Source organism: Pseudoxanthomonas suwonensis (assembly GCF_010093235.1).
In the GTDB taxonomy this organism is placed as follows: domain Bacteria; phylum Pseudomonadota; class Gammaproteobacteria; order Xanthomonadales; family Xanthomonadaceae; genus Pseudoxanthomonas; species Pseudoxanthomonas suwonensis.
Genome location: NZ_PDWP01000021.1, coordinates 1 through 55,395, shown reverse-complemented (window position 1 = coordinate 55,395; position 55,395 = coordinate 1). Strand labels below are relative to the sequence as shown.

General features: G+C 71.3%; 52 protein-coding genes (1 of these 52 only partly in view). 24 read left to right on the top strand and 28 right to left on the bottom strand.

The genetic code is table 11. The features are described from left to right. From aceA to CSC68_RS11345, 3 genes are all read left to right on the top strand, one after another. Positions 1-1,197, top strand: partial view of an isocitrate lyase gene (gene aceA / locus CSC68_RS11355; protein ID WP_162203672.1) — the 3' portion only. Its footprint begins 96 nt before the window's first position; only the last 1,197 of its 1,293 coding nucleotides appear in the window; the start codon falls outside the window, past its left edge; the stop codon is at positions 1,195-1,197. A 692-nt stretch (positions 1,198-1,889) separates the two neighbouring features. Beyond that, positions 1,890-2,189 (top strand): hypothetical protein, encoded by a 300-nt coding sequence (locus CSC68_RS15950; RefSeq protein WP_246193543.1) that lies wholly within the window; start codon positions 1,890-1,892, stop codon positions 2,187-2,189. Between the two features lie 9 nt (positions 2,190-2,198). Further along, a complete protein-coding gene (locus tag CSC68_RS11345) occupies positions 2,199-4,700 on the top strand; it encodes a putative peptide modification system cyclase (protein WP_281353868.1) in 2,502 nt (833 codons plus the stop codon). A 26-nt stretch (positions 4,701-4,726) separates the two neighbouring features. Here CSC68_RS11345 and CSC68_RS11340 read toward each other — a convergent pair whose 3' ends face one another. Continuing rightward, entirely contained in the window at positions 4,727-5,020 is a 294-nt protein-coding gene (locus CSC68_RS11340; protein ID WP_162203670.1) for an NHLP-related RiPP peptide, read from the bottom strand. Positions 5,021-5,113: 93 nt separating this feature from the next. On the opposite strand from CSC68_RS11340, the gene CSC68_RS11335 reads away from it, so the two are divergent. Further along, complete coding sequence (locus CSC68_RS11335; protein ID WP_162203669.1) at positions 5,114-6,283, top strand: putative peptide maturation dehydrogenase; 1,170 nt, start codon at positions 5,114-5,116, stop codon at positions 6,281-6,283. A gap of 867 nt (positions 6,284-7,150) precedes the next feature. Here CSC68_RS11335 and CSC68_RS11330 read toward each other — a convergent pair. Together CSC68_RS11330 and ubiK are read right to left on the bottom strand one after the other, a co-directional pair. Then, positions 7,151-8,671 carry a YifB family Mg chelatase-like AAA ATPase gene (locus tag CSC68_RS11330; protein WP_162203668.1) on the bottom strand — a complete coding sequence of 507 codons (1,521 nt, stop codon included), beginning with the start codon at positions 8,669-8,671 and terminating at the stop codon, positions 7,151-7,153. 6 nt (positions 8,672-8,677) lie between these two features. Continuing rightward, positions 8,678-8,953 (bottom strand): ubiquinone biosynthesis accessory factor UbiK, encoded by a 276-nt coding sequence (gene ubiK / locus CSC68_RS11325; RefSeq protein WP_162203667.1) that lies wholly within the window; start codon positions 8,951-8,953, stop codon positions 8,678-8,680. Between the two features lie 189 nt (positions 8,954-9,142). On the opposite strand from ubiK, the gene CSC68_RS11320 reads away from it, so the two are divergent. Beyond that, positions 9,143-9,481: a P-II family nitrogen regulator gene (locus CSC68_RS11320; RefSeq protein WP_162203666.1), complete on the top strand. Its 339-nt coding sequence runs from the start codon at positions 9,143-9,145 to the stop codon at positions 9,479-9,481. Between the two features lie 33 nt (positions 9,482-9,514). Here the strand turns inward: CSC68_RS11320 and CSC68_RS11315 are convergent, their stop codons facing one another. Beyond that, positions 9,515-10,183, bottom strand: a complete 669-nt coding sequence (locus CSC68_RS11315) for a phosphotransferase (protein WP_162203665.1) — start codon at positions 10,181-10,183, stop codon at positions 9,515-9,517. 245 nt (positions 10,184-10,428) lie between these two features. After that, positions 10,429-11,280, bottom strand: coding sequence for a polyamine aminopropyltransferase (speE, locus tag CSC68_RS11310; protein WP_162203664.1), 852 nt, complete (start codon positions 11,278-11,280; stop codon positions 10,429-10,431). Between the two features lie 152 nt (positions 11,281-11,432). Between speE and speA the strand changes: the two genes are divergently transcribed. After that, positions 11,433-13,322 carry an arginine decarboxylase gene (gene speA / locus CSC68_RS11305; protein ID WP_162203663.1) on the top strand — a complete coding sequence of 630 codons (1,890 nt, stop codon included), beginning with the start codon at positions 11,433-11,435 and terminating at the stop codon, positions 13,320-13,322. Positions 13,323-13,395: 73 nt separating this feature from the next. Here speA and CSC68_RS11300 read toward each other — a convergent pair whose 3' ends face one another. The 5 genes from CSC68_RS11300 to radC all read right to left on the bottom strand — a co-directional run bounded on the left by CSC68_RS11300 (position 13,396) and on the right by radC (position 18,227). After that, positions 13,396-14,145: an SDR family NAD(P)-dependent oxidoreductase gene (locus tag CSC68_RS11300; RefSeq protein WP_162203662.1), complete on the bottom strand. Its 750-nt coding sequence runs from the start codon at positions 14,143-14,145 to the stop codon at positions 13,396-13,398. A 223-nt stretch (positions 14,146-14,368) separates the two neighbouring features. Beyond that, the gene (locus CSC68_RS11295; RefSeq protein ID WP_162203661.1) at positions 14,369-15,136 is read right to left on the bottom strand and encodes an SPOR domain-containing protein; all 768 of its coding nucleotides are present in this window, start codon (positions 15,134-15,136) and stop codon (positions 14,369-14,371) included. A 33-nt stretch (positions 15,137-15,169) separates the two neighbouring features. Then, the gene (argS, locus tag CSC68_RS11290; RefSeq protein ID WP_162203660.1) at positions 15,170-16,858 is read right to left on the bottom strand and encodes an arginine--tRNA ligase; all 1,689 of its coding nucleotides are present in this window, start codon (positions 16,856-16,858) and stop codon (positions 15,170-15,172) included. 121 nt (positions 16,859-16,979) lie between these two features. Next, on the bottom strand, positions 16,980-17,492 hold the full coding sequence (locus tag CSC68_RS11285; RefSeq protein WP_162203659.1) for a DUF1697 domain-containing protein: 513 nt from the start codon (positions 17,490-17,492) through the stop codon (positions 16,980-16,982). Between the two features lie 60 nt (positions 17,493-17,552). Beyond that, a complete protein-coding gene (gene radC / locus CSC68_RS11280; RefSeq protein WP_162203658.1) occupies positions 17,553-18,227 on the bottom strand; it encodes a RadC family protein in 675 nt (224 codons plus the stop codon). A gap of 95 nt (positions 18,228-18,322) precedes the next feature. Here radC and coaBC point away from each other — a divergent pair, with 95 nt between their 5' ends. Genes coaBC through CSC68_RS11265 form a run of 3 tightly spaced genes read left to right on the top strand, consistent with a single transcriptional unit; the run spans position 18,323 to position 22,385 of the window. Further along, entirely contained in the window at positions 18,323-19,567 is a 1,245-nt protein-coding gene (gene coaBC / locus CSC68_RS11275; RefSeq protein WP_162203657.1) for a bifunctional phosphopantothenoylcysteine decarboxylase/phosphopantothenate--cysteine ligase CoaBC, read from the top strand. Next, positions 19,564-20,037: a dUTP diphosphatase gene (dut, locus tag CSC68_RS11270; protein ID WP_162203656.1), complete on the top strand. Its 474-nt coding sequence runs from the start codon at positions 19,564-19,566 to the stop codon at positions 20,035-20,037. Before coaBC ends, dut begins: the two co-directional genes overlap by 4 nt. Before the next feature lie 14 nt (positions 20,038-20,051). Further along, positions 20,052-22,385, top strand: coding sequence for a phosphomannomutase/phosphoglucomutase (locus CSC68_RS11265; RefSeq protein WP_162203655.1), 2,334 nt, complete (start codon positions 20,052-20,054; stop codon positions 22,383-22,385). Between the two features lie 43 nt (positions 22,386-22,428). On the opposite strand, the gene CSC68_RS11260 is transcribed toward CSC68_RS11265, so the two are convergent. Further along, positions 22,429-23,109, bottom strand: a complete 681-nt coding sequence (locus CSC68_RS11260; RefSeq protein ID WP_162203654.1) for a hypothetical protein — start codon at positions 23,107-23,109, stop codon at positions 22,429-22,431. A gap of 24 nt (positions 23,110-23,133) precedes the next feature. Continuing rightward, the gene (gene pyrE, locus CSC68_RS11255; protein ID WP_162203653.1) at positions 23,134-23,793 is read right to left on the bottom strand and encodes an orotate phosphoribosyltransferase; all 660 of its coding nucleotides are present in this window, start codon (positions 23,791-23,793) and stop codon (positions 23,134-23,136) included. A 132-nt stretch (positions 23,794-23,925) separates the two neighbouring features. On the opposite strand from pyrE, the gene CSC68_RS11250 reads away from it, so the two are divergent. The 3 genes from CSC68_RS11250 (at position 23,926) to CSC68_RS11240 (ending at position 26,350) form a co-directional block, all read left to right on the top strand. Beyond that, on the top strand, positions 23,926-24,738 hold the full coding sequence (locus CSC68_RS11250) for an exodeoxyribonuclease III (protein WP_162203652.1): 813 nt from the start codon (positions 23,926-23,928) through the stop codon (positions 24,736-24,738). Continuing rightward, positions 24,735-26,042 (top strand): AmpG family muropeptide MFS transporter, encoded by a 1,308-nt coding sequence (locus CSC68_RS11245; RefSeq protein WP_162203651.1) that lies wholly within the window; start codon positions 24,735-24,737, stop codon positions 26,040-26,042. Before CSC68_RS11250 ends, CSC68_RS11245 begins: the two co-directional genes overlap by 4 nt. Before the next feature lie 80 nt (positions 26,043-26,122). After that, positions 26,123-26,350 carry a hypothetical protein gene (locus tag CSC68_RS11240; RefSeq protein WP_162203650.1) on the top strand — a complete coding sequence of 76 codons (228 nt, stop codon included), beginning with the start codon at positions 26,123-26,125 and terminating at the stop codon, positions 26,348-26,350. A 43-nt stretch (positions 26,351-26,393) separates the two neighbouring features. On the opposite strand, the gene CSC68_RS11235 is transcribed toward CSC68_RS11240, so the two are convergent. Continuing rightward, positions 26,394-27,092: a hypothetical protein gene (locus CSC68_RS11235; protein ID WP_246193542.1), complete on the bottom strand. Its 699-nt coding sequence runs from the start codon at positions 27,090-27,092 to the stop codon at positions 26,394-26,396. Between the two features lie 252 nt (positions 27,093-27,344). Between CSC68_RS11235 and CSC68_RS11230 the strand changes: the two genes are divergently transcribed. Next, a complete protein-coding gene (locus CSC68_RS11230) occupies positions 27,345-27,851 on the top strand; it encodes an O-acetyl-ADP-ribose deacetylase (RefSeq protein WP_162203649.1) in 507 nt (168 codons plus the stop codon). A gap of 6 nt (positions 27,852-27,857) precedes the next feature. On the opposite strand, the gene CSC68_RS11225 is transcribed toward CSC68_RS11230, so the two are convergent. The 3 genes from CSC68_RS11225 to CSC68_RS11215 are packed head-to-tail and all read right to left on the bottom strand — an operon-like array spanning position 27,858 to position 31,490. After that, on the bottom strand, positions 27,858-28,895 hold the full coding sequence (locus CSC68_RS11225; RefSeq protein WP_162203648.1) for an isoaspartyl peptidase/L-asparaginase family protein: 1,038 nt from the start codon (positions 28,893-28,895) through the stop codon (positions 27,858-27,860). A gap of 38 nt (positions 28,896-28,933) precedes the next feature. Next, the gene (locus CSC68_RS11220; RefSeq protein WP_162203647.1) at positions 28,934-30,052 is read right to left on the bottom strand and encodes an anhydro-N-acetylmuramic acid kinase; all 1,119 of its coding nucleotides are present in this window, start codon (positions 30,050-30,052) and stop codon (positions 28,934-28,936) included. A 19-nt stretch (positions 30,053-30,071) separates the two neighbouring features. Further along, complete coding sequence (locus CSC68_RS11215; protein ID WP_162203646.1) at positions 30,072-31,490, bottom strand: M23 family metallopeptidase; 1,419 nt, start codon at positions 31,488-31,490, stop codon at positions 30,072-30,074. A gap of 184 nt (positions 31,491-31,674) precedes the next feature. Here CSC68_RS11215 and tyrS point away from each other — a divergent pair, with 184 nt between their 5' ends. Then, entirely contained in the window at positions 31,675-32,883 is a 1,209-nt protein-coding gene (tyrS, locus tag CSC68_RS11210) for a tyrosine--tRNA ligase (protein WP_162203645.1), read from the top strand. Between the two features lie 70 nt (positions 32,884-32,953). On the opposite strand, the gene putA is transcribed toward tyrS, so the two are convergent. Together putA and CSC68_RS11200 are read right to left on the bottom strand one after the other, a co-directional pair. After that, entirely contained in the window at positions 32,954-36,130 is a 3,177-nt protein-coding gene (gene putA / locus CSC68_RS11205) for a bifunctional proline dehydrogenase/L-glutamate gamma-semialdehyde dehydrogenase PutA (RefSeq protein ID WP_162203644.1), read from the bottom strand. Positions 36,131-36,322: 192 nt separating this feature from the next. Beyond that, positions 36,323-37,075 (bottom strand): AraC family transcriptional regulator, encoded by a 753-nt coding sequence (locus tag CSC68_RS11200; RefSeq protein ID WP_162203643.1) that lies wholly within the window; start codon positions 37,073-37,075, stop codon positions 36,323-36,325. Positions 37,076-37,269: 194 nt separating this feature from the next. Between CSC68_RS11200 and CSC68_RS11195 the strand changes: the two genes are divergently transcribed. From CSC68_RS11195 to CSC68_RS11175, 6 genes are all read left to right on the top strand, one after another. Beyond that, positions 37,270-37,743: a DUF2244 domain-containing protein gene (locus tag CSC68_RS11195; RefSeq protein WP_162203642.1), complete on the top strand. Its 474-nt coding sequence runs from the start codon at positions 37,270-37,272 to the stop codon at positions 37,741-37,743. A 52-nt stretch (positions 37,744-37,795) separates the two neighbouring features. Further along, positions 37,796-38,686 (top strand): cytochrome c oxidase subunit II, encoded by an 891-nt coding sequence (gene coxB / locus CSC68_RS11190; protein WP_246193541.1) that lies wholly within the window; start codon positions 37,796-37,798, stop codon positions 38,684-38,686. Between the two features lie 61 nt (positions 38,687-38,747). After that, positions 38,748-40,361: a cytochrome c oxidase subunit I gene (gene ctaD / locus CSC68_RS11185; protein ID WP_162203640.1), complete on the top strand. Its 1,614-nt coding sequence runs from the start codon at positions 38,748-38,750 to the stop codon at positions 40,359-40,361. Positions 40,362-40,409: 48 nt separating this feature from the next. Continuing rightward, entirely contained in the window at positions 40,410-40,544 is a 135-nt protein-coding gene (locus CSC68_RS16050) for a hypothetical protein (RefSeq protein ID WP_281353865.1), read from the top strand. Then, positions 40,541-41,140: a cytochrome c oxidase assembly protein gene (locus tag CSC68_RS11180; RefSeq protein WP_162203639.1), complete on the top strand. Its 600-nt coding sequence runs from the start codon at positions 40,541-40,543 to the stop codon at positions 41,138-41,140. Before CSC68_RS16050 ends, CSC68_RS11180 begins: the two co-directional genes overlap by 4 nt. A gap of 22 nt (positions 41,141-41,162) precedes the next feature. Beyond that, positions 41,163-42,038 (top strand): cytochrome c oxidase subunit 3, encoded by an 876-nt coding sequence (locus tag CSC68_RS11175; protein WP_162203638.1) that lies wholly within the window; start codon positions 41,163-41,165, stop codon positions 42,036-42,038. A 180-nt stretch (positions 42,039-42,218) separates the two neighbouring features. Here CSC68_RS11175 and CSC68_RS11170 read toward each other — a convergent pair whose 3' ends face one another. Further along, positions 42,219-42,437, bottom strand: coding sequence for a twin transmembrane helix small protein (locus tag CSC68_RS11170; RefSeq protein WP_162203690.1), 219 nt, complete (start codon positions 42,435-42,437; stop codon positions 42,219-42,221). Between the two features lie 75 nt (positions 42,438-42,512). On the opposite strand from CSC68_RS11170, the gene CSC68_RS11165 reads away from it, so the two are divergent. From CSC68_RS11165 to CSC68_RS11150, 4 genes are read left to right on the top strand one after another with little or no spacing between them, the layout of a single operon-like run. Beyond that, entirely contained in the window at positions 42,513-43,235 is a 723-nt protein-coding gene (locus tag CSC68_RS11165; protein WP_425501242.1) for an SURF1 family protein, read from the top strand. 55 nt (positions 43,236-43,290) lie between these two features. Beyond that, a complete protein-coding gene (locus tag CSC68_RS11160; RefSeq protein WP_162203636.1) occupies positions 43,291-43,866 on the top strand; it encodes a hypothetical protein in 576 nt (191 codons plus the stop codon). Positions 43,867-43,879: 13 nt separating this feature from the next. Then, positions 43,880-45,067 (top strand): COX15/CtaA family protein, encoded by a 1,188-nt coding sequence (locus CSC68_RS11155; protein ID WP_162203635.1) that lies wholly within the window; start codon positions 43,880-43,882, stop codon positions 45,065-45,067. Then, complete coding sequence (locus CSC68_RS11150) at positions 45,064-45,960, top strand: heme o synthase (protein ID WP_162203634.1); 897 nt, start codon at positions 45,064-45,066, stop codon at positions 45,958-45,960. The genes CSC68_RS11155 and CSC68_RS11150 overlap by 4 nt, the downstream gene beginning before the upstream one ends. 75 nt (positions 45,961-46,035) lie before the next feature. Here CSC68_RS11150 and CSC68_RS11145 read toward each other — a convergent pair whose 3' ends face one another. From CSC68_RS11145 to CSC68_RS11110, 9 genes are all read right to left on the bottom strand, one after another. Further along, on the bottom strand, positions 46,036-47,013 hold the full coding sequence (locus CSC68_RS11145) for an MBL fold metallo-hydrolase (RefSeq protein WP_162203633.1): 978 nt from the start codon (positions 47,011-47,013) through the stop codon (positions 46,036-46,038). A gap of 101 nt (positions 47,014-47,114) precedes the next feature. Beyond that, complete coding sequence (locus CSC68_RS11140; protein ID WP_162203632.1) at positions 47,115-47,861, bottom strand: TerC family protein; 747 nt, start codon at positions 47,859-47,861, stop codon at positions 47,115-47,117. Positions 47,862-48,311: 450 nt separating this feature from the next. Then, positions 48,312-50,033: a DNA primase gene (gene dnaG, locus CSC68_RS11135; RefSeq protein ID WP_162203631.1), complete on the bottom strand. Its 1,722-nt coding sequence runs from the start codon at positions 50,031-50,033 to the stop codon at positions 48,312-48,314. Between the two features lie 91 nt (positions 50,034-50,124). Further along, positions 50,125-51,054, bottom strand: a complete 930-nt coding sequence (locus CSC68_RS11130) for a YihY/virulence factor BrkB family protein (RefSeq protein WP_162203630.1) — start codon at positions 51,052-51,054, stop codon at positions 50,125-50,127. A gap of 61 nt (positions 51,055-51,115) precedes the next feature. After that, entirely contained in the window at positions 51,116-51,619 is a 504-nt protein-coding gene (locus tag CSC68_RS11125) for a GNAT family N-acetyltransferase (protein WP_425501243.1), read from the bottom strand. 116 nt (positions 51,620-51,735) lie between these two features. Continuing rightward, positions 51,736-52,830, bottom strand: a complete 1,095-nt coding sequence (locus tag CSC68_RS11120; RefSeq protein ID WP_162203628.1) for a serine hydrolase — start codon at positions 52,828-52,830, stop codon at positions 51,736-51,738. Beyond that, positions 52,821-52,961, bottom strand: a complete 141-nt coding sequence (locus tag CSC68_RS15945) for a hypothetical protein (protein WP_246193540.1) — start codon at positions 52,959-52,961, stop codon at positions 52,821-52,823. Before CSC68_RS15945 ends, CSC68_RS11120 begins: the two co-directional genes overlap by 10 nt. After that, on the bottom strand, positions 52,958-53,953 hold the full coding sequence (locus CSC68_RS11115; protein ID WP_246193539.1) for a serine hydrolase: 996 nt from the start codon (positions 53,951-53,953) through the stop codon (positions 52,958-52,960). The genes CSC68_RS15945 and CSC68_RS11115 overlap by 4 nt, the downstream gene beginning before the upstream one ends. Beyond that, positions 53,943-55,106, bottom strand: a complete 1,164-nt coding sequence (locus CSC68_RS11110) for an acyltransferase family protein (protein WP_162203627.1) — start codon at positions 55,104-55,106, stop codon at positions 53,943-53,945. Before CSC68_RS11110 ends, CSC68_RS11115 begins: the two co-directional genes overlap by 11 nt. Positions 55,107-55,395: the final 289 nt, after the last annotated feature.

The following is a 55,395-nucleotide window of genomic DNA, read 5'->3' as shown; positions in this document are numbered from 1 at the left end:
GTGCGCCTGCGCGGCACCATCCCGGTGGACCATTCCATCGCCCGCATCACCTCGGGCAAGCTGTGGAACTACCTGCACGAGCTGGACTTCGTCAACGCGCTGGGCGCGCTGACCGGCAACCAGGCCATGCAGCAGGTCAAGGCGGGCCTCAAGGCGATCTACCTGAGCGGCTGGCAGGTGGCGGCCGACGCCAACCTGGCCGGGCAGATGTATCCCGACCAGTCGCTGTACCCGGCCGATTCGGTGCCGGCGGTGGTCAAGCGCATCAACAACACCCTGCTGCGCGCCGACCAGCTGCACCACGCCGAGGGCAACGACAGCATCGACTTCCTGCAGCCGATCGTGGCCGACGCCGAGGCGGGATTCGGCGGCGTGCTCAACGCCTTCGAACTGATGAAGGCGATGATCGAGGCCGGTGCGGCGGGAGTGCACTTCGAGGACCAGCTGGCCTCGGTGAAGAAGTGCGGCCACATGGGCGGCAAGGTGCTGGTGCCGACCCGCGAGGCGGTGGAGAAGCTCAACGCCGCGCGCCTGGCCGCCGACGTGATGGGCGTGCCGACCATCCTGATCGCGCGCACCGACGCCGAGGCCGCCGACCTGCTGACCTCGGACATCGACGACAACGACAAGCCGTTCTGCACCGGCGAGCGCACCGTCGAGGGCTTCTACCGGGTCAGGAACGGCCTGGAGCAGTCGATCAGCCGCGGCCTGGCCTACGCCCCGTACGCCGACCTGATCTGGTGCGAGACCGGCAAGCCGGACCTGGAGTTCGCGCGCAAGTTCGCCGAGGCCATCCACGCCAAGTACCCGGGCAAGATGCTGGCCTACAACTGCTCGCCGAGCTTCAACTGGAAGAAGAACCTGGACGACGCCACGATCGCCAAGTTCCAGAAGGAGATCGCCAGCTACGGCTACAAGTTCCAGTTCATCACCCTGGCCGGCTTCCACGCCCTGAACTACTCGATGTTCAACCTGGCCCACGGCTATGCCCGCAACCAGATGAGCGCTTTCGTCGAGCTGCAGGAAGCGGAGTTCGCCGCGGCCGAGAAGGGCTTCACCGCGGTCAAGCACCAGCGTGAGGTGGGCACCGGCTACTTCGACGCGGTGACCCAGGCCATCCAGCAGGGCCAGTCCTCGACCACGGCGCTGAAGGGCTCGACCGAGGAAGAGCAGTTCCAGGACCGCAACGCGGCCTGATGGGGCCAGCCAGCTCCCGGCGCCGGGCCACCGGCGCCGGGAGCTTCGATGCATCCGCTGTCCACGCGCGGCCTGCAGCAGGCTGCCGGGCGCATGCATGGGCGGATGGGATATCCCGCCGCGGCGGCTTTCCGATGGGCGCCGTCCCCGGCCACCGGCGGCCCCGGCCAGTGCGGGGAGTCGCACAACAGCGATTGCACTCCGGGACGCATGCCGATCGCGTCGGAATGACGCGCAGGGGGCGCGCTCCCGGCGCAGTGACATGCAATCGACATTTGCCTTGATCGCCGTGCGCACCACGATTACATCTGGGCCTCTCGGCTGGGGGGCGCATGTCGAACCGGGATACCACGGGAAGCTGGTCATCCACCTGCAGCAGCGGATGCCGGTCCGTGGCTGCCCTGCGGGCCGCCTGGCCCAGGTCCTGGCTGTCGCCGGCAACCGCGCCAATCGCTGCCTGTGGCCCGGAGGGCGGCACAAATCCTCCTGGAACCGGACGCGTACCCACTAACCGCGGCATGCGTCGGCCCTTCCCGCGCCCCGCAGGTTCGTCCCACGGAGCGGGACATCCGGGCTGCTGGCGGCATCGGCGCCCCCTCTCCCGCGCGCGCCCAGCCCCGAACTGTGATGCGATATTCAGTTCCCGTGGTATGGTCGGGAGCTCCCACGGGGAGCGGGAAGGGGACGGCGGGATGTCGATCGACGCGGTGGGCGCCAGCGCCCCCCAGGCGGGGCACGGCAGGGTGTCCGAGGCGGCCACGGCGGCGCTGGCCGCTGCCGAGCACGCGCTGTTCGCCTCGATGGGGCAGCCGCGGGAAGTCCGGGATGGCGAGCGCCTGTTCCGCCGGGGCGATCCGGGCGGGCTCCTGGTCCACGTTCACAGCGACTTGAACCACTGGTACGCTCACGCCGATGCCGCCCTTTACGAGGCCAAGCGCCAAGGCGGCAACCGCGTCTGCTGGGCCGATGGCGAGCCGCCCGCACGTACCTGAGGCCACCTGATGGAAGGTCCGCCGTCCAAGGGGAGCGACGTTCCGCGGTTGCGGACCCTGCTCATGACCGACCTGTGCGATTCCGCCGCGCTGGTCGAGCGCATGGGCGACGACGCCGCCGCCCTGTTCCGCGAACACGACCAGCTCGTCCTGCGCCTGCAGCAGCAGTGGCGCGGGCAGCTGATCGACCGTTCCGACGGACTGCTGCTGCTGTTCGAGCGCCCGGAGGACGGGCTGGGTTTCGCCCTGGATTACCAGCGCGGCCTGGGTCCGCTGGGCCAGGCGCATGGGGTGCGCCTGGCGGCGCGTGCCGGCCTGCACGTGGGCGAGGTGGTCAGCTGGGCCAACGATGCCGAGACGGTGCGGAACGGCGCCAGGCCGCTGGAGGTCGAGGGCCCGGCCAGGCCGGTGGCGGCCCGGCTGATGGCCCTGGCCCGGCCGGGACAGATCCTGCTGTCGCATGTCGCCCAGTCCCGGGCCCGGCGCGCCGAGCCCGAACTCGCGGCCGGGGGTGCCCGGACGCTGGCATGGAAGGACCACGGGCGCTGGCGCTTCAAGGGACTGCCGGAACCGGTGGAAGTGCACGAGGCCGGCGAGCCAGGCATCGCCCCCCTCGCACCGCCGCGTCCGGCCGACGGCAAGGCCAGGCGCGAGCTGCCGGCGTGGCGGCGGCCGCTCGCGCTGGCCGTCCAGGTCGCCGCCGTGCTGGGCCTGGCGATAGGGCTGTGGCTGGCCAGCCGCAGCGAACCGGCCATCGCCTTCGCCGAGCGCGACTGGGTCGTCGTCGGCAGCCTGCGCAACCTGACCGGGCATCCGATGTTCGACAAGGCAGTGGAGCAGGCATTCCGCATCAGCCTGGAGCAGTCGCGCCACGTCAACGTGCTCAGCGAACTGAAGGTGCGGCAGACGCTGGAGCAGATGGAGCTGGATCCGGACGAGACCGCGCTCGACCGCGCCCTGGCTTCCCGGGTGGCGATGCGCGACGGCGCGCGCGCGGTGATCCTGCCGACGGTCGCCGAGGTCGACGGCCGGCTGCAGTTCTCCATAGAGGTGGTCGACCCGGTATCCCAGGCCACGGTGTACTCGCGCAAGGCCAGCGGCAAGGGGGTCGGCTCGATCCTGGCGTCGGTGGATGAGGTCGCCTCGGACCTCAGGAGGAGCCTGGGCGAGGCCATTGCGACGATCGACAGCGACGGGGTGAGCCTGTCCCAGGCGACCACGTCGGAACTGGAGGCGCTGCGCGCCTACGCCCTGGGCGAGGCGGCGATGGCACAGCGCCGCTACGACGAGGCACGCAGCCTCTACGAGAACGCGCTGCGGATCGATCCGGGCTTCGCCCGCGCCCACCTGGGCCTGGCCGGCCTGCAATGGGCGATGGCCCGGCAGTCGGAGGCGCGCGCGCACGTGGCGCAGGCGGTGCGGCTGCGCAACACGCTGGCACCGCGCGAGCGGCTGCTGGTCGACGCCTGGGAGACGGAGGTCGCACCCTCGGGCAATCCGCTGACCGAGTGGCTGGCGCTGGCAAGGCTCTACCCGGACTACCTCCCCGCGCGTTCCAACGCGGCCTGGTACCTGCTGGTCGACAACCGCTTCGAGGAATCGCTGGAGCATGCCGCGGCGGCTTCGGTGCCGCAGGCGCCGATGCGGACCTACACCATGGTGCACGCCGCGCGCGCGCTGAACGCGCTGGGCAGGCCGCAGGAGGCGCTGCAGATGCTTGACCAGGCGCAGCACGCCGGGCGTGCGCCGGCGGTGGGCGCACGCGCGGAGGTCCTCGTCGCGCTGGGCCGCAGGGAGGAAGCGCGGCAGGTCCTGGCCGACTCGAGGCCCGAGGGCGGCACGCTGATCTGGCTGCTGGCGCAGCGTGGACTGGCCTCGCTGGCCCTGGTCGAGGGCGACCGCGCGCGCGCGGTGGAGCTGGCCGGCAGGGCACGCTGGCGCGCCGTGGCCATGCCTGATCCGTTTCCGCGCCACTTCAGCCTGGTCGACGCTACGGTGCGCGCGCTGGCCGGCGATCCGCTGCCGGAAGCGGCGCTGCGCCAGCTGGCGGAGGATTTCCGCACCGCGCTGGGCGACGCGAACATGCCCAGCCGCCACGAGGAACTGTTCCGCGCCGCGACGCTCGCCTACCTCGCGCAGCGGCAGGGCTACCGCAGGCTCGCGGCCGAATGCCTGGGATGGATCGAGCCGGAAGCGGCGAGCATGCCCAATGCCGCGCTGGCGCGGCTGATAAGCCTGGTCAGGGCCAACCAGCTGCGGCTGGACGGGCGGCCGCGCGAGGGCATCGACCTGCTGGCGCCGCAGCTGGATGGCACCGAACTGGTGCAGACGCGGGTGGTGATGCGCGAACTGTATCGCGCGGTGGGCGACGTCGAGGGCGCGGCGGTGCAGGACCGCTGGCTGAAGGCGCACGTGGGCCAGGCCTGGTCCGAAGTGCCGGTGACCCAGCTCCTGCAGCCCTTCAATGCCGTGGACGTGGCGCAGGCCGGGAAGACGCCCGCGGGCCGCTGAGCGGCGGCGCGGGCGTCCGGCGGCCGTCAGGCCAGGCGCTTGTCCGGCGCGCCGGCCTCGAAGCTGAAGATCACCGTCATCGCGCCGGTGGCGTGGCCGGTGAGGCGCGTGCGCAGGGCATCGCGCGCCGAGGCGATTTCATCCTTGGATGCCAGCACGTTGGTCCGCATGCAGGCCAGCGTTTCCTCGGCCGACACTTCATGGCCGAGCGAGGACAGCGCCGCGCGCGGGTCGCTGGAAAAAAGGTCGCGGAAGGCGTCATCGCTTGCGAGGCGATCGAGCAGTTCGTTGGCGACGGCCGGATCCAGTGGCTTCTTCATTTTGCTTCCCCATGCATGACGCGCTTCGGCGCCGGACTTGGCATCGTCATACTGGCGGGCCTGGGATGCAAGCGATCTTGGCAGGAGGGAACCATGCGGGTGCGTAGGTGTGCGGTCGTCTACCTGGAGCCGCGGGAGCAGGTCGAGTTCGACCTGGAGGGGCTGTTGTCGGGCGGAAATGGCGTTCGCCGCACGGCTGAATGGGCTGCGCACGCCCCCCATCTCGCGCAGCCGGTGGTGCTGGACGAGGGCCAGCGCGACTTGCTTGGCACGCTTTCCCCGGAAGCCTGGGCGGACGCGACGGCCTTCGCCTCGGGGCAGGGCTCGGTGCTGGAGTCGCTGCTGGATGCCGGCCTGGCGGTGATGGAAGCGCCAGATGGCGGATCGCGAGCGGTGCATGCGCAGCGCGACGCGCAGCTCCGTGCCGGGCACTGGTGGGCGCCGGCGGCGATGCTGCACGGAGCGGCCCGCTGGCAGGGTCGCGATGCGCTCGCCGCACCCGAGGCCGCAGGCCTTGCCCCCGCCGACGGACTGCGCAGGGAGCTGGGCGTGCCGCCGCCCGCCGTCGCGCGGCGCGGCGGCCACGGTCCGCAGCTGCCGCTGCCGCGCAGCGAGGGAACGGAGTTCGACGCGCTGCTGCTGCGCCGCGCCACCTGCCGCAACTTCGACCAGGAGCGCGCGCTGCCGCGGGAGCTGCTGGCACGCATGCTCGAACGCGTGTTCGCTGCGCATGGCAGCTGGCAGGCCGACGACGACACGGTGTTCCTGAAGAAGGGCAGTCCTTCCGGAGGCAGCCTGCATCCCACCGGGGCCTACCTCCTGGTACAGCGCGTGGAAGGCGTGCCGCCGGGGCTGTACCACTACCACCCCGTCGACCACGCACTGCAGCCGCTGCCGGCGCCGGGCGAGGCGCTGGATGCGCTGGCGATGCGCCTCCTCGCCGGGCAGCACTGGTTCGCCGACGCGCCGGTGCTGGTAGTGATGGCCACGCGCTTCGCGCGCTGCTTCTGGAAGTACCGGCAGCATCCCAAGGCCTACCGCGCTGTGATCATGGACGCAGGCCATCTGTCGCAGACGCTCTACCTGGCTGCCACCGACCTTGGACTGGGCGCCTTCGTCACCTGCGCGGTCAACGAGATCGACATCGAGCAGGCGTTCGGACTGGATCCGCTCGAAGAAGGCGTGGTCGCCGTCTCCGGCTTCGGCTGGCGCGCAGGGCAGATGCGCAACGCCGAGTTCGACCCTGTCGGACGCGTCTGGTAGGACGCGGACGCCTGCGCCTGGAAGCGCGTCCGCGTTGCCGCGCGCACCGGCAGCGCGGCGCAAGTCGCGAAGATCGATTGCACCTCGCGATGCATGTGACCGTGCGCACGGGAGCGCCCGCGTGCTCCCTGCGCCCTCGTGGAGCGCACGCCGGATTTGCCTTGACCGGCGTGCGCGCGCCGATCAAATCCGCGGCCATGCCCGGGATGAGGAATGCACTGGCCCGGTCCCGATCCGATCGCGCAGTCTCTTCCCCATGCGCGGACACGGCAGCGGGCGAGGCCGCAAGTGCGCCGATCATGTTCGTCTCCGGCGAAGGCGCGGCGTGGACGGATCATCCCGGAGCGCACGGACATCAAGGTTCACGAACGCACCACATGTCCAGGGAAGCGTGGCCTGGCGGGATGTACGTCCGCGTGGACTGCGTCCGGCGCTGGTCGGACCGGATGCATGCGAGGGCCGGATACCGGGCCTGGTCGAGGCACGGCGCGCGTGTGCCGATGCGTCCGGCGTGCCGGAAGACAGGGCAATCATCCGTGGCGAACCGGTCGTGCCGTACCTGGGCGAAGGCGACCATGAAGCCCGGATCGCGACGCAAGATGCGCGCTCGGCATCGCAACTGGGGTCGACCCATCCGACGGTAAGGAAGGGGCCGTTCCTGCCGCGCTGCTGCAGCGTGGAGAAAACGCTGGCAAGCAAGGTCGTGCCGGCCAGGTAAGACCGTCTCCGGCCATCGCAGGCGGCGTGCCGCCGCCTCGCTCCGGGTGGGAACAGGCTCTGCCGTGCCTCCGCGCCAGTCCCCGGCGGCCGCTTCGCAGGGGGCGTCCCGCGGCGCCGTCGACGGGAGTCGCGACCGGGCAGCCGCCCTCAGTCGCGCAGCAGCAGTGGCGCGCGATAGCCCAGCGCCTCGGCCAGGTGCGGGCGGGCGATGGCCTCGCTGCCATCGAGGTCGGCGACGGTGCGCGCCACCCGCAGCACGCGATGCAGGCTGCGCGCGGTCAGTTGCAGGCGTTCGGCGGCCTGCTCCAGCAGGGCCTGTTCGGGATCGGCCAGCCGACAGCAGCTGGCGAGGGCCGTGGCATCGAGGCGGGCATTGAGGCCGGTACCCCGGGCCTGTTGCCGTGCGCGCGCCGCTTCCACCCGCTGGCGCACCACGGCGCTGGATTCGCCGGGCGGCGCATCGGCGCGCAGCTGCACCGGCGGCAGGCGCGCCATCGCCAGGTGCAGGTCGATCCGGTCCAGGAGCGGACCCGAGAGCCGGCCCCAGTAGCGCGCCACCATGTCCGGGGTACAGCGGCAGCGCGCCGACGGATCGCCGGCGTAACCGCAGGGGCAGGGATTCATCGCGGCGACCAGCTGGAAGCGGGCCGGGAATTCGGCGCTGCGCCCGGCGCGGGAGATGGTGATGCGCCCGGATTCCAGCGGTTCGCGCAGCACTTCCAGGGCGGCCCGGTTCCATTCGGGAAGCTCGTCCAGGAACAGCACGCCGTTGTGCGCCAGCGATATCTCGCCCGGGCGCGGCGGACTGCCGCCGCCGGCCAGCGCCACCGCGCTGGCGCCATGGTGGGGCGAGCGCAGCGGGCGCTGGCGCCATCGCGCCGGGTCCAGGCCCTGACCGCTGATCGAGTGGACCGCGGCGGTTTCCAGCGCCTCCGCCTCGCTGGCCTCCGGCAGCAGCCCGGGCAGGCACGAGGCCAGCAGTGTCTTGCCGCAGCCTGGCGGTCCGCTCATCAGCAGGTGGTGGCCGCCGGCGGCGGCGATCTCCAGCGCACGCCGCGCCTGCAGCTGCCCGCGCACCGCCGACAGGTCCGGCAGCGGCGGTACGGAGCCTGCCGGGGTTTCCGGCGCATTGGCTTCCGTCGCGCGTGGCAGGCTCGCCTGGCCGCCCAGGCCGGCGCATGCCTCCAGCAGGGTGCGGGCCACGTAGGCTTCGGCCTGGCGTGCCAGGGCCGCCTCGGCGGCGCTGGCGGCCGGGACCACCAGCCGCCGGCCATCGCGGGCCGCGGCCAGGACCGCCGGCAGGATCCCATCCACCGCCCGCAGCTCCCCGGTCAGCCCCAGCTCGCCGAGGAACTCGCAACCGGCCAGCAGGTCGCGGTCGATCTGGCCGCTGGCGGCGAGGATGCCCAACGCGATCGGGAGATCGAAACGCCCGCCGTCCTTGGGCAGGTCGGCAGGTGCGAGGTTGATGGTGATCCGCCGCTGCGGGTATTCGAACCGGGCGCAGAGGATCGCCGCACGCACCCGGTCGCGTGATTCCCGTACCGCCGCCGCGGGAAGCCCCACGATCTGGGTGGATGGCAGGCCGCCGGAGAGGTGGACCTCGACCTGCACGGCCGGAGCCGCCACGCCCGCCCGGGCGCGGCTGTGCACCAGGGCCAGGCCCATGGCGCCTCAGTGGGTGGGGCTGGCTCCGCCGTCGCCGGCGGCAAGCCGGGCCTCGAGCTGCTCCACCGCGCGCTCCAGCTCGTGGAGCTTCTCGCGGGTGCGCAGCAGCACGGCGCGCTGGACGTCGAACTCCTCGCGGGTCACCAGGTCCAGTCGCGACAGGCCAGCCTGCAGCGCGGCGCGGAAACCGGCCTGCAGTTCCTCGCGCGATTCACGCAGGCCCGGCGGAACGAGGTCGCTGAGGCGGCGGGCGAGGTCGTCGATGTGGTTGAGGTCGATCATGGGTGCTCCTCCGGCGGAAAGCCTAGTGTGCGCCGGCGACGGGGGCACCGCAGTCGGTCGGGTCCATGGCCCGGGGTGGGAAAACTCCGAGCCGCGCGCATTGAACCGGAGCGCGGCCGTCTTGGGCAAGCGCACGGCGCGGTATCCTGTAGCTCCTGCCAGTCAACCGATCCTCCCGGAGACCACCGCATGAAGATGATCATGGCCGTGATCAAGCCGTTCAAGCTGGACGACGTGCGCGAGGCGCTCGCCGGCCAGGGCATCGCGGGCATCACCGTCACCGAGGTCAAGGGTTTCGGCCGGCAGAAGGGCCATACCGAGCTCTATCGCGGCGCCGAGTACGTGGTCGACTTCCTGCCCAAGGTGAAGGTCGAGGTCGCCGTCACCGACGACCGCGTGGACGCGGTGGTGGAAGCGATCGTCAAGGCCGCCGCGACCGGCAAGATCGGCGACGGCAAGGTCTTCGTGTACGACCTGGGCCGCGTGGTGCGCATCCGCACCGGCGAACTGGACGCCGACGCGCTCTGAGCCGGGCGGGCCGGCCCAGAGTGCCGCCGGCCCTCAGTGGCCGAAGGTCGCCTTGAAGCCGCGGTAGAAGCGCTTCCAGCCGTCGCGCACGGCGGTGACCCAGCGCGGGTCGGCCAGGACCTGGGACACGAACTGCCCAGGCGTGCGGCCGGTCAGGCGCCGCTCGATCTTGATCGCGTTGGCCAGGTCGCTGCGGCGCAGCTCGCGCAGCACCGGCGCGTGGCGCATCCAGCGCGGCACGCGCAGGGCCGAGGCGAAGTCCAGCAGGACCACGCGGTCGCCGTTGACCATCACGTTGGCCGGGTGCAGGTCGTTGTGGGTGATACCGTTGGCGTGCAGGTGCGCAACCGCGCCGCGCAGCTGGCGGAAGGTCTCTTCGCTGGGCCTGCGCTGCGCGCCCAGCGGCTCGCCGGGAACGAATTCCATCGCCAGCGACAGGCCGCCGACGATGCCAAGCAGCATCGGCGCGTGCGCCCAGCCACGCAGGCGGCCCAGGGCGCGCGCTTCGCGGCGCACGAGCAGCCGCGCCAGCGGCGCCAGCGGCGTGCGGCGGTAACGGCTGTAGTCCTTGATCACCGCGAGCTGGCCCCTGATCAGGGCGCGGTAAACATCCGGTTCGAGCAGGCGGGTGCCTTCCTTGAGCAGAACCGGGGCTTCAAACGGCCGCCCCGGCATGCCGGTGGCGTGCGCAAGCGTGTTCATGGCTGTTCTTCTCGTTCCGCCCGCGGGAAGGGGGAGGGGGGATCCGCGGGCGGGGCCATCCAGGGCCGCGCGAATTATAAAACCGGCGCGTCTTGTAATTATGAACGTGAAGAAAAGGCTAAGTTCCAGTGACAGAACGCGGGCTTAAGGCGCGCAGCGCCGCATTTCCGCGGCCTGTACGGACCCGGAAGCAAGAACGCATGGATCTGGGGGGGACAGGGCCGGCGGTGCCGGCCCCTGGTGGCTTATTCGCCCAGCGCCTCGGCCACGAACGGCGGGGCGACCAGCACGCCCTGGTGCAGGTGTGCGGTGTAGTAGCGGGTCTGGAACGGCTTGGCCTGCGCGTCGGCCTCGCGGAAGCCGAAGCCCTGGCCCTTGCGCGCCAGGGTCACGCTCCACCAGCCGGTCGGGTAGCACGGCTGCGGGAACGGCAGGGTCTTGAAGGTCGAGAAACCGGCCTTGCCCATCTCCGCGCGCATGGCCTTGATCAGTTCCAGCTGCGCCAGCGGCGATTCGGACTGCTGCACCAGGATGCCGTCGTCCTTCAGGGCGCGGAAGCAGCTGGCGTAGAAGTCCTTGTTGAACAGGCCCTCGGCCGGACCGACCGGGTCGGTCGAATCCACGATCACCACGTCCACGCTGCCGGCCGGGCAGTTGGCCATGTAGGCCACGCCGTCGTCGAACAGCAGCTCGGCGCGCGCGTCGCCGTTGGAATCGCACAGCTCCGGGAAATGCTTCTCGGCCATGCGGGTGACCTGCTCGTCGATGTCGCACTGGGTCGCGCTCTCCACGCCCGGGTGCTTGAGCACCTCGCGCAGGGTGCCGCAGTCGCCGCCGCCAATGATCACCACGCGCTTCGGCGCAGCGTGGGTGAACAGTGCCGGGTGGCTGATCATCTCGTGGTACAGGAAGTTGTCGCGGCTGGTGAGCATCACCGCGCCGTCGATCAGCATCAGGTTGCCCCAGTCGGTGGTCCTGTAGATCTCGATCTTCTGGAACGGGGACTGCACCTCGTCCAGCTTGGCATCGACCCGGTAGCCGATGGCCGATCCGGTCGGCTCGAAACGCTCGATGTACCAGTTGTCCTGGGTGCTCATGGGCAGTCCTCGTGGGAAGCAGGGGGCGCCGCGGGCCGCGGCCGGAAGGCGGGCACCGCCGGCGGCCGGCGGCGAAGGGCGCGCATTGTAACGGAGCGGGGCGGACGTCAGCGCTAGAATGCGCGTCCTCTTCCGCAGCCGAGTCCCCGCCGATGAGCGACTGGTCCGCCGACCGCGCCCGCGCCACCTGGTCCATCCCGCACTGGTCGGGGGGCTATTTCGACGTGGCCGATGGCGCGATGCAGGTCCTGCCGCGCGGTGCCGGCGGCCCGGCGCTGCCGCTGCCCGGCCTGGTCGAGGCCGCGCGCGCCCAGGGCATGCAGCTGCCGCTGCTGCTGCGCTTCCCCGACATCCTCGGCGACCGGCTGGCCCAGCTGCAGTCGGCATTCGCCCTGGCGATGGACGATTACGCCTACGCCGGCGGCTATACCGCCGTGTACCCGATCAAGGTCAACCAGCACCGCGGCGTGGCCGGCACCCTGGCCAGCCACCAGGGCGAGGGCTTCGGCCTGGAGGCCGGCAGCAAGCCGGAGCTGATGGCGGTGCTGGCGCTGTCGCGCCCGGGCGGCCTGATCGTGTGCAACGGCTACAAGGACCGCGAGTACATCCGCCTGGCCCTGATCGGGCGCAAGCTGGGCCTGGAGACCTTCATCGTCATCGAGAAGCCCTCCGAGCTGCGCCTGGTGATGGAGGAGGCGCGCGCGCTGGGCGTGGAGCCGGGCCTGGGCGTGCGCATGCGCCTGGCCTCGCTGGGGGCCGGCAAATGGCAGAACAGCGGCGGCGACAAGGCCAAGTTCGGCCTGTCCCCGCGCCAGGTGCTGGACCTGTGGAAGACCCTGCGCGACACCGGCATGAGCGGCTGCCTGCAGCTGCTGCATTTCCACATGGGCTCGCAGATCTCCAACGTGCGCGACATCGCCAACGGCATGCGCGAGGCGGTGCGCTACTTCAGCGAACTGTCGCGGCTGGGCGCCAGCATCCGCTACATGGACGTGGGCGGCGGCCTGGGCATCGACTACGAAGGCACCCGCTCGCGCAGCGAGTGCTCGATCAACTATGGCCTGAACCAGTACGCGGCCAACATCGTGCAGCCGCTGGCCGAGGCTTGCGCCGGGCAGGGCCTGCCGGCGCCGCGCATCGTCACCGAGTGCGGCCGCGCGATGACCGCGCACCACGCCGTGCTGGTGGCCGACACCGTCGAGGTCGAGCCGGCGCCGGAAGGCCGCGTGCCGGACGCGCACGACGACGAGCCGGCGGCGATCCGCCACCTGCGCGAGCTGCACGCCGACCTCGACCGCCGCCCGCCGCTGGAACTGTTCCACGAGGCCCAGCACTTCCACGCCGAAGGCCTGGCCGCCTATGCCCTGGGCCAGATCGACCTGCCGCAGCGCGCGCGCGTGGACGATCTCTTCTATGCCGTGGCCCATGGCGTGCGTGCGCGCCTGGACGGCGGCGAGCGCAGCCACCGTCCGGTGCTGGACGAGCTCAACGACCGCCTGGTCGACAAGTACTTCGTGAACTTCAGCGTGTTCGAATCGATCCCGGACGCGTGGGCGATCGACCAGGTGTTCCCGATCGTGCCGATCGAGCGCCTGGACGAGGCGCCGAGCCGCCGCGGCGTGATCGCCGACATGACTTGCGATTCCGACGGCACGGTGAAGACCTATGTCGAGAACGGCGGCCTGGACACCTCGCTGCCGCTGCACCCGGTGCGCCATGGCGAGCACTACCGGCTGGCGTTCTTCCTGGTCGGCGCCTACCAGGAGATCCTGGGCGACATCCACAACCTGTTCGGCGACACCGACGCGGTGGAAGTGCGGCTGACGGACGAGGGAGGCTACGAGCTGACCCAGCAGCGCCGCGGCGACACCACCGACGTGATGCTGGACTACGTCGGCTACCGCCTGGACGACCTGCGCGCGGCATACGCGCAGCGCGTGCACGCTGCCGGCCTGCCGCAGGAGGAAGCGCTGGCGATGGCCGCGGCCCTGGAGGCCGGCCTGACCGGCTATACCTACCTGGCTGGCGACGCCATCGAGTAAGCCGCCTGCGCGTCCCGCGGGGCGCGGTACCGGCGCCGTGGAAGCGTCCGGTCCCGCGCGTGGCGCGGCTGGTTCAGCCGCGGTGGACCTGGAAGCCGGCGAAGCTCTGCGTCACCGGCATGATCTCCAGCCGGTTGATGTTGAGGTGCGGCGGCAGGTTGGCCACGTAGAAGATCTGCTCGGCGATGTCCTCGGCGCTCATCGGGTGCGCGTCCTTGTACAGCGCGTCCGAGGCGGCCTGGTTGCCGTGGGTGCGGACCAGGGTGAATTCGGTCTCGGCCATGCCTGGCTCGATCGTGGTCACGCGCACGCCGGTGCCGTGCAGGTCGCTGCGCAGGTTCAGCGAGAACTGGCTGACGAAGGCCTTGGTACCGCCGTACACGTTGCCGCCCGGATACGGATACACGCCGGCCACCGAGCTGACGTTGATGATCGCGCCGCGGCGCTCGACCAGCTTCGGCAGCAGGCGGTGGGTCAGGGTGACCAGGGCGGTGATGTTGGTGTCGATCATCACCTTCCAGTCGTCCAGCGAAGCGTGGGGGGCCGGGGCCGTGCCCAGCGCCAGGCCGGCGTTGTTGACCAGCAGGTCGATGCCGGCGAACTCCTCCGGCAGCGCGCCCAGGGCCGCTTCCATCGCCGCGCCGTCGCGCACGTCGAACACGGCCGGGTGCACGTTGCCGGCGCCCAGCATCTGCACCAGCGCATCCAGGCGGTCGGCGCGGCGGCCGGTGGCCACGACCTTCCAGCCGGCGGCAACGAAGCGGCGGGCCGCCGCCAGGCCGAAGCCGGAGGTGGCGCCGGTGATGAACGCGGTCTTGGACATCGTGGAGTTCCTCGTGGGAGAAGCCTGTCGATTTTCGCACCATCACGCGACGGTGGCCCACCGGATACGGGGCCAGGCCTCCGCCTGTCGGGGTGCGGCGAGCTGAAAACAGCCCCCTTGGGTCAAAGGGGGCGCGCCGGCTGGCGCAGGGATGGTGGAAGCAACGGGCGCCGGGCCCAGGGTTGGCCAGGCACGCCCTGGCGTGGTTCCACCCGAGGCGGGATCACTGCGCCTTGATCGCCACCGCCGGCAGGCCGCCGTTGGCGAGCGTCTCCTTGGCCTGGGACAGCTCGCTGGCGCTGCCGTAGGGCCCCATGCGCACGCGGTATACGGTCCTGCCGCCGGCCTGGCCGGGTTCCACCCGGGCGCTGAGGCCCAGCATGGCGATCCGGGCCTTGACCTGCTCGGCGTCGGCGGGCGCGCCGAAGGCACCGGCCTGGAGGATGTAGCGCGCCTCGCCCGCAGGCGCCGCGGGCGCCTGCGCGGTGGACGCCGGGGAAGCCGCGGCCGGAGCCGCAGCCGGGGCAGCCGGCGCGACCTGCGACGTGGTGGTGGCCACCGGTGGCTCCTCGCGCAGCGGCACCGGGTCGGGCGCACGGCCCTCCAGCGCATCGCGAGCCCGACGCGCCTCCTCGCGTTCGCGGCGTGCCTGTTCCTCGCGCGCGCTGGCGGCCAGCTCGGCGTCGGACATGCGCACCTCGTTGCCCGGCAGCACGGTGTAGAAGTCGTACTGCGGGGGCTGGGTGGCCGGACGCGCCGGCTCGGGCGGGGTCTCGGCGATCGCTTCGGTGTCGGCCCCCGGCGCCGGTTCGGCGTCCGGGTTGGCGCGCGGCCCGAAGCGGACGAAGCCGTCGCCGTCCCGCTTCAGCAGGTCCGGGGCAGCTAGCACCACCACCGCGCCGACCGCCAGCCCGGCGACCAGCCACACCCATCCGGGGCGACTGTTGCTGCCGTTGCGTCGCGCCTGGCTCTTGCCACGTCTTGCCGCCATGTTCCTTCGATCTCCGTACTGCTGCCTGGTGGCTTACATGCGCTCGGGCGCGCTCACGCCGAGCAGGCCCAGGCCGTTGGCCAGCACCTGCTGCACGGCACGGGCCAGGGCCAGGCGGGCGTCGCGCAGGGCCGCGTCCTTGACCAGGACCGGCGTGTTCGCGTACCAGGTGTGGAAAGCATAGGCCAGCTCGCGCAGGTACTGGGCCACCAGGTGCGGCTCGAGCGACTGGCCAGCCGCCTCCACCACTTCCGGATAGCGCGACAGTTCCACGATCAGCGTCAGCGAGCCGTCGTCGTCCAGCCGCGCGAGGTGGGACAGGGCATTGGCCTGGTCGTACGCATGGCCCTTCTCGCCGGCCTGGCGGAACAGCGCGGCCACGCGGGCGTGGGCGTACTGCACGTAGAACACCGGGTTGTCGTTGCTCTGCTGGCGCGCCAGGTCGATGTCGAACACCAGCTGCGAATCGGGCTTGCGGGCGACCAGGAACCAGCGGGTGGCGTCGCGGCCGGCCTCCTCGATCAGGTCGCGCAGGGTCAGGTAGGAGCCGGCGCGCTTGGACAGCTTCACTTCCTCGCCGCCGCGCATCACCGTGACCATCTGGTGCAGCACGTATTCCGGCCAGCCCTTGGGGATGCCCACGTCCAGCGCCTGCAGGCCGGCGCGCACGCGCGCCAGCGAGCCGTGGTGGTCGGCGCCCAGTTCGGTGATCGCGCGTTCGTAGCCGCGCTGCCACTTGCTCAGGTGGTAGGCCACGTCGGGCACGAAGTACGTGTAGGTGCCGTCGGACTTGCGCATCACGCGGTCCTTGTCGTCACCGAAATCGGTGGTGCGCAGCCACAGCGCGCCGCCTTCCTCGTAGGTATGGCCCTTGGCGGTCAGCTCGCGCACGGTCTCCTCGACCTTGCCGTCGCGGTACAGCGAGCTCTCCAGGAAGTAGATGTCGAAGTCGACGCCGAACGCGGCCAGGTCCTGGTTCTGCTCGTTGCGCAGGTAGGCCACGGCGAAGCGGCGGATCGACTCGATGTCCTCGACGTCGCCGCTGGCGGTGACCGAATGCCCCTCGATCTCCACGGTGTCGCCGCGCCGGTAGGCGTCGGCCACGTCCTGGATGTAGTCGCCGTTGTAGGCCTCCGCCGGCCACTCGGCGTCGCCGGGCTTGAGCCCGCGCAGGCGCGCCTGGGTGGAGCGGGCCAGGTTCTCGATCTGGACGCCGGCGTCGTTGTAGTAGAACTCGCGCTTGACCTTCCAGCCGTTGGCGTCGAGCACGCGGGCGATGCAGTCGCCGATCGCCGCGGCGCGGCCATGGCCGACGTGCAGCGGACCGGTCGGGTTGGCCGAGACGTATTCCACGCCCGCGGTGCGGCCCTGGCCGGAGGTGTTGCGGCCGTACTCGGCGCCGTGGCGCAGCACGCCGGCGACCTCGCGCTGCCAGGCGCCCGCGGCCAGGTGGAAGTTGATGAAGCCCGGGCCGGCGATCTCGACCTTCGCGATGTCGTCGCTGGGCGGGAACGCGGCCACCAGCGCCTGGGCCAGCGCGCGCGGGTTGGTGCGCGCGGCCTTGGCCAGCAGCATCGCCGCGTTGGTGGCGAAGTCGCCATGCTCGCGGGTCTTGGGGCGCTCGATCACGAAGTCGGGCGTGGGAGCGTCGGCGGGCAGGGTGCCGGCAACGCGCAGGGCTTCGATACCCTGGCTGACCAGGGCCTGGAGGAGGATCTTCACGGGGGACCGGTTCTGCGGTTTGGTCGCACATTTTACCCGGTCCGTGGCGGGCCGACGGACCGGACCGGTGCCCGCATCCATGCGTCCCCGGGCGGGAGGGCGGATCCGGTGCCGGTGCGGGTCAGCCTGCCTGGGCCATGGCAGCCAGCCGCGCCACGGTGTTCATGTTGCGGGCCGTGCCCGCTGCCGCTGCCGGGATGAGCAGTTTCGAGTCGGCCATGCCGGCACCGTAGGCGACGTAGATCTCGCGCCGGCCCAGGGCCAGGCGTTCGTCGCGCTGGTTGCGCCCCGCCTGCAGCGCGCCCGCCGGCGGCGCTGCGTCGAGGAAGATGGCCACGGTGCGGTTGCCGGGCTGGTCGGGGAAGGGGTTGGCGGCCAGCACCGCGGCCATCTCCGCCGCGGTACGCACCTGCACGCCCACCGGCCGGCCCGCACGGGCGAGCAGGCGCTGCTCCAGCGCGGCCCTGGCCCGCGCCGGGGTGGTGTCGCAGTCGAAGACCACGTTGCCGCTGGCGATGTAGGTCCGGACCCCGCTGAAGCCTTCGGCCTCGCACATGGCCACCAGCTCGGCCATCGGCAGCTTGCCGGTGCCGCCGACATTGACCGCACGCAGCAGGGCGACAAGGCGGGCCATGGCGGGTTCCTCGCGGGAGGGGCTCCCCACTGTAACGCCGCACCGGGATGGGGGCAGGGCTCAGACCAGCCCGCGCGCGGCCATGGAGACCGGCTCGCCATCGCCGACCACGAAATGGTCCAGCAGGCGCACCTCGACCAGGGCGAGGGCCTGCTTCAGGCGGACGGTGACCGCGCGGTCGGCAGCCGAGGGATCGGGGCAGCCGGACGGATGGTTGTGGCCGACGATCACCGCCGCGGCGTTGTGCGCCAGGGCCCGGCGGACCAGCTCCCGTGGATGCACCTCGGCGCCGTCGATGGTGCCGGTGAACAGCTCCTCGAACGCCAGCGCCCGGTGCCGGTTGTCCAGGAACAGGGCGGCGAACACCTCGTGCGGGCGCGGCCGCAGGCGCCGCGCGAAGTAGCGGCCGGCGCTGGCCGGGTCGGTCAGCGCCTCGCCACGCTCCAGCGCCGCGGCCAGGTGGCGGTTGCCCAGTTCCAGTGCCGCGGACAGGGCGCAGGCCCGCGCCGGGCCCAGCCCCGGCAGGCGCGCCAGGGCACGGGCTGGCAGGTCGAGCAGGGCGCGCAGCGGGCCGTGGGTCGCCAGCAGCTCGCGCGCGGTCTGCACCGCGTCGCGTCCCTGCAGGCCGGAGCCGAGGAAGATCGCCAGCAGCTCGGCGTCCGACAGCGCCCCCGCGCCATGCGCCAGCAGCTTCTCCCGGGGGCGTTCGGTGGTGGGCCAGTCGCGGATCCGCATATGCCCAGACTGCCGTTGCCGCGAACGCCCGGGAATCAGGCGGGTCGGGCGCTTGGAGTAAGCTTGTGGACCTTTCCCGGGTAGGAAATTTCCAAGTGATTGCTTCGCCCACCGCCGCCCTGGCGGGTCAGCGGATCCTGTTGTGCGTCGGTGGCGGAATTGCCGCCTACAAGGCGCTGGAGCTGGTGCGTCGCCTGCGCGATGCCGGGGCCGGGGTACAGGTGGCCATGACCGCCGGTGCCCAGCAGTTCGTCACTCCGCTCAGCTTCCAGGCCCTGTCCGGGCATCCGGCGCGCACCACCCTGTGGGATACCGCCGCCGAGCAGGCCATGGGCCACCTCGAGCTGGCACGCTGGGCCGACCGCGTGGTCGTGGCCCCGGCCACCGCCGACCTGCTGGCGCGCATGGCCCACGGCCTGGCCGACGACCTGGTCACCACGCTGTGCCTGGCCACCGAGGCGCCGCTGGCGGTGGCCCCGGCCATGAACCACCGCATGTGGCGGCATCCGGCCACGGTCGCCAACGTCGAGCTGCTGCGTTCGCGCGGGGTGCAGGTGATCGGCCCGGACGACGGTCCGCTGGCCGAGGGCGAGTCCGGTCCGGGCCGCCTGGCCGAGCCCGATGCGATCGTCGCCGCCCTGGCTGGCGCCGCCGCCGCGGCACCGGCCGCGACTGCCACGCCGGGCCTGCTGCAGGGCCTGAAGGTGGTGGTCACCGCAGGTCCGACCTACGAGGACCTGGACCCGGTGCGCTACCTGGGCAACCGCAGCAGCGGCAAGATGGGCTTCGCCGTGGCCGCCAGCGCCGCGCGCGCCGGCGCCGAGGTGGTGCTGGTCGCCGGTCCGGTGCAGCTGGCGACCCCGCCGGGCGTGCAGCGGGTGGACGTGCGCTCGGCAGCGCAGATGCGCGAGGCGGTCTCCGCGGCGCTGCCGGCGGACATCTACATCGGTGCCGCCGCGGTGGCCGACTACACCCCGCGCGCCTTCTCGCCCAGCAAGATCAAGAAGACCGGCACCGGCGAGGTGCTGGCCCTGGACCTGGTCCGCACCCCGGACATCCTGGCCGAGGTGGCGGCGCGCGAGGATGCCGGGCTGAAGCTGGTGGTCGGCTTCGCCGCCGAGACCGACAACGTGGCCGACTATGCGCGGCAGAAACTGACGTCCAAGCGCCTGGACCTGATCATCGCCAACCGCGTCGGCGTGCCCGGCGCCGGCTTCGAGAGCGACACCAATGCCATGACCGCGTTCTGGCCCGGCGGCGAGCGCGACTTCGCGTCCGCCCCCAAGGTGCAGCTGGCCGATGCGCTGGTGGCGCTGGTGGCCGAGAGGCTGCAGGCATGAGCGGGACCGTGTCGTCCCACGTGCTGGAGGTGAAGCTGCTGGACCCGCGCTTCGGGGACAGCTGGCCGCTGCCGGCCTATGCCACCGCGTCCAGCGCCGGGATGGACCTGCGCGCGGCGACCGAAGCGCCGATGACCCTGCAGCCGGGCGACGCGGCCTTGGTCCCCAGCGGGCTTTCGATCCACATCGGCGACCCGAACCTGTGCGCCCTGGTCCTGCCGCGCTCGGGCCTGGGCCATCGCCACGGCATCGTCCTGGGCAACGGCACCGGCCTGATCGACGCCGATTACCAGGGTCCGCTGCTGATCAGCATCTGGAACCGGGGCCGGGAAGCGTTCACCATCGAGCCGGGCGACCGCATCGCCCAGCTGGTGTTGGCACCAATCGTGCGTGCGGAACTGAAGGTGGTTGATACATTCGCGGCCAGCGCCCGGGGAGAGGGCGGCTTCGGCCATACAGGCGTACGTTGAACCAGGGGGCGGGGATGAACGGAGAGGACGCGGGTCGACCGGCGCTGGCGCAGGCCCGCCGGGGCGCGCTTGTGCTGGCGGCGCTGCTGGCGCTGCTGGCGGCGTGGTTCGGCTGGAGCGGGGCGCGGCAGTGGCAGGGCCAGCAGCGGCTTGGCCAGCTGGAGCAGGCGCGGGACCAGGCGATCAAGGCCACCGCCTCCACGGTGACGGCCCAGACCCGGGCCCTGTCCGAGCGGCTGGCGCGCGAGGACGTGGCCGCCGCCCTGCAGTCCGGCGATGCCCAGGCGGCCGCCAAGGCGCTGGTCTCCGGCTGGGGCCAGGCCGAGGACGCGGCAGTACTGGGCGCGGACCTGGCCGCGGCCCATGCGGACCCGGCCAGCTTCGGCTACGCACGCCTGGCGCTGCTGCAGCGCGCGCTGGCCGAGGATGCCGCGGTGGCCGGCGTGGTCCGCGAGGACAACCGGGTGGCACTTGGCCTGGCCGCGCCCGCGCTGCTGGGGCAGGAGCGTGCGGTCGCCTACGTGCGCATGCCGCTGGCGGTGCTGACCGCCGGGCTCGACGCCGCCCCCGTCCCGGACGGGACCTACCTGGCCCTGCGCCAGGGCAGCTACAACATCGCCGAGCGCGGCGACCGCTCCATGGCCGGCGTCGCCGACGTGCTGTCGCGACCGGTTGGCCAGGGCTACCTGCGTGCGGCCGCCGCGGTCCCGGATGTCGGCGGCGGCCCGTTCGGCCTGGGCGCGCTGCCCAGCCTGGTCGCCGCGGTGGTGCTGGCACTGCTGGTCGCCGGGCTGCTGCTGTGGGCCAGCGGCAAGCTGTCGCGCCTGCGCCGCGCCGCGCCCGCGCAGGCCGTGGCGGAGGAGGCGCCGACGTTCGGCCAGACCCTGCAGCGCGAGGCGCAGGCTGCGCCGCCGCCGGTACGGGCCGCCGCGCGCGCGCCCGTGGAGGAGGACCTGGCGCTGGACCCGGGGATCTTCCGCGCCTACGACATCCGCGGCCTGGTCGGCAGCCAGCTGACCCCGAAGGTCGCCCGCTACATCGGCCAGGCGATCGGCACGGTCATGGCCGAGGAAGGCCTGGTGGACATCGTGGTCGGCCGCGACGGCCGCCTGTCCGGACCGGAGCTGGTCGAGGGCCTGGTCGAGGGCCTGCGCAAGGCCGGGCGCAACGTGATCGATATCGGCATGGTGCCGACCCCGGTCGTGTATTTCGCCGCCTACCACCTGCGTGCCGGCAGCGGCGTCGCCGTGACCGGCAGCCACAACCCGCCCGACTACAACGGCTTCAAGATCGTGATCGGCGGCCAGACCCTGTCCGGCGAGGCCATCGTCGACCTCTACGCCCGCATCCGCGACGGGCGCCTGCGCACCGACGCCGCCGGCACCTACACCACCCAGGACGTGAGCGGCGACTACGTCCGCCGCATCGCCGACGACGTGCAGCTGGAGCGCCCGCTGAAGGTGGTGGCCGACGCCGGCAACGGCGCGGCCGGCGAGATCGCCCCGCGCCTGCTGGAGGCCATCGGCGCCGAGGTCGTGCCGTTGTACTGCGACGTGGACGGCAGCTTCCCCAACCACCATCCCGATCCCAGCGAGCCGCACAACCTGGAGGACCTGGTGCAGACGGTCCGCCAGTTCGGCGCCGACCTGGGCGTGGCCTTCGACGGCGACGGCGACCGCCTGGGCGTGGTCACCAGCGATGGCCGGATCGTCCACGCCGACCGCCTGCTCATGCTCTACGCCGGCGACCTGCTGCAGCGCAATCCGGGCGCGATGGTGATCTACGACGTCAAGTGCACCGGGCGACTGGCCGACTACATCCTGCGCAACGGCGGCAGCCCGCAGATGTGGAAGACCGGGCACTCGCTGATCAAGGCCAAGATGCGCGAGACCGAGGCGGAGCTGGCCGGCGAGATGAGCGGCCACTTCTTCTTCAAGGAGCGCTGGTACGGCTTCGACGACGGCCTGTACGCCGCCGCGCGCCTGCTGGAGATCCTGGCCGGGCGGTTCGAAGCGCCCGCGGAAGTGTTCGACGAACTGCCCGACGGGGTGTCCACCCCGGAGATCAAGGTGCCGCTGGTCGACGGCGAGGACCCACACGCGCTGGTCGCCGAGTTCACCGCGCGCGCCCAGGCCGAGGATTCGCCGTTCGCCGGCGTGCGCCTGACCACCATCGACGGCCTGCGCGCGGACTGGAACGACGGCTGGGGCCTGCTGCGGGCGTCCAACACCACGCCGGTGCTGGTGCTGCGGTTCGAAGGCGACGACGAACAGGCGATGGTGCGGATCCGCACCCTGTTCCGCGAGCAGCTGCAGGCGCTGATGCCGGGCGTGTCGCTGCCCTTCTGAGCCTGCGGCCTGGCCGGGGCCGCCGTGGGCGGCCCGGCCGGGCTTACCGCGCCGCGCCGCGCCCGGCGGGCGCGGACTTCAGCTCGCGGTAGCGCTGCAGGGTGCTTTCGATCTCGTCGTCCAGCGTCACGCGCTGCTGCTCGAAGCTGCGCTGCAGCAGCTGGTGGTGGACCAGCTGGGCATGCCGCTGGCGGATGTCGGCGGCAAGCTTGGCCGGGACCGGCTGGCCGGAAAGCTCGCGCTCGGCCGCGGTGCGCAGCAGCGTGACCAGGCCCTCGCGCAGGCTGGCCACGTTGTAACGCGCCGTCTCGATGCTGTTTTCCACCAGGGACGTGCGGTCCTTGAACACCCGGCGCAGGTCGTCCTCGGTCTGGAACGTGACCAGCAGGGCCTGTTCGGTCAGGCGCTGGGTCTCGTTGGCCATCGCCTGGGTGCGCTGGCGCGCCTCCTCCTCGGCGCGGGCGGCGCGTTCCTCGGGCGTGAGCGCGCCCTGGATCTCGCCGGTGCGCATGCCGCTGCGGGCGTTGATCTCCTCGCGCGTCACCGCCGCCGCCTCGGCCGGAAGGGCGTCGGCGCATACGCGCTGCCCGTCCTGGTCCCAGCAATAGAGTTTCTTCGCGGCCTTGTCGGCGGCCCTGGCCGCCGGCTTCTTCTGGGCCATCGCCGGTGCGGGCAACAGCACGAGCGCCGCGGCGATCGCCAACGGCCTGGTGTAATGCGGCATCACGGCAGCCCCCTGCGCTGTCAGTCAGCCTGTCTGGTCACAGCCGTAGCGGGCCCGGTAGGCCAGCAACGGCGCGCGGTGTGCCGCCAGTGTGTCGTTTCCGGCGGCGAATGCAAGCAGGTCGGCCAGGCCGGCCACCGCCAGCACCGGGACGCCGGCCTCGGCGGCCACCGCCTGCGCCGCCGAACGGCGGTCCTGCTCGCTGGCGATCTCCTGGCGGTCCAGGGCGACCACGATCCCGGCCACGCTGCCGCCGGCGCCGGCGATGATCCCCAGGGCCTCGCGGATCGCGGTGCCGGCGGTGATCACGTCGTCCACCACCAGGACCTTGCGCCCGGCCAGCGGCGCGCCGATCAGGCTGCCGCCCTCGCCGTGGGCCTTGGCCTCCTTGCGGTTGAAGGCCAGCGGCAGGTCGCGGCCGCGGCGGGCGTATTCGCAGGCCAGGGCGGTGGCCAGCGGGATGCCCTTGTAGGCCGGGCCGAACAGCAGGTCGAATTCGACCCCCGAGGCGTCGATGGCGTCGGCGTAGCAGGAAGCGAGCGCGGCCAGCGCGGCGCCGCCGTCGAAGCGGCCGGCGTTGAAGAAGTAGGGCGATACCCGGCCGGACTTGAGGGTGAACTCGCCGAAACGCAGGGCGTCGGCATCCAGGGCCAGCTGCAGGAAGCGGGTGCGGTGGTCGGACATCGGGATCGCAATGGAAGGACGGCGGCATAGGATACGGCCGCGGCGCGGCCCCGCGCTCTCTGGCGGTCGCGGAGGCAGCGCCACGGGGCGCGATTGGGTAGGCTGTCGGCCTGTTTTTCGAGCCTTCCCCCGATGCGCATCATCAGCTTCAACGCCAACGGCATCCGCTCGGCCGCCGGCAAGGGTTTCTTCGACTGGCTGGGCCAGCAGGACGCCGACGTGGTCTGCCTGCAGGAGACCAAGTCGCAGGAGCACCAGCTGGCCGACGCCTGCTTCCGCCCCGACGGCCACCACTGCTTCTATCGCGACGCCACCACCAAGAAGGGCTACAGCGGCGTGGCGATCTACGCCCGTCGCGAGCCGGACGAGGTACGCACCGTGCTGGGCCGGCCGGACTTCGACGACGAGGGCCGCTACATCGAGGCGCGCTTCGGCAACCTCAGCGTGGTGTCGTTCTACATCCCCTCCGGCTCCTCCGGCGAGCTGCGCCAGGGCTACAAGTTCCAGATCATGGAGTGGCTGAAGCCGGTGCTTGACGAGTGGCTGGCCAGCGGCCGCGAGTACGTGCTGTGCGGCGACTGGAACATCGTCCGCTGCCGCAAGGACATCAGGAACTGGACCTCCAACCAGAAGAACTCCGGCTGCCTGCCGCCGGAGCGCGCCTGGCTCAACGGCATGATCGGACAGGACGAGGGCAGCGACGGTACCCCGCCGCGGCCAGGCGGCTGGGTCGATGCCTACCGCGCGCTGCATCCCCAGGGGGAGGACTACACCTGGTGGAGCAACCGCGGCGCGGCGCGCGCCAACAACGTGGGCTGGCGGATCGACTACCAGTTCGTGACCCCGGGCCTGGGTTCGCGCCTGCGCGGCTGCTCGATCTACCGCGAGCAGCGCTTCTCCGACCACGCGCCGTTCACCGTGGACTACGAAGGCGCACTGCCGTGAGCGCACCGGCTGGCGAGCCGCCACGCTACAGGGGCTGGGCCGGCATCCGCCGCGCCTTCGGCACGCCCTCGGCGCTGACCCTGGCGCTGCTGGGCTTCGGCTGCGGCTTGCCGTTCCTGCCGATCGCCTCGATGACCCTGTCCACCCGCCTGCGCGATGGCGGCCTGGACCTGGGCAGCATCGGCCTGATCAGCCTCGCCAGCTTCTTCTACCTGCTGAAGTTCCTGTGGGCGCCGCTGATCGACCGCTACGTGTTCGCGCCGCTGGGGATGCTCGGCCGGCGCCGCTCGTGGCTGCTGGCGGCGCAGCTGGGCGTCGGCATCGGCCTGGCCGCATTGGCCTTCACCCGTCCGGAGCTGGGCGTGGGCCCGCTGGTGGGCTGGGTGCTGTTCACCTCCTTCGCCGGCGCCACCCAGGATTCGGTGGTCGACGCCTACCGCATCGAGGTCGCGCCGGCGCAGGCACAGGCCGCGCTGGCCGCCACCTACACCCTGGGCTACCGCATCGGCCTGATCCTCGGCGGCGCCGGCGCGCTGTACCTGGCCGAGTTCGGCGGCTGGACCGTGGCCTACCTGGCCATGGCCGCGCTGATGCTGGCGCCGGTGCTGGCCACCCTGCTGTCGCGCGAGCCGGACGTGCCGGAGGCGACCGTCGTCCGCCGGATCGATTTCCTCGGTGCGTTCTGGCAGCCGTTCTCCAGCTACTTCAGCAACAACGGCCTGGCCCTGGGCCTGGTGCTGCTGCTGTTCGTGGGCCTGTTCAAGTTCCCCGACCAGGTGATCGGGGTGATGGCCGGGCCGTTCTACCTGGACAGCGGCTACACCAAGGCCGACATCGCCACCGTGTCCAAGCTCTACGGGATCTGGGCCGGCATCGGCGGCGCCTTCCTCGGTGGCGTTTGCGTGGCCGCGTTCGGCTTCCGCCGCATGCTGTTCATCGCGGCCCTCGGCGTGGCCCTGTCCAACCTCGCCTTCCTGCTGATGAGCCAGTACCCGTCGCAGATCTGGGCGTTCTATGCGGCGATCACCGCCGACAACGTGGCCCAGGGCTTCGCCGGCACGGTGCTGGTGGCGTTCATGTCCTCGCTGACCGACCGCAACTTCACCGCCACCCAGTTCGCGCTGCTGGTGTCGCTGGCCAACCTGCCCGGCAAGTTCGCCGGCGGCGTGTCCGGCTACGTGGTCGAGGCCACTTCGTACGGCACGTTCTTCGTGCTGTCGGCGCTGACCGTGATCCCGACGCTGGCCCTGCTGGCATGGCTGTGGCCCCGGATCCGCGAGGCGGCCGCCGCTCCGCCGCGCTGACGCTCGCGCCGGCGCTCGTCCGCGCCGGCGCTTCGTGGCAGTCTTTCCACGCCCCCATCCCGTACGACCCCTCCGGACCCATGCCCGACCTGGTGCTGCGCGACATCGATCCGATCCTGGCCGAGCGCATCCAGCGCGTCGCGCAGGCGCGCGGCTGGGGGCTGCGCGAGACCGTGATCCGGCTGCTCGAGCAGGGCCTGTTCGCGACCGAGGAAGAGGTCCGTAGCGGCTTCGAGACCCCGGAAGTCGAGGCGCTGGCCGAGGCCATCGCCGCGCTGAAGCTGCTGCCGGCCGGCAGCGACCTCTGAAGCGGACGGACGCCGTCCGTGGCGCCCGCCGCGGGCGGGCGCCTCAGCCGCGCGTGCCGGCGCGCCGGGCGATCGAGGCCTGCAGCAGCGGACTGTCGTGGCCCTCCTGGCGGCTGCCGGCCAGCGCCCTGCGGCGCTCGCGGACGCGCTGCGCCGCGTAGGTCAGCGCGGCGGCCATGATCAGGCTGTAGCCCAGCAGCTCGGTGCACTCCTCGGCCGCGTTCTTGAACACGCGCACGTAGTTTTCCGCCAGCAGGCCGTGCCACAGCGTGGTCATGCCGAACAGGCGCGAATAGACCAGCAGCAGAACCAGGCCGATGGTCATGACCGCGTTGGAGCGCGAAACGAGGAAACTGGCGGTCGCCGCCAGCGTCTGGCGGCCGCGGCGCAGGGCGTAGCCGAGGCAGGCGGACGCCACCGCCGCGACCAGGATCGGCCACAGTCCGCGGAACACCAGGTCCCAGACCGCGTCCAGTTCGCGGATCAGCATGCAGCCGAAGAAGCCGGCCGCCAGTACGGCGAAGCCGCGCTCGTCCTCGCGCGCGCGGGCGAGGCGGACGAAGGCCAGCACCGTGGCGACGAGGAAGCCGATCTGGGTCAGCTCGACCAGGGACCATTCGCCGACGCTGTCGCCGAGGATCTGGATGTCCGCGTAGAGCAGGGCGACGGGGGTGGCCATGACCAGGGCCAGCAGCACAGAGCGGCCCAGGTAGGCCAGCAGGATATGCCGTTGTTTTTCCATGTCTGAAGTCCGGGGGATGCGCAGCATGGCGCCGTCCGGGGCGGTGCCATGGGGGGAGGTGCGCGGTGCCGGGATTTTAGTTTCGGCCGGCGCCGGAAAGGACCCGGGCAGTGGAACGATGCGTCACCGCAGCTTCAGTTTCCGCTGCAAGGACCTGGCGCCCCGCCGATCCGCGTACGTCGTGACTGCAAGGGCCGCGGTGGCATGGCACGCTGCACGCAACGGTAGGCGATCCGGAGGGAAAGGACGGCAATGGCGTTGCACATGCGGGCCTTGCAGGCCGACATCACCACCCTGGAAGTGGATGCCATCGTCAACGCCGCCAATGCCTCGCTGCTGGGCGGTGGGGGCGTGGACGGTGCGATCCACCGTGTCGCCGGACCCGGACTGCTGGAAGAGTGCCGCGTCCTGGGCGGTTGCCCGACCGGGGAGGCACGCATCACCGGCGGCCACCGGCTGCCGGCGCGGCACGTGATCCACGCCGTGGGCCCGGTCTGGCGCGGCGGCGATGCCGGCGAACCCGCATTGCTGGCCTCCTGCTACCGCAACAGCCTGGTCCTGGCCGAGGCCCATGGATGCGGGACGGTGGCGTTCCCGTCGATCAGCACGGGCGTGTACGGCTATCCGCCGGACCTGGCCGCGCCGCTGGCGGTTGCCACGGTGGCCTCGTTCCCGGCGAGGGTGGTGCGGGAGGTGGTGTTCTGCTGCTTCTCGGCGGCAGACCTGGACCGCTACCGGCGCCTGCTTGGCGGGACGTGAGCCGGTTCAGGGCAGCGGCAGGGGCTCGTCGAACACGGCCACGTGCGGTACCCCGTCGGCGCCGATCCAGCCCCGGTACATGCCGCCGGTGTTGAACGGCAGGGCGGCGCTGCCATCGGCGCCCAGGGCGATGGCGCCACCGTTGCCGCCGGCAGCCGGGATCTGGCGGTTGATCACCGCATCGGCGGCCTGCGCCAGCGGCTCCCCGGCCAGGCGCACGCGTGCGCAGATCTCGTGGGCCGCGGCGGCGCGGATGTAGTACTCGCCCCATCCGGTGCCCGACACCGCGCAGCGGTCGTCGGCCCAGGTGCCGGCTCCGATGATCGGTGCGTCGCCGACCCGGCCCCAGCGCTTGTTGGTCATGCCGCCGGTGGACGTTCCGGCGGCCAGGCGTCCCCGGGTGTCGAGGGCGACCGCGCCCACCGTGCCGAAATAGGGATGCCGGGGCGCCGGGCCCGACGCCTGGCCCCGCTCGCGCGCCAGCGCGTCCTGCAGCTGCTGCCAGCGCTTCTCCGTGCGGAACCAGGACGGATCGACCAGCTCGATGCCGTGCCCGCCGGCGAAGGCCTCGGCACCTTCGCCGACCAGCATGACGTGCGGGGACGCTTCCATCACCGCGCGCGCCAGACGGATCGGATTGCGTACGCGCTGCACGCCGGCGATCGCGCCTGCACGGCCGCTGGCTCCGTCCATGATCGCCGCGTCCAGCTCGTTGCGGCCCTCGTGGGTGAACACCGCGCCGCGGCCGGCATTGAACTGCGGCGCGTCCTCCAGCACGGCGATCGCCGCGGTGACCGCTTCCAGCGCCGGGCCGCCGTCGCGCAGCACGGCATGGCCGGCGCGCAGGGCCTCGGCCAGCGCCGCGCGCGCGGCGGCTTCCTCCTCGGCCGACAGCCCGGCACGCTCCACGCCTGCGCCGCCGTGCAGCACCAGCAGCGGCCGCGTGGACTGGTCCTCGGGGGCGGCGGCCCAGGCGCCTGCGGCCAGTACCCAGCCGAGCGCCAGTCCTGCACCCCTGCGCACGATTCGGCCACGCTTGCCCATCGCCATCCTCCTGTCCTGATCGAACCGGTCCCGGCCGCTCAGGCCGGGTGCACCACGCCAAGCACCCGCGGCCCGCGCGCGCCCGTCACCGCCGGCAGGTTGCCCGGACGGCCGTCGAGGGTTTCCCGCGCCAGCCAGGCGAAGGCCATGGCCTCGACGAAGTCGGGATCGAGCCCGTGCTCCGCGGTGGACTCCACCGCCACCCCGGGCAGCCGCGCGGCCAGCCGCGCCATCAGCAGCGGATTGCGCACGCCGCCGCCGCACGCGATCACCCGCGCGGTTCCGGGCTGGTGGGCGCGCAGCGCGTCGGCGGCGGTGGCCGCGGTCAGCTCCAGCAGGGTGGCCTGCACGTCGGCCGGCGCCTCGCCGCGCAGGCGGTCCTGCACCCAGTCCAGGTGGAACTGCTCGCGGCCGGTGCTCTTGGGGGGCGGCAGGGCGAACCAGGGCTCGTCCAGCAGCCGTTCCAGGAGGCCGGCGTCCACGGTGCCACCCGCGGCGAAGGCGCCACCGGCATCGAACGCGGCGCCGGTGTGGCGCAGGCACCAGGCATCGAGCAGGGCGTTGGCCGGGCCGGTGTCGAAGCCGCGTACCTCGCCGGCGCGTGGCAGCAGGGTGTAGTTGCCGATCCCGCCGAGGTTGAGCACGGCCCGGTCCTCGGCCGGCGAATGCAGCAGGGCGGCATGGAACGCCGGCACCAGCGGAGCGCCCTGCCCGCCGGCGGCCACGTCGCGGCGACGGAAGTCGCATACGGTGGCGATGCCGGTGCGTTCGGCGATGACGCTGCCATCCCCGATCTGGAGGGTGAACGGCGCGGCGCCGTGCGGACGGTGGCGCAGGGTCTGGCCGTGGGAGCCGATCGCGGCGACCTGCCCGGGGCGGATGCCGGCTCCGCCGAGGAGGGCCAGCGCGGCGGCGACGAAGGCCTCGCCGACCTGCACGTCCAGCCTGCCCAGTTCATCCAGCGATTGCGGCTCGCCGCCCTGGCCGATGGCGACCAGGCGCGCGCGCAGCGCCTCGTCCCAAGGATGGGTGAGCGCTGCGACCAGGCGCAGGCCGGCGGTATCGGGGCCGTCGGGGAATTCGACCAGCGCCGCGTCGATGCCGTCGGCGCTGGTGCCCGATATCAGGCCAAGGAAGAGTCGGGACATGCGCGCCATTGTAGGCGCGGGCGACGGATCAGCCGCGCTTGCCTTCGGCCTGGTCCGGCTTGGAGGCGCTGGCGTACAGCAGCTTTTCCATCGACTCGATGCGCGCCAGGGTCGGCGCGGTCTGCGCGCGGAACGCGGCCAGGGCTTCGCCCTTGAGCGGTTCCGGCGGCGGCATGGTCACCGACAGCGGGTTGCGGTGCTGGCCGTTGACCCGGAATTCGTAGTGCAGGTGCGGGCCGGTGGCCAGGCCGGTGGAGCCGACGTAGCCGATCACCGTGCCCTGCGAGACCGACTGGCCCTTGCGGATCTTGCCGAAACGCGACATGTGCGCGTACAGCGTGGTGTGGCCCTTGCCGTGGTCGAGGATCACGACGTTGCCATAGCCGCGCTGCTGGCCGACGAACTGCACCTTGGCGTCGCCGGCGGCCATGATCGGAGTGCCGGTGGTGGCGGCGTAGTCGACGCCCTTGTGCATGCGCATCTTGCCCAGCACGGGGTGGTGGCGCGCACCGAACTTCGAGGACAGGCGCGCATACGGGATCGGCATGCGGATGAAGCTCTTCTTCAGCGGGCGCCCGTCCGGGGTGTAGTAGCCGATCTTGCCCTCGTGCTCGAAGCGCACGCCGGTGTAGGTCTTGCCGTTGGTGGTGAAGCTCGCCGCCAGGATGCGGCCGCCGCCGATGCGCTCGCCCTCGCGCCAGACTTCCTCGACCACCGCGCTGAAGCGGTCGCCGCGCTGCACGTCCTTGAAGTCGATGTCGTACTTGAAGATCTCGTCGGTCATCACCGCGATCGAGGCCGGGCTCAGGCCTGCCTTGCGGCCGGCGGCGTACAGCGAATGCTCGATCTCGGCGCTGGCCACCGCCACGCGGGTGGTGGTGGCGCGCTCGAGGACCTTCTCGTGGATCCTGCCGCCGGCCAGGGTCAGTTCGACGCGCTCGGTCGGGCTGCGGTCGAAGCGGAAGCCCTCCAGCTGGCCGTCGTCGCCGAGGGCGAAGGCCAGCTCGGCGCCGGGGCGCAGGCGGCTGAGCGGTTCACGATTGCCCGGCTGCTCCAGGATCTGGTGCATCACCTGGGTGGAGACGCCCATCGAATCGAACAGCGCGCCGAGGGTCTGGCCCGCGCGCACCTGGACGACTTCCCACTGGTGGCCGGGGTGGGCCGCGTTCGGGGCGCGGACGGTCAGCGGCGGCAGGCTCAGGGGCAGGGTGGCGTGGAGCCGGGTCTGCGGCTCCAGCTGCGCGGAGAAACCGGGGATGATCGTGGCGACCAGCGCGCCAAGGGTGGCGAACAGGCTGGCGTGTACCCAGTGACGCCGGGTCCAGCGGGTGTTGAAGGCGGCGGGAAACCGTTCCTTCAGCTTGTGGTGCAGGGTCCTGTGGTGGAGGATTCCGAGCCGGTCATGGAACTGCTGTTTGCGTGCACGGCCATGTTCGGTCAGGGGCATTGGACGGCTTCCTTCACGGGACCCCGGAATGCGGCCCACCGCGGCGTACCTTAGACACATGAAATCCATGCGTCAAACCATTGAAGTACATGAACTTTCGTGTGGCGCCCCTGTTAACTAGCACTTAACATTGCGTTCAAGTTTGTCAGTTCCATTCCCCCGACCTTCCTGCTGGGAGCAACCTGTGGCCTCCGTTGAAGAATCCCTTGCCCTGATCGGCCGCGGCGCCGATGAGATCCTCAAGCGCGACGAGCTGGAGGCGCGGCTTAAAACGGGAAGGCCGCTGCGGGTCAAGGCCGGCTTCGACCCGACCGCCCCGGACCTGCACCTGGGCCACACGGTGCTGCTGAACAAGATGCGCCAGTTCCAGGACCTGGGGCACCAGGTGATCTTCCTGATCGGCGACTTCACCGGGATGATCGGCGACCCCACCGGCAAGAACGCCACCCGCAAGCCGCTCTCGCGCGAGGACGTGCTGGCCAATGCCGAGACCTACGCCGAGCAGGTGTTCAAGGTGCTGGATCGCGAGCGCACCGAGGTGCGCTTCAACAGCGAGTGGTTCGGGCAGATGTCGGCCGCGGACATGATCAAGCTGGCCGGCCAGCACACCGTCGCGCGCATGCTCGAGCGCGACGACTTTTCCAAGCGCTTCGCAGCGCAGCAGTCCATCGCCATCCACGAGTTCCTCTACCCGCTGGTGCAGGGCTACGACTCGGTGGCGCTGAAGGCCGACGTCGAGCTCGGTGGCACCGACCAGAAGTTCAACCTGCTGATGGGCCGCGGGCTGCAGGAGCACTACGGCCAGGCGCCGCAGATCGTGCTGACCATGCCGCTGCTGGAGGGGCTGGACGGCGTCAACAAGATGAGCAAGTCGCTGGGCAACTACATCGGCATCGCGGAAGCAGCGATCGATATCGTCAACAAGACGATGAAGATCGGCGACGAGCTGATGTGGAAGTGGATCGAGCTGCTGAGTTTCGAGATCTCCGCGGCCGAGGCGAAGAAGCTGCGCGAGGAAGTCGCCGCCGGCCTCAACCCGCGCGACATCAAGCTGCGCCTGGCGCGCGAGCTGGCCACCCGTTTCCATGACGCCGCCGCGGCCGAGACCGCGATCGCCGGCTGGCATGCCGCGGTCACCGGGCAGGGCGATACCTCGCTGCTGCCGCTGCAGGACGTGGCGGTGCCGGCCGAGGGCCTGCGCATCGCCGCACTGCTGACCGCCGCCGGCATCACCCCGTCCAACTCCGAGGCCAACCGTAAGCTCAAGGAGCGCGCGGTCAAGGTCGACGGCGAGGTGGTCGAGGATGCCTCGAAGGTGTTCGCCCCCGGCTTCGAGGGCGTACTGCAGGTAGGCAAGCGCAACTTCGCGCGGGTGCGGCTGGTCGCCGGCTGAGGGCCGCAGTCCGGGAAGAAAAAAGAAAGGGGCGCCAATGGCGCCCCTCTTCTGTCCGGCCCGCGCCGGCTCAGTCGCCCAGGGTCAGCAGCGAGGCATTGCCGCCGGCGGCGGTGGTGTTGATGGTCACCGTCTTCTCGGTGACGAAGCGCAGCAGGTAGTGCGGGCCGCCGGCCTTGGGGCCGGTGCCGGACAGGCCCTGGCCGCCGAACGGCTGCACGCCCACCACCGCGCCGATCTGGTTGCGGTTGACGTAGACGTTGCCGACCTTCGCCCGCGCCACGATCCGCTCGACGGTCTCGTCGATGCGTGAATGGATGCCCAGGGTCAGGCCGTAGCCGGTGGCGTTGACCTGGTCGACCACCGCATCCAGCTGGTCCGCCTTCCAGCGGATCACGTGCAGCACCGGGCCGAACACCTCGCGCGGCAGCTGCGACAGCGACTGCAGCTCGTAGGCGCGCGGGGCGAAGAAAGTGCCGTGCTCCAGCGCCGCATCCAGCGGCGCGGTGGCGATCGCGCGCGCCTCGCGCTCCATGCGCGCGGCGTGGGCCTCGAGCATCTCCAGCGCATCGGCGTCGATCACCGGGCCGACGTCGGTGGACAGCAGCGCCGGGTCGCCGACCTTCAGCTCGGCCATGGCGCCGGCGAGCATGGCCGTGACCTTGTCGGCGATGTCGTCCTGCACGAACAGCACGCGCGCGGCCGAGCAGCGCTGGCCGGCGGAGGTGAAGGCACTGGCGATGGCGTCCTTGACCAGCTGCTCGGGCAGGGCCGAGGAGTCGGCGATCAGCGCGTTCTGGCCGCCGGTCTCGGCGATCAGCACGGCGATGCCGGCGTCCTCGCGCGCGGCCAGTGCGCGGTTGATCGCGCGCGCGGTCTCGGTCGAGCCGGTGAAGGCCACGCCGGCCACGCGCGCGTCCGAGGTCAGCGCCGCACCGACCGTGGCGCCGTCGCCGGGCACGAACTGCAGCACCGCTTCCGGGATGCCGGCTTCGTGCAGCAGCTGCACTGCCGCATGGCCGACCAGGCTGGTCTGCTCGGCTGGCTTGGAGACCACGGCGTTGCCGGCGGCGAGCGCCGCGGCGACCTGGCCGAGGAAGATCGCCAGCGGGAAGTTCCACGGGCTGATGCACACGAACACGCCGCGACCCTGCAGCTGCAGCTGGTTGGATTCGCCCGTCGGGCCGGGCATCTGCTCCGGCGCGCCGAACCTCGCCCGCGCCTGGGCGGCGTAGTAGCGCAGGAAGTCGACCGCCTCGCGCACCTCGGCCACCGAATCGGGAATGGTCTTGCCGGCCTCGCGCACGCACATCGACATGAACTGCGGCATGCGCTGCTCGAGCAGGTCCGCCGCGTGCTCCAGGATCGCGGCGCGGCTGGCGGCCGGGGTGCGGTCCCAGGCCGGCTGCGCGGCCACGGCATTGGCCAGGGCGCGGTCGACGGTGGCCTCGTTGCCCGGCTGCCATTGGCCGACGACCTGGCGGCGGTCGGCCGGGTTGCGCACCACCACCGGCTCGAGCACGGCATCGAGTGCTCCGGGCACCAGCGGCGCGGCGCGCCAGGGGCCGGTATGCGCGGCCATCTGCGCGGCCAGTCCGGCAAGTGCGTTGTCGTCGGCGAGGTTGAGGCCCATGGAGTTGTTCCTGTCGAAGCCCTGGTGGCTGTAGAGGTCGCGCGGAAGCGGGATGCGCGGGTGGGGGATGGAGTCGAAACCGGAGACCACGGCCACCGGATCGCGCACCAGTTCGGCCACCGGCACGTCCTCGTCGGTGATGCGGTTGACGAAGCTCGAGTTGGCGCCGTTCTCCAGCAGGCGGCGGACCAGGTACGGCAACAGGTCCTCGTGGCTGCCGACCGGCGCGTACACCCGGCAGGGCACGCCCAGGCGGTCGGCCGGCACCACCTCGGCGTAGAGGTCGTCGCCCATGCCGTGCAGCTTCTGGTGCTCGTACGGGCGGCCATCGGCGATGGCGCGGATCGCGGCGATGGTCTGCGCGTTGTGGGTGGCGAACATCGGGTAGATCGCGTCGCCGTGCTCGAACATGCGCCGCGCCGTGGCCAGGTAGGACACGTCGGTGTTCTGCTTGCGGGTGAACACCGGATAGCCGGCCAGGCCTTCGACCTGGGCGCGCTTGATTTCCGCGTCCCAGTACGCCCCCTTGACCAGGCGCACCGGGATGCGGCGGCCTACGCGGCGGGCCAGGTCGGCGAGGAAGTCGATCACGTACGGCGCGCGCTTCTGGTAGGCCTGCACCGCCAGGCCGTAGCCTTCCCAGCCCTCGAGCGAGGGATCGGAGAAGGTGGCCTCGATGATGTCCAGCGACAGCTCCAGGCGCTCGCTCTCCTCGGCGTCGACGGTGTAGCCGATGCCGTAGGAGCGGGCCAGCTGCGCAAGCTCAAGCACCGCCGGTGCCAGCTCGGCCATCACCCGCTCGCGCTTGGCGTGCTCGTAGCGCGGGAACAGCGCCGAGAGCTTGATCGAGATGCTGGGCGCGGCGAACACGTCACTGTGCTTGAAGTCGCCGCTGCGGCCGATGGCGTGGATCGCGTCGCGGTAGGCCTGCAGGTAGCGCCGGGCGTCCGCCATGGTCAGCGCACCCTCGCCGAGCATGTCGAACGAGTAGCGGTAGCTGGCGTTGCCGCCCTTGCGCGAGCGTGCCAGCGCCTCGCCGATCGTGCGGCCCATGACGAACTGGTGGCCCATGATCCGCATCGCCTGGCGCACGCCCAGGCGCACCACTGGCTCGCCGACGCGGCCGACCAGGCGCTTGAACGCGCCAGGCACGTCGTGGCGGGTCGTGTCATTGAGGTTGACCAGGCGTCCGGTGAGCATCAGGCCCCAGGTCGAGGCGTTGACCAGCACCGATTCGCTCTGGCCCAGGTGCTTCTCCCAGTCGGCGTCGCCGAGCTTGTCGCGGATCAGCTTGTCGGCCGTCTCCTGGTCCGGGATGCGCAGCAGGGCCTCGGCCACGCACATCAGCAGCACGCCTTCCTCGCTGCCGAGGTCGTACTGGCGCATGAAGGCTTCGATCGCGCCCTGGTCGGCGGCGCGGGCGCGCACCCGGCGCACGAGATCGGCGGCCAGGGCGTCGACCTCGGCCTGGCGCGCCGGGTCCAGTCGCGCCTGTGCCAGCAACTCGCGCACATGGGTGGTCTCGTCGCGCAGCCAGGCATCGGTAATCGCGGCGCGCAGGGGCGAAGCCGGCCCCGGGGGAGGGGTCTCGTGGTTGGCGGACAGGGCGGACATGGTGGACTCGGAAAGAGGCGGCCGGGGGCCGCGGTGCGAGCGAATCTTCGCCGTCGGACCGGGCGGCTGGATTGATCGATTCCCCCGGCGCGGACGGGGGGCGCGGCATAAACCGGGTGGTGCCGGCCCGGCCGATCTTCCGGCGCCCCGGCGCAGGCAGGCGTGAGCCCCAGGGGCGGCCTGCTGAGTGGTTCAGCCGGCACGCAGGCGGCGGTACTCGCCGGGGGTCATCCCCACCATGGCCACGAAGCGGCGGGTGAAGGCGCTCTGGTCGGAAAAGCCGCAGGCCTGGGCGATCGCGGCGATGCTGCCGGGGCCGTGCAGGCGGTGCATCGCCGCCTGGATCCGTACCCGGGTCAGCAGCTGCAGCGGCGAGAGCTGGAACACCTTCTGGAAGGTCCGTTCGAGCTTGGACTCGGAGAAGCCGGTGATGGCCAGCAGGTCCTGGACCCGGATGTTCTCGGCGTAGTGCCGGTTCATGTGCACCAGGGCCTCGCGCAGGGAGCGGTAGTCCGCCTCCAGGCCCTCGCGTCCGGCCAGGTCGCGGGAGATGCCGATCAGCCCGGCCACTTGGCCGTCCACCCGCAGCGGGCGCTTGCAGGTCAGGCACCAGCCCGGCTCCTGGTCGGAGAACAGGTGCAGCTCCAGCAGGTTGTCGATCACCGCCCCCTCCAGCACCTGGCGGTCCTGCAGGCCGTAGTTGGCGCCCAGGCCGCTCGGATACACCTCGCTGGCGCGCTTGCCGATGATGTCCCGGCGCGAACGCAGGCCCAGGCGCCGCAACATGGTGGCGTTGACGTGGGTATAGCGGCCCTCCCGGTCCTTGATGAAGAACAGGACGTCCGGGATCGAGTCGAACAGGGCCTCCACCTCGGCGACGTCCACGGCGAGCGGGCTGGGCTTCACGGGGCAGTGGGTCCGGGGGATGGGGCGGGGCAGGGACATTCTATTTGAGTGGGGCGCGGGGCCTGTTCCCCGGAACGCCCCGGCCGGCGCCGGGCGCCACGGGTGGCCGCCGGCCCCCGTGGCCATGGCCGTTCCGGCCTGCGCCTTGTTCTGGATCAATGCGGGTTGCCGCTTCCCATGATCAACGCTTACCATCTTTCGGTTTTCCGCAGCTGCGAGCGGCGGTTGGCGACGTGATCGAGGTGCTGCCAGGCAGGTCCGGCGACGCCGGTGCGCAGTTGAGGCTGCGCCCGCCGCGGGCCCTGACGGCAGGCCAGTTCAGGGCGCTGTTCGCCGCGCTGGCGGGGGCGATGTGGCTGGCGGCCGGCCTCGGCTGGCTGGCGGGCAACGCCTTCGCGCCGGTGTTCGCACTGCTGCACAGCGCAGGGGTGGCGCTGGCGCTGCGCGCGCTCTGGCGCAGCGGGGAGCGAGGCGAGGAGATCGCCATCGGGCCGCACGCGGTGGAAGTCCGCCGCGGTGCCCGGACCGTATTCAGCGCCCATCCTTACTGGGTGAGGCTGCAGGTGTGCACGGAAGATGGCATGGTCATGCTTTCTTCCGGCGGCCGGCACGTGGGGGTGGGAGCCTTCCTCGGACCGGACGAACGCGGGCAGCTGGCGCGGTGCCTGAGGGAATTCCTGGCGGCCGCCAGCGGCCGCAACCGATGACGCAACCAGGGTCTAGGCAATGATGCAAGCAAAGGGATGGTGGAAGCGTTGGATGGCTGCGGGCGCGCTGATGGCGGCTCCGTTGCTGGCCTGGGCCCAGTCGGCGGACCCGCAGCGGTGGCAGCTGAACATGGGGCGCGGCGTCACTGCCTCCTCGCAGCACGCCTACGACGCCCACATGGTCGCGCTGTGGATCTGCGTGGCCATCGGCGTGGTGGTGTTCGGCGCCATGGCGGTGGCGGTGGTCCGCTTCCGCAAGTCCAAGGGCGCGGTCGCCGCGCAGTTCAGCCACAACACCACGGCCGAGCTGGTCTGGACCGTGATCCCGGTGCTGATCCTGATCGCCATGGCCTGGCCGGCCACGGCCAAGCTGATCGCCATGTACGACACCCGCGATTCCGAGATGACCGTCAAGGTCACCGGCTACCAGTGGATGTGGAAGTACGACTACCTCGGCGAGGACGTCAGCTTCACCAGCCGCCTGGACCGCGAGCATGACCGCATCCGCCAGAGCGGCGAGCGCCCGGACCCGGAGAAGTACCCGCACTACCTGCTCGAGGTGGACAACCGCCTGGTGCTGCCGGTCGACACCAAGATCCGCTTCGTGATCACCGCCGACGACGTCATCCACTCCTGGTGGGTGCCGGCGCTGGGCTGGAAGCAGGACGCCATCCCCGGCCTGATCAACGAGGCCTGGACCGAGATCAAGACCCCTGGCGTGTACCGCGGCCAGTGCGCCGAGCTCTGCGGCAAGGACCACGCGTTCATGCCGATCGTGGTCGAGGCGGTCTCCAAGGAGGAGTTCGCCCGCTGGCTGGCCTCGAAGAAGCCGGACGCGGCCCCGCCTGAAGCGCCCGCCGGCGATGGCGAAGCCCCGGCCGATGCCGCCGAGCCGGTCGACGAGGCCGAGGCCGCGCCGGTCGCCGCGCCGCAGGCCGCCTGACACGCACGCAACGGCCGCCAGCGCGGTCGCCACGCAAACGCATTCCAGAGGTAGCAACGCCATGGCCCATACCGCCGCCGAGCACCACGACGACCACCACGGCCACAAGCAGGGCTTCGTCGAGCGCTGGTTCTTCTCGACCAACCACAAGGACATCGGCACGCTGTACCTGCTGTTCTCCTTCGTGATGTTCATCATCGGCGCGGGGATGAGCGTGATCATCCGCGCGGAGCTGATGCAGCCCGGCCTGCAGCACGTCAGTCCCGAGTTCTTCAACCAGATGACCACGGTGCACGCCCTGGTCATGATCTTCGGCGGCGTGATGCCGGCCTTCGTCGGCCTGGCCAACTGGATGGTGCCGCTGCAGATCGGCGCGCCGGACATGGCCCTGCCGCGCATGAACAACTGGTCGTTCTGGCTGCTGCCGGTGGCCTTCTTCATGCTGCTGCTGTCGCTGTTCCTGCCGGGCGGCGCCCCGGCCGGCGGCTGGACCCTGTACCCGCCGCTGTCGCTGCAGGGCGGCTACAACGTGGCCTTCACCATCTTCGCCATCCACGTGGCGGGCATCAGTTCGATCATGGGCGCGATCAACATCATCGCGACCATCCTCAACATGCGCGCCCCGGGCATCGACCTGCTGAAGATGCCGATCTTCTGCTGGACCTGGCTGATCACCGCCTTCCTGCTGATCGCGGTCATGCCGGTGCTGGCCGGCGCGGTGACCATGCTGCTGACCGACAAGTTCTTCGGCACCAGCTTCTTCAACGCCGCCGGCGGCGGCGACCCGGTGATGTACCAGCACATCTTCTGGTTCTTCGGCCACCCCGAGGTCTACATCATGATCCTGCCCGCCTTCGGCGTGGTCAGCGAGATCATCCCGACCTTCAGCCGCAAGCCGCTGTTTGGCTACCAGGCCATGGTGTACGCCACCGCCGCGATCGCGTTCCTGTCGTTCATCGTGTGGGCGCACCACATGTTCACGGTGGGCATGCCGCTGGGCGGCGAGATCTACTTCATGTTCGCCACCATGCTGATCTCGGTGCCGACCGGCGTGAAGGTCTTCAACTGGGTCTCCACCATGTGGAAGGGCTCGCTGACCTTCGAGGCGCCGATGCTGTGGTCGATCGCCTTCGTGCTGCTGTTCACCATCGGCGGCTTCTCTGGCCTGATGCTGGCGATCGTGCCGGCCGACTTCCAGTACCACGACACCTACTTCGTGGTCGCCCACTTCCACTACGTGCTGGTCACCGGCGCCGTCTTCGCCCTGATCGCCGCGGTGTACTACTGGTGGCCGAAGTTCACCGGCCGCATGTACAACGAGAGCTGGGCCAAGTTCCACTTCTGGTGGTCGGTGGTGTTCGCCAACCTGCTGTTCTTCCCGCAGCACTTCCTGGGCCTGGCCGGCATGCCGCGCCGCATCCCGGACTACAACGTGGTGTTCGCGGACTGGAACCTGGTCAGCTCGATCGGCGCCTTCGGCATGTTCCTCACGCCGTTCATGATGGGCTTCATCCTGTGGCACTCGCTGCGCAACGGCGCCAAGGCAGAGGCGCGCGCCTGGGAAGGCGCCAGGGGCCTGGAGTGGACCATCCCGTCGCCGGCGCCGCACCACACCTTCACCGTGCCGCCGGTCATCAAGGATGGCGACCTGGCCCACGGCGACATCACCCACTGACGCCGCAACGGACCGCCCGCGCGGCGGTCCACGACCGACGGAACCCCGATGAGCCCGACTTCCGACCATCGCGATGATTCCGCCCGCCGCCGCAGCGGCGTGCTGCGCACCGCGTGGATCGTGGCCGCGGTGGCGCTGGCGATCTACGTCGGCTTCATCCTTTCGGGGGTGCTCGGCGGATGAACGCGCCGCGCGCCACCGACGGACTGCGCAGCCGCGGCTGGCTGAAGCTGGCCGGGGTATCGCTGGCCGCTTTCGCGTTCGCCTTCTCGCTGGTGCCGCTGTACCGGATCGCCTGCGAGAAGGTGTTCGGCATCCGCCTGGAGGGCGGCACCGGCCAGGCGCGCGCCGCGGTCGCCACCGGCCAGGCGCGCCAGGACCGGCTCGTCACCGTGCAGTTCGATGGTGGCGTGAACTCGAAGCTGCCCTGGGCGTTCGCCCCGGAGCAGCTGAGCATGCAGGTGGTCCCCGGCGAGCTCAACGAGGCGATGTACTTCGCCCGCAACGAGAGCGACCGGCCGATCGTCGGCAGCGCCGTGCCCTCGGTGGCGCCGGCGCGGGCCTCGGGCTACTTCACCAAGACCGAGTGCTTCTGCTTCACCGCCCAGACCCTGCAGCCGGGCGAACAGCGCGAGATGCCGGTGCGCTTCATTGTCGACCCGGACCTGCCGGCCGACGTGAAGACCATCACCCTCTCGTATACCTTCTTCAGGAACGAAGCCATGACCGCGCAACTGGGCGCGGCCAGGGCCTCCAGCACGCCGCACGCGGCGCCTTGACCCGAGCAACGGAATCCACGCCATGGCCCATTCCCCGACCGACGCCAACATCTACTTCGTGCCGGCCAAGAGCAAGGCGCCGATCTTCGCTTCGGCGTCGATGTTCGTGATGATGATCGGCGTGGCCACCTGGCTCAACGAGATCGCCTGGGGCAAGTACTCGTTCTTCATCGGCATGGCGATGATGGTCGCCACGCTGTTCTACTGGTTCGGCGAGGTGATCCGCGAGTCGCAGGGCGGGCACTACAACCGCCAGGTCGACGGCTCGTTCCGGATGGGGATGGTGTGGTTCATCTTCTCCGAGGTGATGTTCTTCGGCGCCTTCTTCGGCGCGCTGTTCTACACCCGCCAGTTCGCGCTGCCGTGGCTCGGCGGCGAGGGCGACGGCGTGATGACCAACGAGCTGCTGTGGCAGGGCTTCAGCGCGGCCTGGCCGAGCGCCGGCCCCGGCGGCGTCGGTGGCCAGTTCCAGACCATCCCGGCCTGGGGCCTGCCGCTGGTCAACACCCTGATCCTGCTGACCTCGGGCGCCACCCTGACCATCGCCCACCATGCGCTCAAGGCCGGCAAGCGCGGCCAGCTGCTGCTGTGGCTGGGCATCACCGTGGCCCTGGGCCTGATCTTCCTGGTGTTCCAGGCCGAGGAGTACATCCACGCCTACAAGGAGCTGAACCTGACCCTGGGTTCGGGCATCTACGGGTCGACCTTCTTCATGCTGACCGGCTTCCACGGCGCCCACGTGCTGCTGGGCACGATCATGCTGACCGTGATGTGGTTCCGCGCCTTCAAGGGTCACTTCACCAGGGACAAGCACTTCGGCTTCGAAGCCGCCGCCTGGTACTGGCACTTCGTGGACGTGGTCTGGCTGGGCCTGTTCCTCTTTGTTTACGTCTTGTGATGACCAGACATTCGTCTGTTGAAGGCCGTGATTGGTCATTCGTGATTCGAAAAAAACGGATGCCATTACGCAGCGAGGGCGCCCCAGGGCGCCCTCGCTGTTTCCAATCACCAATCACGAATCACCAATCACGAATCACCAATCACGAATCACCAATCACCAATCACGGCGCAGGTCGCATCAGCGACCTACGCCATGCGGCTGTATCACCCCGGTCCAGATGCCGAGCACCACCAGCAGGATCAGCCCGATCGACAGGGCGATGCGGCGGGTGAGCGCGTTCACGGTGCGCTGGCTTTCGCCGCGGTCGACCATGAGGTAATACAGCGCCGAGCCGAGGTTCCAGACGATGACCAGAAGGAACGCGACGACGATCAGGGTCTTGAGCGAGTCGTTCACGGGAAGGAACTCGTGGCGCGCGGATGTGCGCACCCCATTATTGCAGGCCGCGGCGCCGGCGGGCGTGGTGTCGCCGTGAGCCGGCGCATGCCGTTGTGGGCGGGCTGGGGCCTGGCGCTGGGCGTGGCCGCGCTGTGCGCGTCGCTGGGCGCCTGGCAGCTGCAGCGGATGCATGCCAAGCAGGCGTTGCTGGATGCCTCCGCGCGCGTGCTCGAGGAGCGCCGGGCGCAGCCGCTGGCCGTGGTGGCCGATGCGGCGCGCGTGCGGGACTACGACTGGGCCGCCGGACGCGGGCGCTTCGCACCACTGCCGGCGGTGCTGCTGGACAACCAGAACCGGGATTCGCGGCCGGGGGTGCGCGCCTACCGCGTCTTCCTGCCGGACGACCGCGACGCCACGCCCTTGCTGGTCGAGCTGGGCTGGCTGCCCCTGCCCGGCGACCGGCGCATGCCGGAGATCCCCATGCCGGCTCCCGGAACCACCGCGGTCTCCGGCCTCGTGCTGCCGCCGCCTTCGCCCGGCCTGGCCAGTCCCGCGGTCCAGGCGCAGGCCGACGGCACCGCGCTGGTGGTGGCGCTGGAACCGGCCACGATCGCAGGGGCCCTCGGATTGCCGGCGCTGGCGCCGAGGATCCTGCGCCTGGACCCGGACCTGCCCATGGGCTACGCCCGTGACCTGGAGCTGCTGCCGAACACGCTGCCACCGGACCGCCACCTCGGCTACGCGGTGCAGTGGTTCGCGCTGGCGGCCGCCGTGCTGGCGATCGCCGTGGTCCTGACCCTGCGCCGCCGCCGCTGAGCCACATGGCGGCCGCCACCGGCAGCGCCCGCGCGGGCATGCGAAAATCACGCACATGACCCATACCGATTCCGATGCACGCCGCACCGCCCGCGGGCGACTGGTCCTGGTAGCGCTGTTCGTGCTGTTCTTCGGTTCGGCGCTGGGCGCCGGCCTGCTGCGCCTCTCCGGCTGGATGCCGGCCGGCCTGCGCAACCACGGAGAGCTGCTCAATCCGCCCGTGGACTTGCGCGGGACCCGCCTGCGGCTTGCGTCCGGCGACGACTACGCCTGGCAACCCGAGGCGCGCATCTGGCGGATCCTCGTGGTGGCGCCGGCGTCCGGCTGCGATGCCGGCTGCGATGCGCTGCTGGCGCAACTGGACAAGGTCTGGCGCCTGTTCGGCCACAACGCCGACCAGGTGCAGGTGCTGTGGCTCGGCGATGCACCGGCTGCCGCTGCCCGGCTTCCCGAGCTGCACCTGGTGCGCGACGACGCCGGCGTGCGCGCGGCGCTGCCGGGTTCCGACGATCCATCCGGCGCGCCGCTCTACGTGCTGGACCCCAACGGCTTCGTGATCCTGCGCTATGCGCCGCATGCGGATCCGGCCGGCCTGCGTGCCGACGTGGCGCGCCTGCTGAAACTGAAGTGAGGCTTCCCACCCGATGAACGCGCTCGTCCGCCCGACGCTGGCACGCCATTTCCACCGCATCGCCTGGCTGGCGGTGGCGCTGACCGCCTGCGTGGTCGTGTTCGGCGCCTTCGTGCGCCTGTCCGACGCCGGCCTCAGCTGCCCGGACTGGCCGACCTGCTACGGCCGCGCGACCTGGCCTTCGGCGGCGCAGGACGCGGCCGCGCACGCGGCCAGCGAGATCCGTCCGTTCGAGACGCACAAGGCGTGGCGCGAGCAGGTGCACCGCCACCTTGCCGCGACCCTGGGCCTGCTGGTGCTGCTGCTGACGCTGCTGGCGGTGCGGCGTCGCCGCTTCGGCGTGGCCCTGGTGATCGGCGCCTCGCTGCTGGTGGCCGCGGCGATCCCGGCCTACATGTACGGCCAGATCGGCCTGGCCTTCGCGCTGGCCGGCGCCGGCGAGGCGGTGCTGCTGTTGGCGGCGCTGCGCTGGTCCAACATCGACCTGGCGCGCGCGGCGGTGCTGACGCTTGCGGTGATCGTGTTCCAGGCCCTGCTGGGCAAGTGGACGGTGACGATGCTGCTCAAGCCGATCATCGTCATGGGCCACCTGCTGGGCGGCCTGACCACGTTCTCGCTGCTGGTGTGGATGGCCTGGCGCGCCACCAACCTGCCTATCCGCCTGGCCGACGCGCGCGTGCTGCGGCGCTGGGTGGTCGCCGGCATCGCGGTGCTGGGCGTGCAGATCGCCCTCGGCGGGTGGACCAGCGCCAACTATGCCGCGCTGGCCTGCGGCGGCGGTGGCTGGACCACGGCCGAGCACCATTACCTGGACTTCCCGCGCTGCGTCGGCCTGTGGTGGCCGCCGGCCGACTACCGCGAGGGCTTCGTGCTGTGGCGCGGGATCGGCGTGGACTACGAAGGCGGCGTGCTCGACGGCGCCTCGCGCATCGCCATCCAGATGGCGCACCGGATGATGGCGGTGGTGGCGACGCTGTACCTGCTGGTGCTCGCGTTCCGGCTGTACCGGCTGCCGGGCATGCGTGGCTGGGCCACGCTGCTGGGCGTGCTCGTGCTGGTGCAGGTCAGCCTGGGCATCCTCAACGTCAAGCTGTCGCTGCCGCTGCACGTGGCGGTGATGCACAACGCCGGCGCCGCGGCGCTGCTGTTCGTGCTGGTGACCCTGCTGGCACGCCTGCGGGAGCCCGAGCGGGTCGCATGAGCACCTCCGTTCCCGTCTGGCGCGAGTACCTGGAGCTGACCAAGCCGCGCGTGGTCGCGCTGCTGGTGTTCACCGCCCTGGTCGGCATGTTCCTGGCCGTGCCGGGACTGCCGCCGCTGCGCGAATCGGTATTGGGCCTGGTTGGCATCTGGCTGGCCTCGTCCTCGGCCGCGGCGATCAACCACCTGATCGACCAGCGCATCGACAAGGTGATGGCGCGCACCGCGCACCGTCCGCTGGCCACCGGCGCGTTGCGTCCGGCACAGGTGCTGGTATTCGCGCTCGCGCTGGGCGTGCTGTCGATGCTGGTGCTGGTGCTGTGGGTGAACACCATCACCGCGGTCCTGACTTTCGCCTCGCTGATCGGCTACGCGGTGGTCTACACCGGCTACCTCAAGCGCGCCACGCCGCAGAACATCGTGATCGGCGGCGTCGCCGGCGCCGCGCCGCCACTGCTGGGCTGGGCCGCGGTCACCAACATGCAGGGTCCGTGGGACTGGCAGCACGCGCTGCTGCTGGTGCTGATCATCTTCGTCTGGACCCCGCCGCACTTCTGGGCGCTGGCGATCTTCCGCCGCGAGGACTATGCGCGCGCGCTGATCCCGATGCTGCCGGTCACCCACGGCGTGACCTATACCCGCTGGCAGATCCTGTTCTACACCGTGCTGCTGGTCGAGGTGACGGTGCTGCCGGTGGTGTTCGGCATGAGCGGCCTGTTCTACCTGGGCGGCGCGCTGGTGCTGGGCAGCGTGTTCCTCTGGTACGCCTGGCGCCTGCTCGATCCGCCGGACGAGTTCTACGCCATGCGCGTGTTCAACTACTCGATCGTGTACCTGATGGCGCTGTTCGCCTTCCTGCTGGTGGACCACTGGCTGCCGCTGGTGCTGGGCTGAGCCTGCTGGCCCGGACTTCCGGGCTGGGCCAGCCGGACGTGCGCATCGCGCGCACGTCCGGCCGCTTCCTTCCGGTTACTCGGCGACCCAGGCCAGCTGGCCGTCGCCGCCGCGCTCGATCCGGCCCAGGCCGGGGAACGGGAAGTGCACCGAGTACAGGCGCTCGCCACTGTCGGCCGCCGCTTCCAGCGTCTTTGCGCGTTGCGCCGCGCCGGCTGCGGAGTCGCGGTCGAAGCGGATCGTCCACTGCGGACGCTGCACCGAGATCACCGGGTGGTGCACCTGGTCGCCGACATAGAGCAGGGTCTCGCCCTCGCCGGCGCTGATGCGGAAGGCGACATGGCCGGGGGTGTGGCCCGGCGTGGACAGCGACCGCACGCGCCCGGGCACCAGTTCCGCGTCCGGGGCGAAGGTGCTGACCTTCGGCGTGATCGCCGCGACCAGGCCAGCCATCGCCGCGCCTTCGCCGCTGGCCTGCGCCTGCAGGTCTTCCCATTCCGGCTGCGAGATATGGATGGCGGCGTTGGGGAAGGCCAGCGCGCCGGCTGCATCGACCAGGCCGCCGACATGGTCGCCGTGCGCGTGGGAAATGAACACGTCGGTGACCTGGGCCGGGTCGACGCCTGCGGCCTGCAGCGCGGCGCCCAGCTTGCCGGCGCTGTCGCCCATGTTGCCGCCGGCGCCGGTGTCGAACAGGTACACGCGCTCGCCGTCGCGCACCAGCAGCGGCTGCACGCTCAGGTGCAGCTGGCCGGTCTCCAGTCCCGCGGCTGCGAGCACGCCGGCGACCTCGTCCGGGGTGAGGCCGACGCCGAACACGCTGTTGTCGTTGGGCACGGACATCCCGCCATCACGCAGCGCGGCGGCCTGCAGCGTTCCGATCTGGAACGGATGGGCGTCCTCGCTCGCAGGCACGGCGGCCTGCGTGGTTTCCGGCGCTGCGGCCGGGGTTGCGGCGGCATCGGCCGCCTGCTCGTTGCGGCTGCAAGCGGCAAGCGCCGCGCCCAGTGCTACGACCAGCAGCGGCAGCGCCGCCTTGCGTACGTGCGTCATGGATGACTCCTCGGATGGACCGGCGGATTCTGGCCGGGCCACCCGTGGGCGGCAAGCAATGGCTGTACCCGCCGGTGGAACGCCGGGCGGAAGGTGCCGGGTCAGTCGGCGCGGGAGCGTGCCGCGGCCTGTTGTTCCCGTCGCCGGATCCACAGGTTGATCGTCTCCACGAACACGGAGAAGGCCATCGCCGCGTACACATAGCCCTTGGAGATGTGCTGGCCGAAGCCGTCGGCGATCAGCACCAGGCCAATCATGATCAGGAAGCTCAGTGCGAGCACCTTGACCGTGGGGTGGCTCTCGACGAAGTCGCCGATCGGGCCGGCGAAGCCGATCATGAACACGATCGAGATCAGGATCGCGGTGGCCATCACCCAGCGTTCGTCGACCATGCCGACGGCGGTGATGATCGAGTCCAGCGAGAACACGATGTCCAGCACCATGATCTGCAGGATCACGCCGCCGAAGGAGGTGGCGGCGCGGGCCAGGTTCGGCCCTTCCTCGGCCATCCCGGCGCCCTCGATCTTCTGGTGGATCTCATGGGTGGCCTTGCCGATCAGGAACAGGCCGCCGCCGATCAGGATCAGGTCGCGCCAGGAGAAGGCACGGCCGAACAGCTCGAACAGCGGTGCGGTCAGGCCGATGATCCAGGCAATGGTGAACAGCAGCCCCAGGCGGCTGACCGCCGCGGCGGCGATGCCCAGCCTGCGCGCCTTGTTGCGCTGCTCCGGTGGCAGGCGGCCGGCCAGGATGGAGATGAAGATGATGTTGTCGATGCCCAGCACCAGTTCCAGCGCGGTGAGGGTGGCCAGGGCGATCCAGATTTCGGGATTGAGCAGGGCGTCCATGTGGGTTCGCTTGGGTCAGGCAATCGGAGGCTGACGCGCCGCGGGTGCAGGCGGCGTCGGCGTGGTCGGGAGGGATACCAGGAACCGGCCGGCCCTGGCGGCACGCGCCCCGCGGTGGACGTGGTCACTGCCGCGGGTGCGGACGTGGTCCTTCCTCATGCCCTGGCGTCCGGGTGCTCCGGTGATGGGCAGTGGCGCGGTCGGGTGGGGCGGGTGTTGCTGCATGGGGATGCGGGCTCCGGAGTTTCCAGGGCCGCGGTGGAGTGGCATCGTTGGACGGATGCACCTTCGCCGCGGGACGGCGAAGGTCTTGCCCACAGGCCGCTGGGCCTGCCGCTGCGCCGGGGTCCAGGGACCCGTAATGACGACGCCAGCGTTGGGGGCTACTCCCCTTCGAGGCGCGCATCCTAGCACGGCCGGCGCGAGTGGCCCGCCGTGGACCGGTCAGGCTCAGGCGCGGCCGGCCAGCACCTGCAGCAGCATGCGCAGCTCGTACTTGTCGGTCTCGTCCAGGCCCTGGGCGCGCTGCTTGGCCTGCAGCTCGTCGATCCGCTGCTGCAGGGTCTGGCGTTCAAGCTGGGCCACCGCGTCGTGCAGCTCGTGCGCCCAGCTCTGCTCGTCGCCCGGCAGCGGCTGCGCGGCGAGCTTGCGCAGGGCCTCGCCCTGCTCGTGGTCGGCGAAGTGTTCCAGCAGCGCGCCGGTGCTGATTTCCGGCCGCTGGTGCACGACTTCCAGCAGGTCCAGCAGCAGCGGCACGCCCGGCGCGCGCAGCGCGTCGAAGCGGTACGGCCGCTCCAGCTGCAGGCCCAGCGACGGCTGCTGCAGCAGCAGGGCGATCGCGCTGCGTACCAGGCTGCGCTTCTGCGCCGGTACCACCCGGCGCGAGGGCGCGGGCGCTGGCGGCGTGGCCGCCTGGGTGGCGGTGACGCCGGTCTGGCGCTGCAGCTCCTGGCGCATCAGGTCGGCAAAGGCGCCTTCCGGCAGCTGCGCCAGCAGCGGGCGGGCGCGTTCGGCCAGGCGCGCGCGGCCGTCGAGGGTGTTGCGGTTGATGTCGCGGCCGAGCTCGTCGAAGAAGAACTGCGACAGCGGCGTGGCCTCGGCCAGGCGCGCATCGAAACCGGCTGCTCCTTCCTTGCGCACGATCGTGTCCGGGTCCTCGCCCTCGGGCAGGAACAGGAAGAAGGCCTGGCGGCCGTCCTTCATCCGCGGCAGCACCGACTCCACCGCGCGCCAGGCCGCGCGGCGGCCGGCGGCGTCGCCGTCGAAGCAGAAGTACACGTCCGGCGCATTGCGGAACAGCAGCTCGGCGTGGTCGGCGGTGGTCGCCGTGCCCAGGGTCGCGACCGCCTGGGTCACGCCGAACTGGTACAGGGTGACCACGTCCATGTAGCCCTCGACCACCACCAGCCGCTCCAGCTTCTGGTTGGCCTGTTTCGCCTGCCACAGGCCGTACAGCTCGCGGCCCTTGTGGAACAGCGGGGTCTCGGGCGAGTTGAGGTACTTCGGGCTGGCATCCTTGTCCAGCACGCGGCCGCCGAATGCGATGACCCGGCCACGGCGGTCGTGGATCGGGAACATCACCCGGTCGCGGAACTTGTCGTAGACGTTGCCGCGCTCGTTGCGCGAGAGCATGCCGGTGCGTTCCAGCAGCTTGCGCCGGCGCTCGTCCGTGCCCAGCGCATCCAGCAGGGGGGAATAGCCGTCGGCGGCGTAGCCGATGCCGAAGCGGGCACGCGTCTCGGCGTCGACGCCGCGGCTGTCCAGGTAGGCGCGGGCCCGCGGGTTTTCCGCCAGCTGGCGCTGGAACAGCCGGGCCGCCGCCTCGAGCGCCGCGTACTGGTCGCGCAGGTCGTTGTCCTGCGGGCCCTGGCGGGTGTCCTTGGGCATCTCCATGCCGGCGCGTCGCGCCAGTTCCTCGACCGCGTCGAGGAACTCGAGGCGGTCGTAGTTCATCAGGAAGCTGATCGCGGTGCCGTGGGCGCCGCAGCCGAAGCAGTGGTAGAACTGCTTGGTCGGGGAGACGTAGAACGAGGGCGTGCGCTCGTCGTGGAACGGGCAGGGGGCGGTGTATTCGCGGCCCTTGCGCTTGAGCGGCACCCGCGCACCGATGATCTCGACGATATCCGAGCGTGCGAGCAGGTCGTCGATGAAAGCGTCGGGCAGGCGGGCCATCGCAATAGGATGCCATCCGCGCGCGTTCTTGGCCCTGTCCGCGTGACATGGCAAGGCCTGGCGTTGGCCCCCCGGGGCGCCCTGGAGGGCTTCAGTGCGCGGCCTGCGTGTCCCCGCCCGGTCGACCCGCGCGCGCAGGCGCGGCACCGATCCCGGCCTGGCGCAGGCGCTGGCGCGCGTGCATGCGCTCGTCGATCACCGCGGTGACCAGGGCCCCGGCGAAGAACACCAGGGCCGCGTAGTACATCCACAGCAGCAGCAGGACCAGGGCGCCCATCGAGCCGTAGGCGCTGCCCGGGGCGGCCTGGGCCAGGTACAGGCCGATCAGGTAGCGGCCCAGCGCGAACAGGCCGGAGGTGATCGCCCCGCCCAGCCAGGCCTGGCGCCAGTCGACCCGGCGGTCGGGCAGGAAGTGGTAGAGGAAGGCGAAGGCCAGCGCGTACAGCAGCAGGGTGGTCACGTAGCCGACCACCGGCAGCAGCGAAGGGATGCGGGCGAACACCAGCTGCAGCGCGGTCGTGGCGATCATCGACACGATCAGCAGGAATCCCAGCGCCAGGACCACGCCCAGCGAGAACACCCGCTTGCGCAGCCAGGCGCCGAGGCCGCCGAGCTTTTCGCCGCCGGTGCGGAAGATCAGGTTGAGCGCGCCCTGCAGCTGGGCGAATACCACGGTGGCGCCGACGAACAGCAGGCCGGTACTGGCCAGGCCGGCCAGCGAACCCACGTCCGGCTGCGAATCGGCATTGCGGATGATGGTCTCGGCCACCACCGCGGCCTGCTCGCCGGCCAGCGCGCCGATCTGGTCGACCAGCGACTGCTGCGCCGGCGGATACAGCGAGGCGGTCAGCCACAGCAGCAGCACCAGCAGCGGCGCCAGCGACAGCAGCGTGTAGAACGACAGCGAGGCGGCCTGGGTCATCAGGTCGGCCTCGACGAAGCGCTTGACCAGCGCCACGGGCAGGCTTTCCTGCAGGCGCTGCAGGTGCCGGCGCAGCTTGTTGGGGGATATGCGGGTCATGCGGGCACGTCGCTTTGGCGTGCCCAGCTTGTTGGCAGGCGCGTTGGCGGTGCGTGAGCGCTCAGCCGGCCTGGCTGGCCTGCGCGGCCAGCGCCTGCAGGGCCTGGCCGTCGACGCGCTGCACCGTCCATTCGCCCATCGGGCGCGCGCCCAGGCTGCGGTAGAAGGCGATGGCCGGCGCGTTCCAGTCCAGCACCGACCATTCGAAGCGGCCGTAGCCGCGTTCCACCGCCAGCGCGGCCAGATGGGTCATCAGCCGGCGGCCGATGCCCCGGCCGCGGAAGTCCGGGCGCACGTACAGGTCCTCCAGGTACAGGCCGGGCTTTCCGAGGAAGGTCGAGAAGGAGACGAAGAACAGGGCGAAGCCGGCGGCCTGCCCGTCGCACTCGGCAATCACCACCTCGGCCGCCGGGCGCGGGCCGAACAGCGCTGCCTCCAGGTCGGCAACCGTGGCGACCACCTCGTGGGAGAGGCGTTCGTACTCGGCCAGGTCGCGGATCAGGGACAGGACCAGCGGGATATCCGCCGGCGTGGCGGGTCGCAGGGAGATGGCGCTCATGCGTATCCGTAACGAAGGAAGTGTGGTGGCCGGCAGCGACCACGGCGGGGCTGCGCAGGCAGCCTCCAATATCGTCGATCGCCCCGTGGCGTGCATCCGCCCCGAATCCGCTTCCGGGCGTGTCAGTCGCGCACAGTCAGCGTATCGGCAAGCGCGCGGCCCAGGGCCTGGAACGCCTGCTCGGCCTGCTCCAGTTCGCCAAAGCGCTCGGCGCAGGCCACCACCACGGTGGCGCCGTCGCGGCCCAGGCCGGGATCGAGCAGGCCGACATTGCACGCGCGCTGCAGCTGGGTGCCGGTCTTCTGCGCGAAGTCCGCGTCCGGCGGGAGGCCGGCCTGGATCCGACGGCTGCCAGTGTTGATCGCGCGCATGTGCCCGAGCAGCAGGTCGGTGGAGCGCGGCGACAGCAGTTCGCCGCCGGCCAGCCGCGCCAGCAGGCGGCCGTAGGCCGGCAGGGTCGCCGAGTTCAGGCCGCGCGCGTAGTAGTCCTCGAACACCTGTTCCAGGGTGGCGTCGCCGAGCTCCGCGCGTGGCACGCCCAGGGCGTCCGCCAGGGCCTGCAGCCGCGGTTCACCGGCCTTGGCCTGGCGCAGGGCCAGCATCTGCATGCTGTCCAGGCCGGCCACCTTCGGATGCAGGGCGCCGTAGGCGTCATAGCGCACCTGGCGGATGGGGGTGATGCGGCCGAAGCCTTCGCCGGTCCAGGCCGCGACGCGCGCGTTGAGGCGCTCCTCGCCGATGCGCCGGATCAGCATGTCGGTCGCGGTGCTGTCGCTGTCCCGCAGCGACTTCTCCAGCAGGGCGGCGATGCTGAAGCGCTCTCCCGGCGCGTGCTGCAGCATGTCGCCGACGCCGTCGACGAAATCGCCGGCGGCCAGTTCCAGTTCCTCGTCCAGCGACAGGTCGCCGGCGTCCGCGGCCTCCAGCACCGCAATGGCCACCGGTACCTTGATGGTCGAGGACAGGTACCAGGCGTGGCCATTGCCCAGGTCCAGTTCGCCGGCTTCGTCCGGCGGTCCCAGGCGGCGCACGTACGCGCCGAAGTCGCCGGGCAGGGTCGCGTCGATCGACCCGACCTCCCGTTCCAGCGCGGCAACCCAGGCCGGCGACGCGGGGTTGGCCGGAGCCGCGACAGGGGGGGGCGGGCGTCCGCAGCCGGCCAGCAGCAGGGCCAGCGTGGCCAGGAGCGCAGGGCGGAAACAGGGGTTCAGGGCCATGCCGGCGGCGAGACCGTGGGTCGCGGCGGGGCGTCCACGAATACCCCGGCGTCGGTGATGGCCGCGGCAATCCGGCGCAGGGCGTGTTCGCCGGCGGCGGTGCCGGTGCCGCGCACGCAGGCGGCGATCACCACCCGTGCCGGGCGCGGCCGCACCGGCGGATCGCCGGCTGCATGGCGATCCCCAGGTCGCAGGTGCGCAGGTACTGGGTACCGGTCTTGTGGGCGAAGGCCACGCCCCCCGGCAGCCCGGCACGCAGGCGCCGCCGGCCGGTCTGCACGCGCAGCATCACCTGCAGCAGGTGGCTGGTCGACTCCGGCCGCAGCACCTGGCCATCGGCCAGCGCCGCCAGCATCCGTCCGTAGTCGGACAGCGGGGCGCTGTTGGCGCCGCTGGCGTAATAGGCCTCGAAGGCGGAGGCGAAGTCGGGCCGGCGGAACCGTTCCACCGGCACGTCCAGCAGCCGGGCCAGCCTGCGCACCCGCGCCGGCCCGGCCGGAACCCGGCCGAGCGCGAGCAGGTCCGCCGAACCCAGCCGCGCGGCATCCGGATGGAGCTGGCCATAGGCCAGGCGGCGCACGTCGGCGAGCGTGGTGATGTGCAGGCCCGGGCCCACCAGCTCGGCCGCCACGTGGTTCACCGCGTGCAGGCCGACCGTGCGGATCAGGACGTCGCTGGCGGTGTTGTCGCTGTGCACGATCATCTGCTCCAGCAACCAGGACACCGGCAGCGCGTCGCCGGGGCGGTGGCGGTTGGTCGCGCCGGCCCCGTCGACGAAGTCGTCCGCGCGCAGCACCACGCGGGTGTCGAGCGACAGCGCACCGCTTTCGACCTCGCGCAGCACGGCAATGGCGACCGGGACCTTCACCCCGGACGCGAGGTACCAGGGCTCCGTGGCGCGGTAGCCGTAGGACTCGTTGCGCTCCATGTGCAGGACGTAGACGCCGATGCCAGCCGTGCCGAGGGATGCGTCGATCGCCTGCAGCCTACGTTCCAGCCCGCCGGCCCAGGGCGGCTCCCCCGTTCCGGTGGCTGCGGTGGCGCGCGGTGGCGGTGCGGCCGCGGCCATGACCGCGGCCAGGACCAGCAGCAGGAACAGCGCTGGCCGGTGCCTATGCCGCATGTGCGTCCCGGCCGTGCGCCCGGGCCTGGCGCAGGCGCGCGCGCAGGGCCTGCCACAGCGCGATCCATGCCGCGGTCACGAGGATCAGTCCACCGGACAGCAGCAGGGCGTACTCGTAGGACACGGCCTGGTAATAGCCGAACGTCCCGCGCAGCAGCAGGAAGATCACCGAGATGTGGACGATGAACGCCATCAGCGAGTCGCTGCCGACGATCGCCAGCGGGCGCAGCCAGGACGCCAGTACGTTGCCGCCGGCCACGCACAGGCCCAGCAGCACCAGCGCGCCGCCGACACTGAACAGCGAGAACAGCAGGCCGGGCGGATGCTTGCCGTGGTTGCGGCCGATCTCCACCAGTTCCGCGTACACATCGTTGCCCGCGAGCGTGGCGAAAGCCGCCAGCAGGCCCGCGCCGGCAACGGTGATCCCGGCGGCCAGCAGCAGGCGGCCGCGCGTCTCCCCGTTCCAGCGCTGCAGCAGGCCGCCGACCAGCAGGCCAAGCAGCACCAGCGGCAGGCGCGAGAGCTGGCCCCAGGTGTACAGCTCGTGGTCCTCGACCAGGATCGCGCGCAGCGGCCGGCTGTCGAAGTCAAAGTGGCCGGAGATCCACCACCACAGTCCGCCCACCAGCAGCGGGCTGGCCCAGCGCAGCAGCGCGGGGGTGCGTGCCCACAGCGGCAGCAGCCAGGGGATCCACAGCAGGGCGATGGCGTAGAAGCCGAGGATCTCCACGAACGAGGGGAAGGAGCGGTACAGCAGCGCATCGACCACGGCCTCGGGGCCGCGGTCCCACAGCTCGACCGCGGTCAGCAGCTTGTACCAGAGCAGTACCAGCAGGCCGCGGCGGATCAGGTGGTTGCGCCGCTGCGGCCAGTCGGCGGCGCCGGTCTTCGGTACGAAGGCCACGGCCAGGGCGATGCCGAAGACGATGAAGAACAGCGAGGAGGAGAACTTGGTCAGGGCGTGGACCGGCACCTGGCCCCAGTCGGGGAAGTCGGCATAGGGCATCAGCCCGTTGGTGCCATGGGAAACGATCATCAGGCACACGGCCAGGCCGCGGGCGAGATCGATCGAGCCGATGCGACCAGCGCGCGGGGCCGCGAGCGGGCGCGCGGCCGTGGCTGCCACCGGGGCGGCCGTGCTGTCAGCGGGCATGCATTCCACCGGAGGCGGAAAGGATACCGGCGCGGCCAGGGGCGCCGGGCGCTGCGGGATTGGCGGCGACAGGCGGCGGTTGCCGCCCGTCGCGGGCCTGGCTTGCCATGGGATCGGTTCCGGACGCCGGGACGGGCATTGCAGCAACGCCGTCGTGAGCGTCCGGTCAGGAGAGGGCTGCCCCGGCCGCGGGGGCTGCCTCTTAATACCCTCTGACGCTGCCCTCGCGCTCCCCTCTGCACGGATCGGTGGGTTGTGGATCATTATACAAAGAACTCAACTTAGTTTG

Excerpts from the sequence above, each read along its gene's own strand:
- CSC68_RS11150 (WP_162203634.1), top strand. The coding sequence starts at position 45,064 with ATGAGCACCTCCGTTCCCGTCTGGCGCGAGTACCTGGAGCTGACCAAG.
- dut (WP_162203656.1), top strand. The coding sequence starts at position 19,564 with ATGAGCGGGACCGTGTCGTCCCACGTGCTGGAGGTGAAGCTGCTGGAC.
- CSC68_RS11235 (WP_246193542.1), bottom strand. The coding sequence starts at position 27,092 with ATGGAAAAACAACGGCATATCCTGCTGGCCTACCTGGGCCGCTCTGTG.
- CSC68_RS11120 (WP_162203628.1), bottom strand. The coding sequence starts at position 52,830 with ATGGCCCTGAACCCCTGTTTCCGCCCTGCGCTCCTGGCCACGCTGGCC.
- CSC68_RS11300 (WP_162203662.1), bottom strand. The coding sequence starts at position 14,145 with ATGTCCAAGACCGCGTTCATCACCGGCGCCACCTCCGGCTTCGGCCTG.
- radC (WP_162203658.1), bottom strand. The coding sequence starts at position 18,227 with ATGCGGATCCGCGACTGGCCCACCACCGAACGCCCCCGGGAGAAGCTG.
- CSC68_RS11180 (WP_162203639.1), top strand. The coding sequence starts at position 40,541 with ATGAACGCGCCGCGCGCCACCGACGGACTGCGCAGCCGCGGCTGGCTG.
- CSC68_RS11265 (WP_162203655.1), top strand. The coding sequence starts at position 20,052 with ATGAACGGAGAGGACGCGGGTCGACCGGCGCTGGCGCAGGCCCGCCGG.
- CSC68_RS11230 (WP_162203649.1), top strand. The coding sequence starts at position 27,345 with ATGGCGTTGCACATGCGGGCCTTGCAGGCCGACATCACCACCCTGGAA.
- speA (WP_162203663.1), top strand. The coding sequence starts at position 11,433 with ATGAGCGACTGGTCCGCCGACCGCGCCCGCGCCACCTGGTCCATCCCG.
- CSC68_RS11345 (WP_281353868.1), top strand. The coding sequence starts at position 2,199 with ATGGAAGGTCCGCCGTCCAAGGGGAGCGACGTTCCGCGGTTGCGGACC.
- CSC68_RS11315 (WP_162203665.1), bottom strand. The coding sequence starts at position 10,183 with ATGAACACGCTTGCGCACGCCACCGGCATGCCGGGGCGGCCGTTTGAA.
- CSC68_RS11330 (WP_162203668.1), bottom strand. The coding sequence starts at position 8,671 with ATGGGCCTGGCCCTGGTGCACAGCCGCGCCCGGGCGGGCGTGGCGGCT.
- ubiK (WP_162203667.1), bottom strand. The coding sequence starts at position 8,953 with ATGATCGACCTCAACCACATCGACGACCTCGCCCGCCGCCTCAGCGAC.
- CSC68_RS11215 (WP_162203646.1), bottom strand. The coding sequence starts at position 31,490 with ATGCCCCTGACCGAACATGGCCGTGCACGCAAACAGCAGTTCCATGAC.
- CSC68_RS11175 (WP_162203638.1), top strand. The coding sequence starts at position 41,163 with ATGGCCCATTCCCCGACCGACGCCAACATCTACTTCGTGCCGGCCAAG.
- CSC68_RS15950 (WP_246193543.1), top strand. The coding sequence starts at position 1,890 with ATGTCGATCGACGCGGTGGGCGCCAGCGCCCCCCAGGCGGGGCACGGC.
- putA (WP_162203644.1), bottom strand. The coding sequence starts at position 36,130 with ATGTCCGCCCTGTCCGCCAACCACGAGACCCCTCCCCCGGGGCCGGCT.
- coxB (WP_246193541.1), top strand. The coding sequence starts at position 37,796 with ATGGCTGCGGGCGCGCTGATGGCGGCTCCGTTGCTGGCCTGGGCCCAG.
- speE (WP_162203664.1), bottom strand. The coding sequence starts at position 11,280 with ATGAGCACCCAGGACAACTGGTACATCGAGCGTTTCGAGCCGACCGGA.
- CSC68_RS11115 (WP_246193539.1), bottom strand. The coding sequence starts at position 53,953 with ATGCGGCATAGGCACCGGCCAGCGCTGTTCCTGCTGCTGGTCCTGGCC.
- CSC68_RS11240 (WP_162203650.1), top strand. The coding sequence starts at position 26,123 with ATGCCCGACCTGGTGCTGCGCGACATCGATCCGATCCTGGCCGAGCGC.
- CSC68_RS11130 (WP_162203630.1), bottom strand. The coding sequence starts at position 51,054 with ATGACCCGCATATCCCCCAACAAGCTGCGCCGGCACCTGCAGCGCCTG.
- CSC68_RS11340 (WP_162203670.1), bottom strand. The coding sequence starts at position 5,020 with ATGAAGAAGCCACTGGATCCGGCCGTCGCCAACGAACTGCTCGATCGC.
- CSC68_RS11335 (WP_162203669.1), top strand. The coding sequence starts at position 5,114 with ATGCGGGTGCGTAGGTGTGCGGTCGTCTACCTGGAGCCGCGGGAGCAG.
- CSC68_RS16050 (WP_281353865.1), top strand. The coding sequence starts at position 40,410 with ATGAGCCCGACTTCCGACCATCGCGATGATTCCGCCCGCCGCCGCAGC.
- CSC68_RS11155 (WP_162203635.1), top strand. The coding sequence starts at position 43,880 with ATGAACGCGCTCGTCCGCCCGACGCTGGCACGCCATTTCCACCGCATC.
- dnaG (WP_162203631.1), bottom strand. The coding sequence starts at position 50,033 with ATGGCCCGCCTGCCCGACGCTTTCATCGACGACCTGCTCGCACGCTCG.
- CSC68_RS11285 (WP_162203659.1), bottom strand. The coding sequence starts at position 17,492 with ATGGCCCGCCTTGTCGCCCTGCTGCGTGCGGTCAATGTCGGCGGCACC.
- CSC68_RS11220 (WP_162203647.1), bottom strand. The coding sequence starts at position 30,052 with ATGGCGCGCATGTCCCGACTCTTCCTTGGCCTGATATCGGGCACCAGC.
- CSC68_RS11260 (WP_162203654.1), bottom strand. The coding sequence starts at position 23,109 with ATGCCGCATTACACCAGGCCGTTGGCGATCGCCGCGGCGCTCGTGCTG.
- CSC68_RS11295 (WP_162203661.1), bottom strand. The coding sequence starts at position 15,136 with ATGGCGGCAAGACGTGGCAAGAGCCAGGCGCGACGCAACGGCAGCAAC.
- CSC68_RS11250 (WP_162203652.1), top strand. The coding sequence starts at position 23,926 with ATGCGCATCATCAGCTTCAACGCCAACGGCATCCGCTCGGCCGCCGGC.
- CSC68_RS11145 (WP_162203633.1), bottom strand. The coding sequence starts at position 47,013 with ATGACGCACGTACGCAAGGCGGCGCTGCCGCTGCTGGTCGTAGCACTG.
- CSC68_RS11320 (WP_162203666.1), top strand. The coding sequence starts at position 9,143 with ATGAAGATGATCATGGCCGTGATCAAGCCGTTCAAGCTGGACGACGTG.
- pyrE (WP_162203653.1), bottom strand. The coding sequence starts at position 23,793 with ATGTCCGACCACCGCACCCGCTTCCTGCAGCTGGCCCTGGATGCCGAC.
- ctaD (WP_162203640.1), top strand. The coding sequence starts at position 38,748 with ATGGCCCATACCGCCGCCGAGCACCACGACGACCACCACGGCCACAAG.
- CSC68_RS11110 (WP_162203627.1), bottom strand. The coding sequence starts at position 55,106 with ATGCCCGCTGACAGCACGGCCGCCCCGGTGGCAGCCACGGCCGCGCGC.
- CSC68_RS11200 (WP_162203643.1), bottom strand. The coding sequence starts at position 37,075 with ATGTCCCTGCCCCGCCCCATCCCCCGGACCCACTGCCCCGTGAAGCCC.
- CSC68_RS11140 (WP_162203632.1), bottom strand. The coding sequence starts at position 47,861 with ATGGACGCCCTGCTCAATCCCGAAATCTGGATCGCCCTGGCCACCCTC.
- CSC68_RS11160 (WP_162203636.1), top strand. The coding sequence starts at position 43,291 with ATGACCCATACCGATTCCGATGCACGCCGCACCGCCCGCGGGCGACTG.
- CSC68_RS11225 (WP_162203648.1), bottom strand. The coding sequence starts at position 28,895 with ATGGGCAAGCGTGGCCGAATCGTGCGCAGGGGTGCAGGACTGGCGCTC.